The following is a 57,671-nucleotide window of genomic DNA, read 5'->3' as shown; positions in this document are numbered from 1 at the left end:
CTTTTTGACTTTGCAGACAACAAAATTGTAGATACTTGTATATAAGAAGCAAAATAATTCTGTTAAAGTCTCTCATTCAATAGAATAGGGTTGTTCTCACCATACGATTAGGGAAAATGGAGAAAATAATGAGAAAAATTTATCCCTTACTTGCAGTTTTGACAGTAAGTAGTTGGGCCCATGCTCAAGACTACTCGTTTCTTCCGGAAGCAAAATTAGCAGGACATAATGCATCTACTTGGAATGTGGGTGCCGGAGTTACTCAAAAATTATTACATCTTAACGGTGAGTGGGTAAATCCGTATGGTATTGCCTATGCGAAAGCCGGTGCATTTTTGAATGGTGACAAAACCGCTGGTGGTCAAGTTGGTTTTAGATATCCTTATTATCTTACTGGCACAGACAAAAATGGTTACTATATCGGTTTCTATGCTGGTCATCTTGATAGTAAAGAGGTCGATGGTGATTTTAAATCCCGTTTAGGTGCGGGTGTTGATTTGGCCTATGTGTGGTTAAATTCAGAAAGAATTAGCACTTTTAGTGTGGGTATCGGTGCGGCTGAAAAATTAACTGACCAGAACGGAAATGTTGCTGCAGATACTAAACCACAAATTCAATTTTCTTATTCTCTAAGTTTTGGTTTATAAAACAAAGCAGTTTATCGTTAACTCGCCATAAGCAGAGCACAAATAAATACGAGAGTCTTACATGTTAGAGTACGTCAGTGGATTGTGGCAGACCTTTTTACACAGACCTGATTTTTGGGCCGTTTTGAGTATTATTCCCGTAACGGCTTTTGTCACATGGGCACATGTGTGGATGGCTTTAAAAATGGTATTTTACCCAATTAAATTTTGGGGATTCCATTTAGGACCATTGCCAGTAGGTTGGCAAGGTATCGTGCCACGTAAAGCAGGACGTATCTCTGGAATTATTACCGATAACACTTTATCTAAATTAGGCTCATTGCGTGAATTTTTAGAAGCAATGGATCCTGAAGATATGGCGCGTATTATTGGTGAACAAGTTGGTTTTGAACTTGAACATCTTATTGATGAAGTCATGATCGATCGTAATGCCGTGCTTTGGGAAAATTTACCTTATTCAATTAAACGCCGTATTTATGCTCAAGCACATAAGCAATTGCCGGGTGTGTTAAAAGAATTAGTGACTGAGCTGACCATGAATGTAGAGTCACTGGTTAACATGCGTGAAATGGTCGTGAGCCAGATGGAAGGTGATCGCCGTTTAATGGTACGTATGTTCTTAAAGGTTGGTCAAAAAGAAATTAACTTTATTTGGCATATTAGCGCACTGATTGGCATGTTCTTTGGTATTTTCCAAATGGTGGTTTGGTTTGTAGTACCATGGCACTGGACAGTACCATTTTGGGCTGCAATTTGGGGCTTTTTAACTAACTGGATCGCAATCTGGATGGTGTTTAACCCAATTGAGCCACATTATATTCGTTATCCACAGATTTTTAGATTAACAAAAGATCGTAAGTTCCCATGGATTGTACCAGTTCTTCGAATTGGGACTTATAATGTCCAGGGCGCTTTTATGAAGCGTCAAGAGGAAGTCTCTGATGTGTTTTCGAGCGTAGTCACAGAAGATCTGATCACGTTAAAATCGATTATGACCGAAATGATGTACGGGCCGCGTAAAGATAAAACGCGCCGCATTGTTAAGCGTCATATTAACGAAATCATGGAAACCCCGTTAGTTCGCACCTCTTTACAGCTTTCTTTAGGGCCAAGAGAGTACGCAAGATTAAAGACGGACTTGATTGATCGTTCAATTGAAATTACGATGGGACCCGTATGTGACCCAGCACTGAACGCAAGCCGGGCACAGAAGATTTTTCAAATGTTTAAAGAGCGTATTCGTGAACTAACACCAAAAGAATTTCAGAATTTATTACGTCCTGCATTTCAGGAGGATGAGTGGATTCTTATTGTACTAGGTGGGGTAACCGGATTTATTGCTGGTACAATACATTTGTTTGTGGCTTTCTTATAATTCGATGTCAGGCAGGATCTATTGAAGATTAACGAGACTTTTTCTGCCGGACTTCATATTCATTGTTTTAAATGAGGATGTTTTTTATGCGCATTATTTTACTCGGACCACCTGGAGCAGGCAAAGGGACTCAGGCTCAGTTGATCTGTAAGCGCTACAATGTCCCACAAATTTCAACCGGTGATATGCTCCGTGCTGCGATTCGTGAAGGTACTGAATTAGGTCTAAAAGCTAAAAGTGTAATGGAATCTGGTGGTTTGGTTTCAGATGAACTTATTATCGGTTTAGTAAAAGAACGTATTGCTCAACCTGACTGTGCAAATGGCTGCATTTTCGATGGTTTCCCACGTACTATTCCACAAGCTGAAGCTTTGGAAAAAGAAGGGATTAGCATTGATCACGTGATTGAAATTGATGTTCCTGATGAAGAAATCGTAAAACGTCTTTCTGGTCGTCGTCAGCATCCAGCTTCTGGCCGTGTTTATCACACGGTATACAATCCACCTAAAGTGGAAGGTAAAGATGATGAAACTGGTGAAGATCTTGTTCAACGTCCAGATGACCAAGAAGAAACAATCCGTAAACGTTTAGCGTCTTATCACACTGAAACAGAGCAACTGGTTGGTTTCTACCAAGGCCGTGCTGCTTCTGGTGAAAATGCTCCAACTTATGACAAGCTTGATGGCTTGCGTACAATTGAAGATGTACAAAAAGATTTGTTCAACATCTTAGACAAATAATTTAATATTGTTTGTGATAATGAGCCCTCTTTGTGAGGGCTCTTTTCTTTCATTAAGTGCAGGAGAACAATATGAAAATCATATTGATTTTGGTGGTATTGCTGAGTCTGGCACTAGTAATATTTTTGGCTTTTCAAAGCTACAAAATGCTAAGACAGGTTCAAAAACAAGCAAAAAAAGAGCGTAATGAAAAAAAGCGTCTAAAGTAAGTTTGATTGGGTATGATCCCTATACCCAACTATATTTTTAAGCTTCAATATTTTTAATGGCAATTTGCTTTTGTGCGCCAAATTCAAAGCGATCAGGCCAGTTACAGACATCTGCAACAACACATTCTGCACATTTCGGTTTACGGGCGATACAACAATAACGACCGTGTAATATGAGCCAGTGATGTGAATCTAAAATAAATTCTTTAGGAATGACCTTAATTAAACGGTGCTCAACCTCAAGAACATTTTTACCTACTGCTAAACCAGTTCGATTTCCTACACGGAAAATATGAGTATCGACAGCCATGGTGGGTTGTCCGAAAGCCGTATTTAAAACCACGTTAGCTGTTTTACGCCCGACACCCGGTAAAGCTTCTAAATCTTTTCTGTTGCTTGGAACTTCGCCGTTAAATTGTTCCATTAAAATCTTACAGGTCTTAATGACATTTTCGGCTTTTGCGTTATAGAGACCAATTGTCTTGATATATTCCTTTAACCCATCTACGCCTAAGTTATAGATTTTTTCAGCTGTATTCGCCACAGGGTAGAGTTTATCAGTTGCTTTATTAACACTTACGTCGGTCGCTTGAGCTGACAACATAACTGCAATAAGTAGCTCAAATGGAGATGAATATTTTAACTCGGTTTGAGGTGAAGGTCGTTGTTCGCGAAGGCGTTCAAAGAAAATTTGAATCTGCTTTTTCGTCATATTCTTGACGGCCATTCAGACCTCCTGTAATTGCATGAGTTGCTGTTGAAGTTCTTCAAGTTGAAGAAGTTTTTTAGTATCTTCACGTACACTGAGCTGTTTTTCCAACTTTTTAATTTGCGTACGAATTTTCGCTAACTCAATTGTAGTTTTTGCATCAGTTGACACAACTTCTTTGGGTTTCTCGATGAGCTCGATTGAAGGTACTTCATCAAGTGCCTGAGAGAACTGGGCAAACAGTTGGGTATCAATTTCAGCGCGTACTACAGGTCCTTTACGGTGAGTACGACGTTTTTCTTCGCGCTGAATGTGAGCGTAATAACGTTGTCTTAAATCATTTTGTTCAGCGATACGCTGTTGCTCATTTGGTAATACTTGCGTGTCTTCGACCAAATCAATGCAATCTACCGGACAAGGTGGAATACATAACTCACAACCTGTACATAAGTCAGTCAAGATGGTATGCATGAGCTTACCACTTCCAATAATAGCATCTACAGGGCAAGCACTAATACATTTGGTGCAACCAATACATTCATCTTCCCGAATAATCGCTTTCATTCGCTGGGGACGACCATCGGCCTGTACAGGCCATACGCTAGTTTCAGCGGTTAACACAGGACGATTTAATAGATTTGCGAGTGCATCGGCTACAGGCTGACCACCTGGAACACATTTATTTGCTTCTTCACCTTCAGCAATCGACTTTGCGTAGGGTAGACATCCATCACGATGTCCACATAAACCACACTGAGTCTGTGGTAATAACGCATCAATCTCGCGTATGAGAGAAATAGATGAATTCATAGTGGGCAAATAGCTTGGTTAAAACGATGCGATAATGAAGAAAAACCTAAGTAAGGTCAATGGATTTTAACGAATTTATCGGGTTTTTAATTGACCTAAAATGTAGCTAATATTGCACAATAATAGATCAATAAAAATGAAAAGATAAATTAATATTTCTTATTTTTAAGTAGTTTTTCTAAAAATAACTTTTTGATAATTAAGGTGAATAAAATAATTTAAAATAAGTATTGTTAAAATTGATGGAAAGGGATTTAATATTTTGCTGCTAAATGATGCATTTAAAAATGTATTGCACCAATTTAATTCATTACTATGCTGAGGACCGTGCATTGAAATACAACAACCTGAATGAATTCCTGAATTACGTGCAAGCGCGTGATCCGCATCAACCTGAGTTTTTACAAGCTGTCGAAGAAGTCATGACGAGTTTGTGGCCATTCATTGAAAAAAATCCGGAATATGCAGAGCATGGATTGCTAGAACGTTTGGTTGAACCTGAGCGTGTGATTCAATTCCGTGTTTCATGGATGGATGATCAAGGCCAGACTCAAGTTAACCGTGCTTTTCGCGTTCAATACAATTCAGCAATTGGTCCATTCAAAGGTGGAATGCGTTTCCATCCATCGGTCAATCTATCAATTTTAAAATTTTTAGGTTTTGAGCAGACTTTTAAAAACTCACTTACCACCTTACCAATGGGTGGAGGAAAAGGTGGTTCAGATTTTGATCCTAAAGGTAAATCTGATGCTGAAATTATGCGATTCTGTCAGGCATTAATGATTGAGCTTTATCGCCATTTAGGACCAAATACGGATATTCCTGCGGGTGACATTGGTGTGGGTGCGCGTGAAGTCGGTTATATGGCAGGCATGATGAAAAAGCTGAGTAACGACACCGCTTGTGTCTTTACCGGTAAGGGAATTTCATTTGGTGGTAGCTTGATGCGTCCTGAAGCCACTGGTTATGGTACGGTTTATTTTGCAGAAGAAATGCTTAAAGCCCGTGGACAATCTTTTGCTGGTAAAACTGTTTCTGTTTCAGGTTCTGGTAACGTCGCACAATATGCAGCAGAAAAGGCGATGTTCTTAGGAGCAAAAGTTGTTACCTTGTCGGACTCAAACGGCACAGTTTATTTAAAAAATGGTTTTACAGATGAGTTACTTGCTGAAGTAATGGAACTGAAAAACGTTAAACGTGGTCGTATTTCCGAGTTTGCTTCTAAACATGGTTTTGAATATTTTGAAGGAAAAACACCTTGGCATATTCCTGTTGATATTGCTTTGCCATGTGCTACACAAAATGAATTAACAGGTGAAGACGCTAAAAAACTTATTTCTAACGGTGTCATTTGTGTAGCTGAAGGCGCTAATATGCCATCTACACTTGAAGCAGTTGAACATTTTATTGAAGCTAAAATTTTGTATGCGCCAGGTAAAGCATCTAATGCGGGTGGTGTGGCAACTTCTGGTTTAGAAATGTCTCAAAATGCAATTCGTTTAGGCTGGACCCATGCTGAGGTCGATGAACGCTTACATGCAATCATGAAAGACATTCATGCCAACTGTGTAAGATATGGTACTAAAGAAGACGGTACTGTGAACTATGTAGACGGTGCCAATATTGCAGGTTTTGTAAAAGTTGCTGATGCAATGCTTGCTCAAGGTATTTTCTAAGATAGAAATAAAAAATCCGATGCATAAACATCGGATTTTTTTAGTCTAAAAACTTATTTTTTAGGTTTTTTAACTAACTCTTGTTCTACAACCATATCTAATACATCTGCTTGACTAGATTGGTCTGCAGCCGGGTTTTTCACTTCAAAACGTTTTACACGTAAAATTACGCGTTGGTCTGGTTTATGTTCAAACCCTTCAATTTGACCGTAATATAATGACCAGTTTTTGTCAGCGTAAGTTTTAACACCTTTGTCATCATATTTAATTTCACGAACTTGCATACAAGTTTGTGGCGCAACACCAGTACAAGATTTAGTTTCCGGAGCTACTTCAAGGAAAACTGTTTTTCCTTCAGATTGATATTTTGCTTCAGGTGTCATTTTACCAGTGAAAGTATATTTCTGGCCTTGAGCATCAGATACTGTCAATGTTGGTTGATCAACATTTGTAGTATTGAGTTCAAATGGAATTGCACGTTTTTGGAAGAGGCTGCTAGAGAACTGTTCCTGTTTCATTAAAGCAGGTTCACATGCCATCATCGTCGACATTACGTCAGCTGTTACGATGGTGTTGTTTTCAACTTTCCAAGTTGTTCCTTGGCGGTTACAACCTGTTGCGATAGATAGACGATCATTTGTAAAGTTAAGAACGATTGGTTTTTTTGTATTTTCAGGCTGATATGACCAAGAGTAGTCTGTTAAAGCTTGAGTATTAACTGCTTTTTGACCTTGGAAAATGTGTTTTTGACCAGTTTTATCTGTCACCGTTAAAATCACCTGACCATTAGTGTTGCTAATTTCGATTGGTAATTTTGCTTCATTAAAGATGCTAGTAGAAAGTTGTTCTTGTTTCATTAAATCATCTTGGCAAGCCATCATCGTTGAAACAAGATTAGAAGTAACAAGTTGGTTGCCTTCAACTTTCCAAGTACCGCCTTGGCCATTACAGCCCGTATTAATGGCTAATTTACCATCTGCATTAAAGTTAAGAATAAGTGGTTTAGAAGCTTTTACATTTTGATAAGTCCATGCATATTCACCTAAAGTGGTTGCAAGGTTTTGTTGTTGCTCAGAAACAATTGGAGCAGGAGTATTAGTAACTGTTTGACACGCCATCAAAGAAAAAGGTAATAACGCAAGAATTAAATATTTAATTTTCATTTAAAAACTTCAAGTAAAAAAACAACAGTAATAAGCTTAAAACATTCTTAAAAAAAGAAAATGTAAACATTTGATTGTTTCGGTTTTTAAAATGTATAAGTTTGTAAATTATTCTAATTTTCAACAAAAATAATGGTATACCCCGCAAAACGGGGTATTTCTTAATAATTAATCAAAACGATAGATATCCATTCCTAATGAGCCCATTGTGAAGCTACTATGAACAATCGTAAAGCGATTGCCTGTACCCATAGCAAAAAACAAAGGTGCAAAATGTTCAAGCGTAGGGTGGTTGCGTTTCACAAACGGCAGTGATTGCCAGTCTAAAACTCCATCATAATCTTGATGGGAAAGCTTATTAACGACAGTATTTCTAAAAGTTGAAGCCCATTCAGGAACTTTAGAGTTGTCGCCTTGCCAAGATAATTCTGCAAGATTATGAGTAATACTTCCCGAACCAATGAGTAAAATTTGTTTGTCACGTAAAGGGGCGAGTGTTTGTCCTATACGATAAATTTCTTGTGCACTTAAATTTGATGGCAAAGAAATTTCGACTACAGGAATGTCTGCATCTGGGTACATATGCAATAAAGGCATCCATACGCCATGATCACGAGGACGGGTACTATTGGCATGTGCAACAAAGTGAGCATCGGCCAATAATTTTAAGATTTCTTCTGCTAATGCTGGTTCGCCAGGCGCACTGTAGCGAATTTCATATAACTCTTTAGGAAATCCACGGAAGTCATGCCACGTTTCAGGACGAGTCGAAATACTTACTTCAAGTGCTTTACTTTCCCAGTGCGCAGACATCACAATGATTGCCTTAGGTATAGGAAGATTTGTACCTAAGCGATGTAGAGCAGGTCCCACTTGTTCCGGATCAAGTGCAAGCATGGGCGAGCCATGAGAAATAAACAGTCCAGGAAGCGTTTGTAGTTCCATTTCATTACACCTGATTTGAAAAGCAGAATAATAGGTATTATGCCAAAATCAGAACATGATAAAAGTATCCAGATTTCAACGGATTGTTCTTAAAATGAAACGTTTGTTCCTTTTATGCACGGTGATAAGGATGATTGTGGTTAATACTCATCGCCCGATATAGTTGCTCGATTAATAAAACACGTACCAACGGATGGGGCATCGTAAGTTTTGAAAGTGACCAATGCCAAGCGGCAGCTTTACGTACCTGATCGGATAAACCATCTGGACCGCCAATCGCAAGTACTACATCATTACCCTCAAGCATCCATTGTTTCATTGTATCAGCTAATTTTTCTGTACTTAGTTCCCGACCACCAACTTCAAGAGCAATTAAGGTTTCATTGGGTTTTAAAGCATTTAAAATACTTTCGCCTTCAATTTGGCAATACTTTAAAATATCCGCTTCTGAATCATTCTTACCACGTTTGGCCATAGGTAGTTCAATAACTTGAGTTTGAACAAAAGGTTGTATGCGTTTGAAATAATCTTCAAAACCAGTAAGAACCCAAGCAGGCATTTTTTGACCAATGGTCAGAATACGAATTTTCATGTTATCTATTCATTCAAATATAGCTGGCGCATTATACCTGATGAATGAAAGTATCTGACGATCTAAAAAGCTGGCATAAAAAACGCAGTCCAAAAAACAGTGTTGGACTGCGATCAAATGATCATCTGTCTGGAGTTCAGATGATCATAGAGAATAGAAACAAGGCTATCTAAGAATTAGATAGTTAAGAGTACTCATTTATTTAAATACTCTTATTACCTATTATGAGGATGGTTGGATATTTTTCAATCAAATTGTGTAACAAAAAAAAGAGAGCCGAAGCTCTCTTTTTTATATTTTTAATTAGTGACGTGCTGCTTTTGAACCTTCCACCGGTTTTACAATTGGTGTTTTAGGTAAAGGCTTTGGCATCGAAACTAATGCTAAAGGTAAGATGTCATCAATACTTTTCACAGCTTTGATTTCCAAACCTTCTTTAACATTCGCAGGAATTTCTGCTAAGTCTCGAACGTTGTCTTGAGGAATAAAGACAAGCTTGATTCCACCGCGGTGTGCTGCAAGAAGTTTTTCTTTTAAGCCTCCAATACGCATTGCACGACCACCTAAGCTTGTTTCACCAGTCATTGCAATATCAGGACGAATTGCAATACCTGTAAATGCTGATACAAGCGCAGTTGTTAATGCTAAACCAGCAGATGGACCATCTTTTGGTGTTGCACCTTCAGGTAAATGAACGTGTACATCAGTTTCTTCAAAACGAGAAGCTTCAATACCTAATTCATCGGCACGTGTACGCACTAAAGTCATTGCTGTAGTAATAGATTCTTTCATTACGTCACCGAGTGAACCAGTCGTAATGAATTTACCTTTACCTTTGACAGCTGCAACTTCAATGGTAAGTAACTCACCACCTACAGATGTCCAAGCTAGACCATTTACACGTCCTACTTGTGCTTCATCTTCTGCGATACCAAAGTCAAACTTGTGTGGACCTAAGTATTCTGGAAGATTGGCAGAAGTCACATCAAGTTGTAAGTTTTTAGACTTTTTACTTACTGCTTCTTTTACCACTTTACGCGCAATTTTAGATACTTCACGTTCTAAACTACGTACACCAGCTTCACGTGTGTAGCGTTGAACAATGTCACGGATCGCTTCTTCATGAATTGTTAACTCTTTTGGACGTAGACCATTGTTCTTAATTGCTTTTGGAACAAGGTAACGTTCAGCAATGTTAACTTTCTCATCTTCGGTATAACCCGGTAGACGAATAACTTCCATACGGTCAAGCAAGGCTTCTGGAATATTCATACTGTTTGCAGTACAGATGAACATCACTTCAGATAGGTCAAGATCAAGATCTAAATAGTGATCGTTGAACTTACTGTTTTGTGATGGATCTAATACTTCAAGCAAGGCAGAAGCAGGATCGCCACGGTAGTCTTGCGCCATCTTGTCAATTTCGTCGAGTAAGAACAATGGGTTCTTCACGCCAACTTTTGTTAAAGATTGCACAATTTTACCTGGCATCGCACCAATATAAGTACGACGGTGACCACGAATTTCAGCTTCGTCACGTACACCACCGAGTGCCATACGAACAAATTCACGACCTGTTGCTTTCGCGACAGACTCACCAAGTGAAGTTTTACCTACACCAGGAGGGCCTACTAAACATAGAATCGGACCTTTGAGCTTTTTAACACGCGACTGAACAGCTAAGTATTCAACAATACGGTCTTTTACGTCATCTAAACCGTAGTGATCTGTATCGAGAATTTCCTGTGCTTTCGCAAGGTTAATACTGACTTTGCTCGCTTTATTCCACGGCGTATCTAAAATTACTTCTAGATAGTTACGTACAACAGCTGCTTCACTAGACGCTGGTTGCATTGCTTTAAGCTTACGGAACTCAGCTTCAGCTTTTTTACGTACGTGTTCAGGTAAATCAGCTTCAGCAAGACGTTTCTCTATTTCAGCAACGTCATCTTCAGCACCGCCATTCATATCAGAAAGTTCACGTTGAATGACTTTCATTTTTTCATTTAGAAAGTATTCACGTTGGTTTTTTTCCATTTGACGTTTTACGCTGTCATGCAAAGTTTGTTCAATTTGCTGTTCAGCAGATTGATTTACCAAGTAGCTCATAAGCTCTTGCAAATGTGCTTCAAACTCATCGTGCTCTAAAAACTTCTGTTTAATTTCAATATTTAGAGGCACACGTGTTGCTACGAAGAACATGAGTTGTAGCAAGTCTTCAATTTTATTAGCCGCAGCAACAAGTTCGCGTGCATTACGTAATTTTGCTTCAGCATATTGAGCAAATAAAGTACGTAACTCTTGCAAACGAGTTTCTTGAGTAGCTTTATCTACGTTAATTGTCATTGGACTTAAGCTGTGTTCAGCAGTCAAATGGCTATCTTCATCGATAATCTTTTCAAGTTTAGAGCGATGTAAACCTTCAATAAGTACTTTAATGCAGTTTTCATCATTCTCATGATTTACGACTTGAACAATCTTAGCGACAGTTCCGTACTGATAAAGGTTATCGTGATCAATTTCTTCTGTAAGCGAATCTTTTTGCGCAACTACAAATACTAAATTGTCACTGTTACGAGCCACATCAACTGCATTGATCGATTTTTCACGACCCACGAATAACGCAATTTGCATGTGTGGGTAAACCACAACATCACGCAACGCTAAAAGTGGTAATACACTTGGAACCTGAGGCTCTAAGTCAGTTTTTTCATTCATAATAAGTTCAGACATGGGCACTCCTAATGAGTGACAACGAGGTTGCCATGTTTTTTATAGTGATGTGTATTTTAAAAATTACAAGGGCCTCACTAGAGAAAATATGGAAAAAAGGACTAATTTAGTCAACTTTTTTTTAAAAATGTTATGAATCAAGAGATTAATTCTTAAGAAGAATAAAATTTTGTATTAATGCTAAGTAATTTAGCTTAATAATTATAAATATTCATATCACAAAAAATGTTTATGAATAGAAAACAATCATTTTACGGGCGATTTATAGACATTATATGGTTAACAATAATTCACAACTTATTCAATGTTTGGTGCCTAATAGAGGTGGTAATATAAATTGGTGAAACGGTCTGTCACGTAAAAGTAACCATCTTTAGGGTGGTTACTTTTATGATTTTGAAAGACATAAAAGTAAAAAAACTGGTTTTATATGACTAAATTTTATTAGTTTTTATATAAATATTATCTTTTAAAATAATAAACACGTTGAGGTATGAGTAAAGCATCTAATGGCTGATCCCAACTCTGACGTTTTAAAGTATGTTCGATAAATTGAAATTGATGAGCTAACCCTAAACGATAAGGTTTGTGTTTTGCACTTGCCAAGGTACGATCATAATAACCACCTCCCATGCCAATACGCGTACCATATCGGTCGCATGCCAGAAGTGGCATGATCAATAAATCAATTGATGAAACATGTTTTGCTCTAGTGGCCATCGGTTCTTTCATTCCCAATGGGTGATGCGAAAAACGTCGGTTTATATATTGGTTTTTAGATATTTTTACCCAGACCAAACGCTGGTTCATAGAACAAATCATCGGCAAATAAACCTGCTTATTTTTTTTAAAACATAATTCTATGAGAAGCTCTGTGTGAACTTCTCCAAAGGCATGCAAATATAAACCAATTTTTTTGGAAGAATGAAAAATAGGCAGGGTATTTAAATGATGAAGAACATCAAGCTGAGCTTGTTTTTGCTCAAATGAACTTAAAGAACGTCTTTTAGATCTTAAATTTTTTCTAATAAAGCTGAGTTCATTCATGTATAAATCTAACTAAGATTAAAGATCAGTTGTGCAAAATTATACCTATTTTTCGACAGCTTTATGGAAATAGAAGGGTAATTCGAAAATAACTTAAATTCGTTAGACCAAAAGTCATAAATTGATCTGATCTATTGTGTTTAAGTATTAAAAATTCTATTTCTTTACGTATTGTCAGTATTTCTTTACATTTAATAAGGTTAAGTATATTTAAAAGATTAATGCAGAATTGTTAAGCCTATGAAGTTGAAAATTTTAACCATTACAATAAGTGCTGGTCTGCTACTTGGTGGATGTACGAAACAAGCCGAACCCGAAGCGGCGGAAGTTGATTATAAAGCTCAATTTGAAGAATCAGATCGTAAAATAGGAGAGTTTTTAGATCAACTAGATAACCCGAATACACCGCAAGAAATTAAAGTCAAAATCTTATGTCATGACTATCCAGAAGTTTATAAGACCCAATATATGCCTGCCTTAATAAAAATTTCGCCTAAACCTTATACCGAAGAGAAATTATTATCAGATTTGAAAAGTGCGACGGACTACTATAAGGATGCTTTTGCGATTAGATGCACTCAATAAGTTTGTTTTGATTTTAATCTCAAAAAATCCGATAAATGTGAATTGATTGGCATTATTGAGTTGTGATAAATTTTCTTCTGTCTTTATAAGTGAAAGTTTAGGGGATTTAGATATGGAAATCTTAAAGTTCTTACAGAGTTTTAATACAGTTGGTACATACTTAACGATCGCTTCAACCGTTTTAGTAGGTCTAATTATTTATTTTTATGTGATTAATCCAGCATAAAAACCTTTAAAAGAAATAGGGATCAATTTCCTATTTCTTTATTAATAATAAAATTCTGTAATTAATTCAAAGCTATAAAAATAAGGTAGGTATATGAGATTTAAATTATTTTTTCTTAGTTTTTTAGCTTTTGGCTGTTATGCCGATGAAAGTGTAAATGACCCCGAAATTTGTAATGTGGTAAAGAAAGTTTCTTATACTGTCATGGAAGCGCGTCAACAAAAAGTCCCATCTGAAGAATTGCAGCATATAGCGAATAGTCTTGAAGATCCAAAGGCAAAAAAACTTTATCAAGATTTAATTACTTCTGCTTACTCAACCAAAGTATTCAAGACCAGCTTCTTTAAAAGAAAAGCGATAGAAGATTTTCAAACAGCTTGGTATCAAGAATGCCTGAGTAGAAAAGAAAAGTAATTTTGAATTCAGAGACTCATTCATCTCTAAAATAATAATGTCATGCATTATTAAATGCTTGAGAAAAAAATCGTACCGACAGGTCTGTATTGAAAGGCTAATTGATATAAATTTTTGAAATTTTATTATTTAATTAAAAATAAATGCTCCGAAGATGCCGCTGCATGTGTCGTTACCCTGAACCCGATGAGTTCAAGGTGGACGCGACGTATACTTGCTGGGTTTCCTACTCGAAGGTAGGCATACACTCTAAATATACAGAACGCAATCCATAAGTTTAAGTATCGGCAGGGGAATAGACCCGCTGGCGAACATCCCAGAGATAGCTTAAGTATAACCGATCTGACTATGTTGGCAATCACTTGAGTCTATGGAACTGTAAACTTAGTTTGCGTTTGATGAAGCTTTGTACATTGAACGTGGATAAAACGATATTCAACTGTAGTTGATAGTCAAAATAAAAAAAGCCTTGCATCTATGATTTATAGAGCAAGGCATTTTGTGGTAATCAAAGCTTGTTAAATAACCTGTTCCACATCTTCTAAAATCGCTTGCAGTAGGCGTTCACAGTGAGTGTATTCCTGCAAAGATTTATTAAGGCTTAGCACTTCTTGAGTTAACTGTAGAGCGACCATAATGACTAGTTTGTTGTGCTCAACACGTGGGGCACTACGGCGCATGTCATTAAATTTCTCATTGAGAAGTTGTGCTGCGCGTTCAAGTTCATCTTTTTTATCTGAGGTAGTGGCAAGTCTAAAAGTCTGCTCAATCAGCCTAAGCTCTACCATGACTTGTTCACTCATGATTGGATCTCCTCACCAGTTTCAGCATTAGGATGGGCAAGTTGCTGGATTTCTTGAGCGTGTTGATCTTGAGCAGTGCCTAAAATTCCTAAACGCTGAATAATGGCTTCAACTTTTGATTTGGCAAGCTCATTTTTTTGTAACAAACGGTCACGATCTTGTTGTAAATCATGCAGCTCTTGTTGGGTTTGACGCTGGTGGGCTTGTAACTTCTCTTTTGCAACACGTAATTCATTTCGTTCTGCAAGAATTTCTTGAAAACGATTTTTTAAATCAGTCGTACTTTTTTCTAATCGGCTATAACGTTCGGCAAGTGTGTTAGCATCTTGATTCAATTGTTGAAATTGGCCTTTTAACTGAGAAAGTTGCTCAGTTACCGACTCAATTTCCTCTTGTTTTTTAGTGATAATACTATTTTTTTGCACAACTTGTGCGTGATGCTCTGTTTCAGCCAGTTCTTTAGCTTCTGAGAGTGCCGCATGTTCACTCTCTAAATGATGTAAGCGTGTTTTTAAAACGCTAATATGCGCTTGTAGCCGCTGTAATTGTTCTAACATAACGAGGTCGCACAGAATTGCAATCAAAGGTAATATATACAAAGTATAGAGATTGGATAAACGAATGCAAGACGATATTTCAGGCTGGACAGATTGGAACGCTCATTTTGAAGGAATTGAAGAAATTTCAAGCCCTAGTGAGTTACATGGTCTGTTAACAGGTATTGTTTGTGTGACAGAAGCGCCTACGCGTGAAGAATGGTCACAAATTTTAACAACCCTTAATGTGCCAGAGTTAAGTGAAGATGCTTTAGCGCTTTTGACTGACGAAGCAGAAGATGTGGTTCATGCTTTATCTGAAGATGAATTAGATTATCTACCAATGCTTCCAGATGATGAACATCTACTTCAAGAGCGTGTGCAAGCATTATCTGATTGGTGTGCGGGTGTTGTGTTAGGTTTTGGTTTGGCATCGGGTCATGTTCGTAGTGATGAGCGTGAATTGATTGAACACCTTCAAGATGTTGCAGCAGTTGAATTTGAAGATTCTGACAATGATGAGGAAGGTGAAAGCAGTTACGAAGAATTGTATGAATTTGTACGCTTAATCCCTGTGAGCTTGTCTATTGGCAGAAAAAAAATCACTGTAGCTGAAAGTTCATTATTGAAAAACTTTCATGCAAAAAGTAAAACTGCGGTTCTAGGTACAGATCAGAATATTGTAGAAATGTTCACACCACATCGTCCAAGCTAATTGAGGCGATGTGTTATTGGTTGTATTTTATTTTTTGACTTTAAAATTCTAAATCAAGTAGATCATTATGAAATTGCCTCAAGCTGATTTTCAACATCGTAGAGACCGTTTAGCAGAAAAAATGGGTCCTAACAGTATTGCAATTATTGCAACGCGTGAGGAGATGTACCGTAATCGTGATGCGGATTATAAATTCCGTGCCGATAGCAGTTTTTTCTATTTGACGGGCTTTGCTGAGCCTGAGGCAGTTGCAGTTATTGAAACTTTTGAGGATGTAACTGACTATAGCTATAGTCTTTTTTGCCGTGAACGTAACCGCGAGATGGAAATCTGGAATGGTTACCGTGCCGGAATTGACGGTGCAATCGAAGACTATGATGCAGATGAGGCCTATGCAATTGATCTGCTTGATGAAGAAATTATTGAAAAGTTATTAAATAAAGAACGCCTTTATTATCGGATTGGGCAAAATGCTGCGTTTGATGCACGAGTGAGCCAGTGGATTAAAAAAGCAGATGCTGAGCATCGACATCAAGGTGCTCCAGCTCAACTGGTACAGCTCGACCGTATTGTTGATGAAATGCGTTTAATCAAGTCACCACAAGAACTTGAGCTGATGCAAACTGCTTCAAAAATTAGTGCTCAGGCACATACTCGTGCGATGCAAACTGTTCGCCCTGGCATGATGGAATATGCACTAGAGGCCGAGCTCAATTATATATTTGGGCAAAACGGCTGTGTCCCATCTTATAACAGTATTGTTGGTGGCGGGGCTAATGCCTGCATTTTACACTACGTTGAAAATAACCAACCTCTTAAAGACGGTGATTTAGTCTTAATTGATGCGGCATGTGAATATGAGTTCTATGCGTCAGATATTACCCGTACTTTTCCGGTCAATGGTAAGTTTAGTGCTGAACAAAAAGCATTATATGAAGTTGTATTGGCTTCTCAATATGCGGCGATTGATGCAGTACGCATTGGTAATTCGTACCGTGAGCCTCATGAAGTAGCCGTTAAAATTTTAACTGAAGGCCTAATTGAGTTAGGTTTGCTCAAAGGTGATATTAACGAACTTATCGAAACCGAAGCATACCGTCAGTTTTATATGCATGGTACAGGCCATTGGTTAGGAATGGATGTACATGATGTCGGGTCTTACAAAAAAGGTGAAGACTGGCGTCAATATGAAGAAGGTATGGTCGTTACCGTTGAACCAGGCCTATACATTGCACCAGACGATGAAACTGTAGATAAAAAATGGCGTGGTATTGGTATTCGTATTGAAGATGATGTGGTCGCAACATCAAAAGGTCCGCGAGTTTTAACTGCTGATGTAGTTAAAAATATTGCAGATATTGAACATTTAATGGCGCAAGCTAAATCATAATTAAACGTATTCGCCAAAGGAGCACAACTCGATGCAACAACAAGTGATTATTGTAGGTGGGGGAATGGTTGGACTTAGCCTTTCACTCATGCTGGCGAAGGCTAATATTGCAGTAAAGCTACTAGAAGCTGTGAAATACCCAAACTATGATGATCAAAATGTTGCCCCTTATCATTCCAGTTTCGATGCGCGTAATACGGCTTTATCGCGTCGTAGCGTCCAGATTTATCAGAAGCTGGGGTTATGGGATGCATTACAGCAGCACGCGACTCCAATTCTACAAGTTCACATTACTGAACAAGGCAGTTTTGGTAAGGCACGATTAATTGCAGAACAAGAAAAAGTCGAAAGCTTTGGGCAGGTGATTGAAAATGCTTGGTTGGGTCGTGTTTTATTGACTCAAGTACGTCAGCAGCCTTTGATTGAGCTGATTGATAGCGTTCAAGTGACTGCTTTAACTCAAGATGCTGAGCAAGTACATATTGAGGCCAAGCGTGGTGATGAAGTTTTAAAACTTGAGTCAAAGCTATTAATTGCCGCAGATGGACGTGACTCTTTCTGTCGTCAGGCTATCGGCGTTGGTGTAGATGTTCATGATTATGATCAGATTGCAATTGTCACTACCGTTCAGACTTCAAAACCACATGATCAAGTAGGTTTTGAGCGTTTTAGTGCATTAGGCCCTTTAGCTTTATTGCCTTTACCGGGCGAATATCGCCGTTCGGTTGTATGGCCTGTTAAAAAAGGCACTGAAGGTGAGTGGTTAGGTGAAGAAAACGACCAACACTTTTTAGATGCTTTGCAAAAAACTTATGGTGACAGAGCGGGTAAATTTGAAAAGACGGGTAAACGCTTTAGTTATCCGCTTTCACAAGTGCTTGCACATAAACAAGCAGTCGGACGCGTTATTTTAATGGGGAATGCGGCGCATACAATCCATCCTGTTGCAGGACAGGGCTTTAACCTATGTCTACGTGATGCGGATGTTTTAGTGCGTTATTTAGTGAACCAGCTAACTACTTCTGATGATATTGGTAACCCAGGTAATTTACTGGCTTATGAACAAGCCCGTTTGTCAGATCAACAGCGAGTGATTAAGTTCTGTGACACCGTGGTTCGTGGTTTCAGTAACCAAAATCCATTATTAAAATTAATTCGTAATACGGGATTAATTGCATTCGATGTCATTCCAGGTGTTAAACCACTGGTAGCGAACTATGCAATGGGGTTAAAAGCATGAGTGAAGTACTAGATGTTGTCATTGTTGGTGGTGGACTGGTTGGTGGTTTAACAGCTTTATTACTTGCACAAGGTGGTGTACAGCCTACTGTGCTTGATGCTGCTCCTGTACTGGATGTTGAAAAAACACTAAGTGTGATGAACCCGCGTGTTTTAGCACTCAGCCAAGCGACCATTCATTTACTTAAAACTGTCAATGTTTGGGATGATCTAGCACGTCAAATGCCATATACAGGAATGCAGGTGTGGAATCTGAATGGCTATGGTGAAATTAATTTTGGCCACGAGTCCGTACAAAGACCAATGCCAGAACAGTCCTTAGGTTCTATGGTTGAGCCAAGTGTATTGAATGTTGCTATTCAACAAAAAATGCTTGAGCAGTTAACAGACTATCGTACTCAAGTTCGCGTGACTCGCATTGAGCAGGGTGTTGGTTGTTGGCATATTCAATTGGCAGATGGTACGACACTTAAAACAAACCTGCTGATTGGTGCAGATGGTGCCAATTCATTTGTACGAGAAAAGGCCTTTATTGACCTAGATGTCTTAGATTACAAGCAAGCAGCGATTAGTTGTGCCATTAAAACATCTAAACCCCACAATCATGTTGCTCGTCAAATTTTCTTACCTACAGGGCCTTTAGCCTATTTACCGATGGCTAGTCTTGAAGAAAGTGAAAATGGCTACTGGCAGTCAATTGTCTGGACACTACCTGATGATTATGCCGATGAATATTCTGCTTTAACCGATCATGAGTTTATGCAGCTTTTAACCCGAGAAAGCCAACATATGTTAGGTGAAGTGTTAGATGTACGTTCAAGAGCACAATTCCCGCTCAAAGCGCGCGCCGCAAAACAGTATGTGAAAGCTGGTTTAGCTTTAATTGGGGATGCAGCACATGTTATCCATCCACTTGCTGGACAAGGCGTAAATATTGGTTGTTTAGATGCGGCTGTACTCTGTGATGCATTACTACATGATTTAGCGCGTGGAGTATGGGCAAATGAACAGACATTGTTGCGTTATGAGCATCGCCGTAAAGGCCAAAATGATGCAATGATGCATAGCATGTCGGCAATTGGCTGGTTGGAAAGTAGTGAGCTATTTCCATTTATCTGGGCTCGGAATGTGGGACTCAAGCAAGTTGAACAAATTGCCTTCTTAAAAGAGCGTTTTATGCAACAAGCAAACGGTTTAGGGTCTTTACAAAACACCCAGTATAGTCGTTAAAATAATTACGAAGTTTATGCTCTACTGGTCTAAATAAATATCAGTAGATATTTTTTAAACAATCATTTATATATCATTACCAATTGGGTTGAAAAAGATACACATTTGACCAATTTGGCTCTTTGCTAAATGCAAAGAGATTGCTAAATTTCTGAGGTCTTGGGACCATAGCGATGATGCAATAGAAATCATTCTGGGGAGTGAAAAATGTCAGATATCAATGATTATGAAGATGCAGAAGATTCTGCTGTAGATGAAGATGAAGCGAAAGCAGCTGAAAGCGGTGCAGCTGATGAAGAAGCAAGCAGTATTAATGATACTGATATTGCTGAGGCAGAAACACTGACTGTGACTGCTAAGCAAAAACAGCGCCAAGCGCTGGAAGATGAAGTTGCCGCATTTTTAGCTCGAGGGGGGAGAATTACCGAAGTTCCTCCAGATGAACATAGCGACCATTAATCCTAAAAAGCATCACATGAGTGATGCTTTTTTTATTTTTAAGGTGCATTTTGAAGTTCTTTCAAAATCCCGCATTCATCTACTGTTCGATTGGTAGAACAGTGCTGTTTTAAATCAATTAAAGATTCTTTTAAAAGTAATAATCGTTCGATTTTTTCAGATACTTCTTTTAAGTATTTATCGACTAAATTATCAATTTCTGTGCAGGCCTGTTTAGGCTGAGTTTTCATTTCTTTTAACGTTTTAATATCACTCAGTGAAATATTTAATTCACGGCAATGCTTAATAAATAAAAGGTCTGCAAGTGTTTGTTCGGTGTAAACACGATAATTATTTTCTGAGCGCTGAATACGGTCCAGCACACCTACTTTTTCGTAATAACGGATCGTATCAATTGGAATATCCGCTTTTTTTGATAATTGACCAATAGAAAGACTCATAAGACTTGACTCTGGAGCTACTCGAGGGTTTTTAATCACTATAAAAGAGTTTTTGAGGAAATAAAATGGCTGGATGTGGTTGTGCTTCAACATGTTCTCCTTCAAAGAAAGTGAGTCCGCGTTTTAGAAAAGCTTTATGGATTGCACTTGTAATCAATGCCTTAATGTTCGTGGTGGAAATATTGGGAGGTTATAAGGCCCAATCTGTTTCACTTTGGGCAGATGCATTGGACTTCGCCGGAGATGCAGCAAACTATGCATTATCTTTAGTCGTTCTTTCGATGAGTTTATATTGGCGTGCGACAGCGGCACTACTTAAAGGAATAACGATGGCGGCTTTCGGTGTTTTTGTCATTGCGAAAGTGATCTGGTCGTATTTTTATGGTGTTTCACCCGAACCAATGGTGATGGGGGCAATTGGTGTAATGGCTCTAATTGCTAACGTTTCTGTGGCGCTTATGCTTTATGCATTTCGTGATGGTGATGCCAACATGCGCTCTGTTTGGTTGTGCAGTAGAAATGACTCAATTGCCAATATTGCTGTAATTTTAGCGGCGGTTGGGGTATTTGGAACAGGCAGTGTATTTCCTGATTTGATTGTTGCCTTTGTCATTGCATACTTGGGTGTATCTTCTGGTTATGCTGTTATAAAACAGTCACAACAAGAAAGAAAACAGGCAAGAGTTATAGTTGCCAGTGAAGCGTAATACTCAAGAGTAATAAAAAAGGATCTTTTATATGATCCTTTTTTTATTTTAAGCCGTTAAAACAAGAGAGTTATAGCGATACTCCACATGACGCAACCAATAAGGAAATCTAAAATTTTCCAAGCTTTGGGATTAGTAAATAGTGGCTTTAATAATCTTGCACCATAGCCCAGACTAAAAAAGAAAACCCAAGAGGCAAGAATGCTCCCCAAAGCAAAACTCACTTTGTCTTCAAGCTGAGTTGCAACTGAACCAATCAGAACAATAGTGTCTAAATACACGTGAGGATTAAGCCAAGTAAAGGCAAGACAGGTCACTAATGCTTGGGTTAATGTTTGTTTTTGACTGCTATCAAGGTCCATACTTTGGGTAGTCTTAAATGCAGCATAAAATGCTTTAGCACCGTAAACTAATAAAAATGTTGCCCCTAAATATTTAGCTACGGTAATTAAGATAGGTGATGCCGTCATGATTTCGGCAAAACCTAATACACCACAGGCAATTAAAATTGAGTCGGACAGAGCGCAGATTAAACACAACCAAAATACATATTGCTGTTTAAGTCCTTGTTTTAGGACAAAAGCATTTTGAGCTCCAATTGCTACGATAAGCCCACTGCCAATACCGAAACCTTTAAAAAATATACTAAGAGAGAACATAACAATAAGGTGAAAAAATCAGATGTGGGAATTATCTGACTTTTTATTAAAAAATAAGTAAAATTAAGAATATTTAGGTTTGGCTAAAAAAAATTTAGGTTTGATATGTTAGATAGCAAACAATGTGAAGCCTTTCTTGCAGTCGCAGAATTGGGAAGTTTTGATGCGGCAGGGGAGCATTTATATATTACACCCTCGGCAGTGTCCTTACGCGTACAGGCTTTAGAAAAGTATTTAGGACAAATTCTAATTATACGGGGGCGCCCTTGTGTGCTCACTCAAGCGGGGCAAACTTTATTGCAACATTTACGTCATACGAGGTTAATGGAGCAAAATTTATTACAAGGTTTAATGGGGAAATCATCAGAATCTGAATTTTATAAAATTGCTCTAGCTTCAAATGCAGATTCATTAGCTACTTGGCTTTTACCAAATATTCAGCAAACGCTTTTTAAAGAAAAAATAGTATTAGAACTAAAAATTGATGATCAATCTCACACGCACACTTTATTGGAAACAGGACAAGTCAATGCCTGTATTTCGGCAGAAGAGCAGGTCATGTCAGGTTGTTTAGCTCAACCACTAGGAAAAATGCGTTATAAAATGTTGGCCTCTGCTGAATTTGTAAATAAATGGTTCAGTGCTGGACTGAATAGAGACGCATTAAGAAAAGCACCAGCAGTTATTTTTAATCATAAAGATTTAATGCATTCAGAGGTTCTATTAAAAGGATACGGTTTACCGATGCAAAGTTATCCTTATAGTTTTATTCCAGCAACAGATGCTTTCGTCAAAGCAATTCAATTAGGTTTAGGCTATGGCATGGTGCCTGAGTTGCAGGTTCAGCCACTACTCGGAAATGGAACACTTGTTGATATTATGCCTGAAGCCGAACTTGATGTTCCTTTATATTGGCACCACTGGAAAAGACAGTCACAGCAACTTGATGTATTAACTGAAACAATTGTTCAGTCAGCAAAAAAGATATTGAGATAAATTTAAGTCCGTGAGCGGGCATAAAAATTTGAAACATGCTGAATATAAAACTCTATATCTTGTGTTGAGTAACCTAAAAGTTGTCCGATTCTACGGTCAAGTTCTAAGCGATCTTCGAGTTGAGTCTCCTTTAGTGATTTTTCAATACATAACACAAGTTCATTTAAATCTGCTAAAGGAGCATTTTTATAGATCAGCATAATTGAAAATGGTAAAGGTAAAGAGGTTTCAATATCTTTACTCAGCATAGATAAAGTACCTTGCTCGAGATGCTCTAAAAACTCGGTAGGTAATAGATCATAAAACAAAGCGATAGGTTTCTCGCCTGAAAGTAGTAATTCTAGTTCACACTCTTCATGCGGCCCAAGTTTTCCAAACTGTACATTCATGTAAATACTCTTATTTTTATCTTTAATATTATTATGCAAAATTCATGCACAGTGATGATGTAGAATATTTATTATTCATCACTGTGCTTAATTAAAAGATTAAGATTGTGTTAACTCAAGCGCACGTTGATAAGCGACTTTTTTCTTAACTCCTGTTAAATCAGCAGCCAGTTGAGATGCCGCTTTAACAGATAAATCTTGAAGTAAGCGCTTTAAAAGTTCATCTAGTTTTTCTTGTTCCAGATCTGTTTTTTCTGGCGCACCGCCAACTACAAGAACAATTTCGCCTTTTTCTTGGTTGTGATCATTTTCTATAAAACTGACCAAATCTTTTAAAGTCATTTTTTTGATGGTTTCAAAGGTTTTGGTAATTTCACGTGCGAAACCTACAGGACGGTTTTCACCAAATACCTCAGCCATATTTTTTACACATTCTAAAATACGGTGTGGTGCTTCATAGAAAATTAAGGTCTGAGTTTCATTTTTGAGTTTTTCTAATTGAGAAATACGTTGAGAAGCTTTTGATGGCAAAAATCCTTCAAAACTAAAACGATCGCTCGGTAGACCTACTGCACTTAGAGCGGCAATTGCAGCACATGCGCCAGGCACAGGAACAACTTTAATGCCATGTTCTTGAGCAGCTCGAACTAACTTAAAACCGGGGTCACTAATAAGCGGTGTACCCGCATCACTAATTAAAGCAATATCATCGCCTGCAAGTAATTTTTGAACTAACTGCTCAATTTTATTACTTTCATTGTGATCATGACATGCAGTTAGTTGAGTCGATATATTATAGTGCTTAAATAATTGTGCTGATTGACGCGTATCTTCGGCAGCTACAATAGAAACTGATTTTAAAATATCAATTGCACGGAAAGTCATATCATCTAAGTGCCCGATTGGGGTGGCTACAACGAATAACTGAGCACTCATTTGGTTTTACTCCGTACAGATAAACAATTTTAATGGGGTAGTTTACCCGAAATTATGATTTGGGCGTGAACAATGTCTGCCAACCTTTGCTTTTCCAAAATGATCTGATTTTCATTTGTTCAATTTAGATCAGAAAGTACGGGTGGATTTAACGAAATAATTTAAGCATCAAAATATGTATTGCTACTTTTAATTTGGGGAAGATAAGAATGCTATTAGCGCAGCAGTTGGGTAAATGGGCAGAGCAAACGGCTTTAAACCTGTTACAAAAGCAAAACTATGTATGGGTAACCAGTAATTACTATTCACACCGTGGTGAGGTGGATTTGATTGTTAAAAGAGGGCAAGAGCTGGTTTTTGTTGAGGTAAAGGCGCGTACTATAGGAAATTATGGACAGGCTTGCGAAATGGTGACAAGAGCAAAGCAGAAGAAAATTATTAAAACCGCGATGCTTTTTTTACAGCGCTACCCATCTTATCAGGATTTTTATTGTCGTTTTGATGTGATTTGTTTTGATTTTCCACAGAAAATTGCAAAAACAGTACAGCAAGACTTTTCAAATTTCCATTATGATCTGCAATGGATCGAAAATGCATTTACTTTGGATTAAGAGTTCATTACTCTTTTGAGCAAATTAAAACCGATGTTTTATGATCAAGCCAAGAAGAGATTGATAGGAGTCTGGTGGAGTGTTGAAACGTATTGCTGTAACAGCGCTTTGTGTCGCAAGTTTGTCAGGTTGCGCAAGTTTTATTTCTGGTGGAACAGGTACAGCTCCAGTCGGAACAGATAGTGGTGTACGTAGCTTAGGTCAGGTATTCATTGATTCTTCAATTAAACGTACAGCGAATATTAACCTCTATAAGCTTGATCAGCGTTTTAAACAATCACGTATTAATATCGAAAGTTTCCATAGTACTGTTTTATTAACAGGACAAGTGCCAGACCCATACTTGAAACAATTGGCAGAAGACAATCTTAAAGCCATGAGCGATGTGAAAGCTGTACATAACTACATTACCGTGGGGAATAAGGTCAGCTATAACACGATTATGCAAGATGCGGGTGTAACAGCCAATACACGTGCTCTATTAATGAAAGCGCCAGTTGTGTCGGACAGTAAGGTTCTCGTACACACCGAAGACGGCGTACTTTATGTCATGGGACGTTTAAATACTGCTGAAATTAATGATTTAAATAATGTGCTTCAAAATGTTGGTAACGTAACCAAAATTGTGACACTCATTGATAACGTTGATTTAGCACCTGCGCCAGCGGCGAGTACTGCTAGTGCAACGACTACACCAATTATTAATAACGTCATTGCTCAACCAACAGTTCAAACTCCTGTTGCAATTGATCCTGACCAAACAGATCCAGCTTCGAATGCACAGTAATTTATGAATCTGATTGAACAACTACAAAGTAAAATTGAACAGGCGCGAACTCTCTATAAAGAGTTCCGCCTTTATGATTTGGGGAGTTTTGCTTTAAACCGTTTTACGCCAAAAGATGGTTTTGAACAGGTCGCAAATGTACGTTATGGTCTAAAGCCGCGTCACCGTTTGGATATTTACCGATCTGTTAAAAAACTAGCACATCAGCCTCTTATTGTTTTTGTACATGGTGGTGCTTGGCAACATGGTAATAAGCGAGATTATCTTTTTATTGGTGAGACGTTTGCTAAAGAAGGCTATGACGTTGCAGTTATCAACTATCAATTAGCTCCTAAAAATATTTTTCCGAGTTTTGTTGATGACCTGACACAGGCACTGAATTATTTACATCAAAACCAAGAAAAACTAGAAATTTCTACAGAAAATGTTGTGCTTATGGGGCATTCAGCAGGGGCATTTAATGTAATGTCTGCTGTTTATCACCCAACGCCAAATCCTATTCAATGTTTAGGAAATATTAAGGCGATTTTCGGTTTAGCTGGACCTTATCATTTTGATTATAAGGGGGACCCACTAGCTGAAGATGCTTTTGATCAAAGTATTTCTTATCAAGAAGTGATGCCATACTATTTCGTCAATCAAAATAGTATTAAACATTACTTACTCATGGCTGAAAATGATCAGCTTGTTGGCAAAGAGAATACGTTGGATTTGGATCGGGCTTTAAGACAGAGTGGAAATCACAGTCATATCGCTGTGATTCCTAAAACTGGACATATTACAATTTTGGCTAGTCTTTCTAGCTTTATTAGCCACTATTTCAGAACGAAAAGAACGATCTTACATTTTCTCGAAGAAGTGTTTTAAACGAGAGTCTCGTTTAAAACACGGCAGATTACCCAGCTTGGGTAATCTGCATAATCATTGAATGAGCAATACTTCCTTTAAACGGAATCTCAGGTAATTGATCAATTTTGAAGAATTGGGCATCTGCAATTTCTTCTTCTTGAAGCTTAATTTCACCCGACTCATATTCTGCCCGAAATGCCACCATAAGATTACTTGGGAATGGCCAAGGCTGGCTGGACATATATTGAATATTTTTGAGTTTTAAACCTACTTCTTCAAAGGCTTCACGTTGTACTGCTTCTTCAAGTGTTTCGCCCACCTCAACAAAACCTGCAATCAAACCATACATATTGGTTTTGTTATGAACTGACTTAGCCAGCAAAATTTCATCATCACCACGAGTAATGACGGTAATAATGCAAGGGTTTACACGAGGATATTGGTGGTAGCGACAAGAAGGGCATACCATTGCATATTCGGTTGGGTGAACTTCTGTTGGATGTCCACAGTGGCTACAAAACTTATGGTTTCGTCGCCATTCAAGTAATTGAACAGCACGGCTTGCTTGCAAAAACTGTTCTTTCGACCAGCTGGTAATAAGCTGGCGAATTGGAACAAGCTGTAAGCCTTCGGGGATAGGTTCCTCAGCAAGCAAGTCACGTGCAATGACTTGCTCATCATGAGTGAAAAGTAAATCACTTGCTAACTTTTCGACTTTGGGTAGTTGGAAATTCTGGTCAACCAGTAATTGTTGATGATGGAAAATATAAGCAAGTGATAATTCAGACATTAAGCTGCCTTTTTTTGAAGTTGTTGACTACTCGACAATGCTACATTAAACATGGATTGTAGAACAGGTTGTTTATTTTTTAAATTGTCAACTAACATGTCAATGCCTGCCAATACGTTAAAAATACAGTGAATTTGGTCTGTATTAAAAGGCTGGCTTTGTTCAAGTTGCTCTTGAACAAATTGGGCAGTTTGGAGTAAAGCATGTTGTTGAGTCGTGCTTCCTAAAAATTCGGCTGCACCTGCTAACTCTTTTAATGAACCTGCAATGGCTTCAATATTTTGTGTTTGGTCATTGGCATACAACGTAAGACTCTGACAGATAAAATCAATTAAATTTTTTGTCTCGGTAAGCAAAGCTTGATGAGCTTCATCAAGACGATCTAAAGAAATAGCCGTATTATTCACGCTAAGTTGTAGACGATTTGATGTGTAATTGCGTACTAAAATACCAATTGAGTTCATGGCAGATAAAATACTGTTCATCAGCTGCTGAGCATAGTTTTCGTCACTTAAAATGTTAAGTTGACTTAAACTGCTGGCTTGTTGAGAAAGAGCAGATGCGGCTTCATCAAGGTTTAGAAGTTTAAAGGTATATGCCAGTTGTAAAAGGCTCGCTTGTAGTTGTTGTGCTTTTTCAGGCGACATATTTTGATAGTTGTATTCAATATCGTTCCGCACCTTATTCATTTCATCCAAGATTAATTGGCTGACTGTGTACATCGTGTCAAAGTCCGGACCAAAAAGATGGCGACTTAAAACGAGTAATTGAGTATCAGTCGGTGTTTCATCACCAATATGAAGTTGATTACGAATATAGTGAGCAATCTCATCTTCTTGAGCGATGACAATACTTAAAATATCTGCGAATGCCGCTGAATTAGGTTCAAAACTTTCGGGTGTTGTCAAAAATAGAGCAATATGATTTTCAATATTAATCAGTACACGTAGGCGTGAATCATTTAAAAGTAGGTCATCAATATGGTTAAAAGCGTAATTGACGAGCTGCCAATATTTTTGGCTTGGCTGAGTATTCGCCATGCTGACCAAATAGGTTGCAATAAGTTTAAAGGCTTGAAAATTCTGAGCTGAGGCTGTCTTTTTTAAAAATTGGTGTAGAGATAGTTTGTATAGTTGATGGATGAACTGAGTTTTTTCACTAATTAATATTTCAGGCAAGGGCAGTTCAAGCGAAGTATTTGCAAGTAAAGGAACAATAGCTTGTCCCGATGTAGTTAGAGGCTTATTTAAAGCCAATTCTAAATTATTTAAGGTCGTAAGAAGAAATTGTGGAACTTGTATTTCACGCAAACAGATAAATTCAATATAGCGCTTTACCATGGTCGTGCCTTCGCTTAGGGCAACCACATCATCCGTATTAATTTGGGTTGGATTCGCAATAATTTTTTGCATCAACTCAGTTGAATATTGAGTGATTTTTGCAAGATAAGGAACATCAATTAAGCGTAGAACTTGAGTACATTGTTTAAATTGTTCTAATGCATCATCAATACCAAAAGGGAGAGCCTGTTCTTCAATTAAGGTACTTACTGCACCTTCAACCAGTTTTATTGAACGATCAATTTCATGTTTAATGATGAGTAAAGCTGTTGGATCGAAATGAATCGACGTATGCTCAGACATAAACGTTCCCCTTTGCAAAAAAATCAATTGTTATATTCGTAGTGCTCAATACTTTGAGCTAAAAATCTATGCGACTAATATAACTTAACTTACAAAGGGGAAAAGCTAAAAACACTAAAGAATCAAAAATTTATTTTGCAAAAAGGCAAGGTTCTCCGTGTTTTTCCTCATATTCTTTGACCCAAGTCTCATGTATATTTAACTCTTCATCTGAAGGGTAAATTACAGGAAGGTCAATTTGAACTCTGCTTCTATTGGTTGTTTGCTGGCTATTTTCACTCTGAGATAAGGCATCTATATCAAAAGAAACCTGACCACCAGTCATTGCCAAGTAGACATCAGCAAGAATTTCAGCATCGAGTAACGCGCCGTGGAAAGTACGGTCACGTGCTGGAATTTCATAACGTCTTACAAGCGCATCAAGGGAGTTCTTTTGTCCCGGATGTTTGTTTTTCGCTAAAGCTAAAGTATCCGTTACCTCACATACTTCAGAAAGTGCAGGAAGCCCTACGCGTTTAAACTCCATATCAAGGAAGTTCATATCGAAGGTCGCGTTATGGGCAATAATCTCTGCACCTTTGAGATAGTCAAATAAGGTGTCAGCAATGTCCACATAGAGCGGTTTATCTTTTAAGAAATCATCACTGATCCCGTGGATGTTTTCTGAGTCTCCCACTGGTTTTTGTGGGTTAATATAAATATGAATCGAGCTACCCGTAAGCTTACGGTTAATCATCTCAATCGCGCCCACCTCAATAATGCGGTCGCCATCTTGGAAATAAAAACCAGTAGTTTCCGTATCGAGAATCAGTTGTCGAGGACCTTGTAATTTTAATTTGGCTTCGGTCACAACGATTTGAGGATGAATGTTATTGGTTGGCTGCTTACTTTCTTGTTCGGCAGTTTCAACTTCAATAATTTCTTCGGTTACTTCAAGCATTTCAACTTCTTCAGATGCTTCAAGATGAATATTTTCTTCTTCTGTTGCGTCAGCCAGATCAAACCCGAAAGGGTCATCTAGCAGCCAGTCCTGTTCAGGCTTTTTTATATCTTGCGATACAGTGGCAGACTGTGGTTGCTTGAGTTCTTTCGCAGTTTTGTCTGCACCTAAATTAGCAAGCTGGTCTGCCATTTCATTGCCAGGGTGTCCTGCGTGGCCTTTAATCCAGTTCCACTCAATATTTCTACCTGCACAGACAGCATCTAATTTCTGCCAAAGGTCAGGATTTTTTACATCTTTCCAGTTTTTCTTTTTCCAGCCATGAATCCACTCGGTAATACCTTGCTTCACATAATTTGAATCTGTCCAGATAATCAAATGTGCATCGGTTGGGCAAAATGAAACACCTTCAATGGCAGCAGTGAGTTCCATACGGTTATTGGTCGTATCAGGCTCACCGCCAAATAATTTATGTTCACCCTGCTCGGTAATGACATATGCGCCCCAACCACCTAAACCCGGATTGCCACGACATGCACCATCAACATACAGTGTGATTGTTTGAGACATTAATCGAAACCTAAACTAAAAGAAAAAGAACTGAATATGGTGTATTGTATACGCAAAAAGTTCGGTTCCATCGTATCAAAGCAAGGTTTTTTTAATTTCTTGTAACATTTCCATGCAAATGACATTAAATTATTGCCTTGTCTATCTTGCATGCTTTACTACAATGGCATCGAAGACCTAGGGTTTGTGGGCAGACCCCAAAAAAATATTACGCGAGTTGTTTGGAAGTTTTTATGTATAAACCAACCACATTTGTGTGGCAGCCATCTGCAGCATCATTGTTTAAAATTACCGTACTTAGCTCTGCGTTAGCTGCGTTGGGTATTACAACAGGCTGTTCATCGACTCCGCAATCTGCAAAAACCTCAAAATCGAAACAGGTCAGTGGTGCAGGTTATTTAGATGCGAGTAGTCTTGATTCATTGGAAGACTTACTTTCAGCAACTGATATGCGTGCTGTAGAGGGTGACCGTCTGCTTATTTTAAAGCACGGTGATGTCTGGAAACGTATGTCTGTTGGTTTCAAAATGGATTTGAACCATTGGGATTCACGTATTGAAGCTCAGCGTAGTTGGTTTATTTCTCGTCAGCCTTATCTTGATCGTTTAAGTGCCCGCGCAAGTCGTTATTTGTACCATACAGTTAAAGAAGCTGAACGCCGTGGTTTGCCGACAGAACTTGCACTCTTACCTGTAATTGAAAGTTCATATGACCCAGCTGCAACAAGTAGTGCTGCAGCAGCAGGTTTATGGCAGTTTATTCCGAGTACTGGCCGTATTTATGGCTTAAAGCAAACAGGCATGTATGATGGCCGTCGAGATGTTGTTGAGTCGACTCGTGCTGCCTATGAGTTTTTAGGAAGCTTATATAATCAATTCGGTTCTTGGGAGCTTGCTTTAGCAGCCTATAATGCTGGACCGGGACGTATTCAACAAGCAATTAACCGAAATCAGGCAGCAGGTTTACCAACTGATTATTGGTCTTTAAAATTACCTCAAGAAACCATGAACTATGTTCCTCGTTTCTTGGCTGTTGCCCAAATTATTAAAAATCCAAAAGCTTACGGTATTTCTTTACCACCAATTGCAAATAGACCCCATTTCCGTGAAGTGACTTTATCTGCACCTTTATCTTTAAATGAAATTGCTTCTGTAGCTGGATTAAGTCGTTCGGAACTCTATGCATTAAACCCGGGATATCGTGGTGAAATGGTAGACCCTGCAAGTCCAATGCGTATCTTGATTCCAGCAGATTTAAGTCCTTCAATTGATAATAAATTAAAAGGTATGAAGTCTGGCGGTGGTTCAGGTTGGTGGGCAAATGTGACTTCACCATCCAAGCCGGATGTAAGTGCTTCAACATCTGTGACAATTAAAACCACGCCTGCAAATCAGGTTCAACCAGTTAAACCGTCAACACCTACTAAAACAACGAGTAGCTCTACCACGGTAAAAACTTCAACTCCTCGTGGGTCTGATGCTTTAGCCGCGTTTGCAGCTTCGGCTGATGTACCAAGTGCTCCACGTATTCCTGTTGCTGTGACACCTGCGGCAAATATTAAGCAAGTGAAGACAGAGCCACCAATCTCGGCTGCAGAACGTGAAAAGATTTTAGCGGCAGTTCGAGCTGAAGGTGAGAAAGAAACAGTTCAACAAGCTTTAGAGCCACAACCAACGCAGGCTGAAAAAGATCAAGTAGTTGCCGAGTTGAAAGCTATTGCACCACAAGGAACAGAAATTGTTGATCCTTATGATGGCAAAATTAAGTTAACTGCGATTCAAACAAGTCAGTCAGTTGCAGAGCAACAAGGTAAAGAAGTAAGTAAAGGTTTTGCATATCCAAAAACTTTAGCTGAAGACGTGACTGTAGCTAATTCTGAAGATGGGCAGCGTAATAAAGACAAGCCTTACATTAAAACTGACACAGATGTAGTGGTTGTGCAGCCTAAAGGCAAACGTAGTACCTATACAGTTTTACCGGGTGATACTTTAGCCGTTATTGCGATGAAAAACGGCGTAAACTGGCGCGATGTTGCTAAGTGGAACCAGATTGATCCTGAAAAGACGTTATATGTTGGTTCAACGCTTTACCTTTATGATGCTAAGCCACAAGAAACTCAAACGACTTCAAAAAGCACAGCTAAACCAGATGTATATGTCGTTCAGGCTAACGATAGTTTAAGCGGCGTGGCTAACCAGTTTAATTTGTCAGTAAGACAATTGGCTGAATATAACGATTTATCAGTGACTGATGGCTTATTCGTTGGGCAAAAACTACAGTTAAAAGAACCAAAAAATAGTCGCTCAAGTGCTAAAGCAGAACCGAAAGCTGTTCAGGCAAGTGCAAAACGTATAGCAACTAAGAGCTATACTGTGAAGCGCGGTGAATACCTTAAATTGATTGCAGATCGTTATGCGCTCTCTAATCAGGAACTTGCTGAATTAACACCGGGATTAACTGCGGGCAGTAACTTAATGGTAGGCCAAAAAATTAATGTGCCTACACAAGATATTTCTGTAGATGAAGTTGCTGAAACTAAGGCTTCTAGTAAATCTGAGAAAGCATCAGCAAGTGTTTCTTATAAAACAGAAGGCTATAAAGTACAACGTGGTGATACTTTATCGAGTATTGCAACTAAATCAAAAATTAGCCTAGCTGAGTTAGCCGAGTTAAATAACTTAAAAGCAAATAGCCATGTGCAGCTTGGTCAAACTTTAAAAGTACCGGCAGGCTTAAGTGTTCCTGAACAATACGTTGTACAGTCTGGCGATAGTTTAAATGCTATTGCGAGTAAATATAATTTGCAAACAAGCTATTTGGCTGACCTAAACGGTTTGTCTCGTACTGCTGGTTTGCGTGCTGGTCAACGCTTAAAACTAACAGGTACGGTTGAAGAAGTGCCAACTAAATCTTCTAAAAATACTAAAGAAGAAACACCAGAAACTTATACAGTTAAATCGGGTGATAGCTTAGGTAATATCGCTAATCGCTACCACTTACAGCTGGACTACCTGGCTTCACTAAATGGTCTTTCACGCAACAGTAGCGTTCGTGTGGGGCAGCGTTTAAAGCTAACGGGTGATGTGCCTACAGTTGAAACAGCTAAAGCAGATACTAAGTCTTCAACTAAAACGGTTGCCGCTGGTAAAAATACTGAAAGATATACGGTTAAATCTGGTGAGTCTTTAAATAGTATCGCGAGCCGTGCTGGTATTTCAGTGCGTGAACTGGCTGAAATGAATGCATTAAAAGCAAATGCTAACTTACAGCGCGGTCAGAATATTGTGATTCCAAAAACTGTCGTGGAATACAAAGTGAAGCGTGGTGATACTTTAATCGGTCTTGCGAGTAAATATGGTTTAGAAACCAATTTCTTGGCTGAGCTGAATAATTTGACACCTTCTACTCAGCTTCGCATTGGTGATGTGATTAAAGTGCCTAATTTGTAAAATAATTAGCCACTTATGCATAAATTAAATTTTCAACTGAGCCTGCTAGTCGGGCTCAGTGTCATTTCCCATAGTGTTTTTTCTGCACAACAAACCAATTCATATATAGCGATTCATTCTAAGCCTAAATATTTAGAAATGATGGCTATGCCATATGCAAACCCTAATGCACCTAAAGGTGGCCTATTAAGTCAGGCAGCTCAAGGAACTTTTGATAACCTCAATAGTATGAATGGGAAAGGGAATGCTACAGAAGGCGTTAATTATCTTTTTGATACCTTAATGACTCAATCACTTGATGAGGTTGGAGTTTTATATCCGCTTTTGGCTCAGAAAGTGAGTTATGACCCAGAAAAAACGCAATCAGTGACTTTCTATTTAAACCCTAAAGCGCGTTTTAGTAATGGACAGCCGGTCACTGCGGCGGATGTTAAATTTAGTTTTGATGCCTATCAGACTAAATCTAATTTAGGTTTGCAAATGTACCTTGCTGATTTAGCAAAAACAGAAATAATAAACGCCCATCAAGTAAAGTTTAGTTTTAAGTCTATACATAACCCTAAAATGCCATTCATTTTGGCAACCTTACCCATTTATTCAAAAGTAGATTGGCAAAAAAGAGATTTTAGCCGAATTACCTTACAACCGATTGTTGGTTCGGGACCTTACGTGGTTGAACGAATTGATCCGGGCAGAAGCATCAGTTATAAACGAAACCCGAATTATTGGGCAAAAGATTTGCCTATTAACAAAGGGCGTTATAACTTTGACCGCTTGAGATATGTTTATTATCGAAATTGGGATATTGCTTTTGAAGGATTTAAATCTGGGCAATACACTTTGCATGAAGAAACTAATCCTAAAAAATGGGTAACTGATTACCGGTTTCCAGCCGTAAAAGCAGGGTTGGTTACTCAATATAAGTTTCGTCACCATAATCCTATTGCCACTGAAAGCTATGTTTTTAATACACGACGAAAACCTTTAAATGATATTCGTTTTAGACAAGCTTTAACCTATGCTTATGACTTTGAATGGCAGAATAAAGCTTTGTTTTATGGACAATATCAGCGCCTACAAAGTTATTTTGAAAATAGTGAATTAGCAGCAACAGGTCGACCTTCAAAAACTGAATTAGAGTTGTTAAAACCGTTATTGCTTAAGTTATCTCCACTTATGCAACAAGGTGTTTTAGCAAACTGGAAATACCCAGTGTCAGATGCGAGTGGATTTAACCGTCAGAATTTATTAACTGCGCGCCAATTGCTTATACAAGCTGGCTATAAAATTAAAGAAGGGCAGCTATTTACACTTGAGGAAAAGAAAGTTCAGCTTGAGTTTTTAATTCAGCAAGATGGTAAACAACGAACACTTCTACCTTTTATTCGTAACTTAAAAAAATTAGGCATTGCTGTTAATTTACGTCAGGTTGATGCTCCGCAATATTTAGAACGAACTCGCCGTTACGATTTTGATATGACCACAATGAATTTGCCGCAATCTCTCAATCCGGGAAATGAACAAACTCAGTTCTGGGGGAGTGTAGCTGCAGCTCAGGATGGAAATTACAATTATGCGGGAATTCGTAATCCAGTAATTGATCAAGTGATTGCAAAACTCGTTGCGAGTAAAAGCCGTGAACAACAGCTTATTTATACTCGCATTCTCGATCGATTGCTTAGAGCTGGTTATTATCAAATCCCGACCTATGGTAAAGGTGAAAACTGGTATGCTTATTGGAATATGTATCAACAACCTAAAGTTAAACCAGCACTTTCTTCTGGGATAGAATATTGGTGGAGTGATGCAAACAAAGCCAAAAAAGTTGCCAAATATTTACATCAACAATAAAAAGCACCTGCCATAAAGGAAATCCTGTCATATGGGTTCATATATTCTCAAGCGACTTCTTTTAATGATTCCCACATTGTTTGTCATTCTATTGATTAACTTTGTGGTTGTGCAAATTGCACCGGGTGGGCCAGTTGAGCAAGCAATACATCAGGCACAAAGCGATTTGGGAATTGGTCGTGCATTGAGTGCAGAAACTTATTATCAAGGTGCGCAGGGGTTAAGCCCTGAAATGGTTGAGCAAATTAAGGCTCAGTACGGCTTTGATCGTTCTGCTCCTGAACGTTTTTTTCTAATGTTAAAGGGCTATTTAACTTTAGATTTTGGACAAAGTTTCTTTAAAGATAAATCTGTCGTGCAATTGTTATGGGAAAAAATGCCTGTTTCCATTTCACTTGGGCTGGTGAGTACTTTTCTCATTTATCTCATTTCTATTCCTCTGGGAATTAAAAAGGCAAAGCAGCAGGGCTCTTGGTTTGATCGGTCCACTTCTTTAGTGCTTGTGGTGGGGTATGCTGTACCAAGTTTTGTATTTGCCATTTTGTTAGTTGTTTTTTTTGCAGGTGGGTCTTATTTTCAATGGTTTCCACTACAAAACTTAGTCTCAGATAACTTTCATCAACTCAGTCTCTGGGGCAAAGTTAGCGATTATTTATGGCATATGACTCTGCCACTCATTACGATGGTATTAGGCGGTTTTGCCAGTTTAACCTATTTAACTAAATACTCATTTTTAGAAGAACTCAATAAGCCCTACGTTTTGGCAGCCTATGCAAAAGGGTTGGACAGCCAACAGGTCTTATATAAGCATGTCTTTCGTAATGCCATTTTAGTTGTGCTCGCAGGATTGCCAGAAGCGTTAGCAGGTATTTTCTTTGTAGGTAACCTGTTCGTAGAAATTATCTTTCATCTAGATGGGGTGGGTTTGTTGGGCTTTGAAGCCATTGTTCAGCGTGATTATCCTGTTATTTTTGGTGTTTTATTTTTCTTTACTTTATTTAGCCTAATTTTACGTCTCATTTGTGATGTGTTGTACCAATGGATTGATCCACGAATTCACTTTGACGCACAAGGAGGCAAATAATGTCTTTAATTGTGCGGACACGATTACAGCGTTTTAGACAGCATAAATTGGGCTGGGCAAGCTTTATTTTATTTAGTCTGGTTTTAGTTTTGTCATTAGCCGCGGAGTTAATTGCTAACGATAAACCGCTTTTAGTGAAGTATGAAGATTCTTACTATTTACCAGTGTTAAAAACTTATCCTGAAACTGCGTTTGGTGGGGTGTTTGAAACAGAAGCTGACTATAAAGACCCCGCCGTACAAGCGCTTATTGAAGCTAAAGGATGGGCAGTTTGGCCCCTCATTCAATTTTCATATCAAACTCCCAATTTAGATTTGGCAGTTCCTGTGCCATCACCACCTTCCAAGCAAAACTGGTTGGGAACAGATGATCAAGGAAGGGATGTTCTTGCGCGTATTCTTTATGGCTTAAGAGTATCGTTGCTTTTTGGCTTGGCCTTAACATTTTGTTCTGCTTTATTTGGAATTACGGTAGGCGCTATTCAAGGTTACTATGGTGGCTGGGTCGATTTATTGGGGCAACGTTTAGTTGAAGTCTGGAATGGCTTGCCCATGCTTTTTATGGTCATGATTTTAGTCAGTATGTTTGTTCCAAATGTATATTGGCTATTTTTCATTATGTTGTTTTTCGGCTGGACTGTTTTGGTGGGCGTTGTTAGGGCAGAGTTTTTAAAAGCTCGCCAGTTTGATTACGTTCGTGCAGCCCAAGTTTTGGGAGTGACTGAACACGCGATTATTTTTAGGCATATTTTGCCAAATGCGATCAGTTCGAGTTTGTCTCAGTTACCTTTTATTTTAACAACTAACATTAGCGCTTTAACTGCTCTTGATTTTTTAGGATATGGTCTACCGCCAGATGCGGCCTCTTTAGGTGAATTATTACTACAAGGTAAAAATAATTTAGATGCGCCATGGCTAGCAATTTCAGGCTTTCTTAGTCTGGCGATTGTTCTTTCACTTTTAATTTATATTGGGGAGGCGGCTCGTGATGCTTTTGACCCAAGAAAATAATTTAAATTCCGCTTTAGCATTATTAAAAGTAGAGCAACTTTCGGTTCAAACTAAAGACAAAAACGTTTTATTAGAAGATCTAAGTTTTTACTTAAGTGAAGGTGAAACATTGGCTATTGTGGGCGAAAGTGGTTCAGGTAAATCGATGAGCTGCTTAGCAATAATGGGCTTGCTACAAGAAAAATTAGAAATAACGGGTCAGGTCTGGATTGGTTCACAAAATATGCTTGAGCTAGATGAAAGAGCTCAATCAAATTTACGTGGTCGACAAATCGCAATGATTTTTCAAGAACCTGCTAGTGCTTTAAATCCGCTCCATCGGGTTGAAAAAATTATAGGGGAAAATCTTCTTTTATCTGGGTTTTCAAAACTTGAAGTCCGGCAGCAAATATTTGAACTGTTAAAAGATGTGGGAATTGTTGAACCAGAACAAATTTTAAACCGTTATCCGCATGAGATTTCTGGTGGGCAAAGACAACGTGTCATGATCGCGATGACATTGGCACTTCGGCCTAAAATTTTGATTGCTGATGAACCTACTACTGCGTTGGATGTGGTTTTACAGATACAGATTTTAGAGCTATTAAAATCTTTGCAAAGCAAATATGGGATGGCACTTATTTTAATTAGCCATGACCTCAATTTAGTACATCGCTATGCTGAGAAACTTATTGTATTGCAAAGTGGGCGTGTGGTGGAGCAAGGTGAACTGAGCCAAATCTTTGTAAATCCTAAAACTAGTTATACAGCACAATTATTAGATCATGATTTTGGAAGTGTAGAGTCTAGACCCGCTCATCAGAATGTTTTATCAGTTCGACAGCTCAGCGTGCAGTTTCCTATAAGAAAAGGAATTTTAAATCGCATTCAAGGATATTTCACCGCAATAGAAGATTTGAGTTTTGACCTTGCTCAAGGTGAAGCACTTGGGGTAGTTGGTGAAAGTGGTGCGGGTAAGTCATCTTTAGCCCTCGCTTTGGTTCAGCTTATTCAGAGCAAAGGACAGATTGTTTTCTTAGGTCAAGATTTAAATCAGTTACAGCCAAAAGCCTTGCGTTTGATGAGATCAGATTTTCAACTTGTATTCCAAGACCCATTTGGAAGTTTAAACCCGCGTATGACAGTAGGGCAGATTATTGCTGAAGGATTGAAAGTGAAAGCAGTAGCTGATAACGAGATCAAACAGCAAGTTGAATCTGTATTGGTAAAAGTTGAATTGGCTGAAGATTTTCAACACCGTTATCCTCATGAACTTTCAGGTGGACAGCGTCAACGTGTCGCCTTAGCCAGAGCTTTGGTGGTGCAACCGAAACTTTTAATTTTGGATGAACCTACCTCTGCCTTAGATCGGACCACGCAAAAAGCCATGATCAAGTTGTTGAGACAATTACAACAAACTGAGCAGTTAAGTTATATTTTCATTAGTCATGATCTCAATATAGTAAAAGCACTTTGCCACAAAGTGATGGTATTACATCATACAAAAGTTGTTGAATATCAGGAAACTGAACTTCTATTTTCTAAGCCTCAGACTGAATATACCAGACAGTTGATTGGAGCATCTTTTTAAAATAAAGATCCTTAATTAATTGTTTTTTAATAAAATAATTAAAATTTTTATTTTATGCAAAAAGTTGCATATTTTTATATTCTTTAAAATTGACATGTGCTATTGTCAGTTATCGATTATGACTTGACATGCCCAATAACTCATTTAAATTAGAGTAATTGCTCTAAAACTCAAAGAACAGAGGTTAACCATGAACCAGATTGCTCAACCCATCACAATTCGCAATACCACCTTTAAAAACCGAATTATTAAAGGTGCAATGAGTGAAGCACTTGCAAATTATGAAGGCCAACCGAATGACTTACATTTGGGTCTATATGGTGCATGGGCAAAAGGTGAGCTTGGCTGTGCAATTACTGGTAATGTCATGGTAAATGCCGGCGCAAAAAATGAACCAGGTGTTGTTGTTATCGAAAATGAACGTGACCTAGAGCGCTTAAAAGAATGGGCGGCATTAGGTAAAAAATATGGCATGGTGCAGTTGATTCAATTGTCGCACCCAGGTCGTCAGTGTCCAAAAGGCTTAAATAAAGAAACTGTAGCGCCATCAGCGGTACCTTTTAGCCCAGCTTTAGCAACCATGTTTGGAACGCCACGTGAACTTACTCATGATGAAATTCTAGATATTATTAAACGTTTCGCGACAGCAGCTCATATCTGTGAAAAAGCAGGTTTTGAAGGGGTGCAATTACACGGCGCACATGGTTATTTAATTAGTCAGTTTTTATCGCCATTAACCAATAAGCGTACAGATCAGTGGGGCGGTTCAGTTGAAAATCGTAGTCGTTTTTTACTAGAGGTTTATAAAGCGGTACGTGAAGCGACTTCAGATAATTTTATCATTTCAGTGAAGCTTAACTCGGCTGACTTCCAGCGTGGCGGTATTAGTGAAGAAGATGTGATTTCAGTGTTTAAAGTAGTGGATGAAGCTGGTATCGATTTAATTGAAATTTCAGGCGGCACTTACGAAGCACCAGCAATGGCTGGAGCTAAGGCAGACAAACGTAAAGTAAGTACGATTGCTCGTGAAGCATATTTTTTAGATTTTGCTGAAAAAATCCGCCAGCATGTTAAGTGTAAGCTTATGGTGACAGGAGGCTTCCGTACTGTAGAGGGCATGAATGCTGCACTCACAAGTGGCGCATGTGACTTTATTGGTATTGCTCGCCCATTCGCAGTAGAAACCGATTTAACAGAACGTTTAATTGCAGGGCAAGACGTGCGTTATGCCGTAAAGCCGATTAAAACGGGCTTACCTTTTGTCGATAAAATGGCAATTATGGAAATTATTTGGTATGCAGCTCAATTTAAAACCATTGGCAAAGGTAAAAAGCCAAATCCAAAACTTTCACCACTGGTGGTGTTTTTAAATTATGCCAAAGGCAATATTAAAGCGGTGATTCAAGGACAAGTTAATTCACGTAAGTCTGCGTAGATAAATTACCAAGCCTTAGTCCAGTAAGCTTTAAATGTAGAAGCAGACCATCGGCCTTTAATTAAAGCATTTTTAAAGGCAGGTCTGTTTTCTATTTGGGCAAGATAACGGTTTATATGTTTAAACTGTCTATAATTTGGTGAGCAACCTAGTAATGGAAACCACATCAAAATATCAGCAGTAGTAAACTGATCTCCGGCAAACCATAAGTGATGCTCTAAATGTTCATCAATCATTCTCATTTGTTGTTGTAGTGATTGATTGAGATAGCCTTAATCGAATCCATATTTTAAAAGTTTAGGAATGAAACGGATCGGAAAAGGTGTACGTTGTGCAATTTGGTGAAAGATTTGTTTGAGTACTAAATCAGGAATGAATGTTGCCTCACAATAATTTTTCCAATAATAAAAATTTTGGAGTTGTTGGCTTGATAGGCTATTCGGTCCCAATTGTGGGTGTAAATGAGATAGGTAATCTAGGATTGCTGAGGTTTCAGCTAAGACTGAAGTCTTTCCTTGTTCAATAATTTCGATAGTTGGAAGTTTTGATAATTGATGAGGTGAGTTTTTATCTTTGCTTATAACTGAATGATCTTTAATAGTGAGCTCATAGTTGAGTTCTAATTCTTCTAAAAACCAAATGATGCGTTGAGAGCGCGAATTTTTTAAGTGAAATAATCGAATTTGCATGTCATGTCTAAATTATAGTTTTGATCTATGTTGAGTATAGAACATAATTTAATTATAAAAATATTTATAAATCAGTAAATTATATTTTTTATATAAAAGTAGCTTAATAAAAAGCCACTGCCTTAAAAATGGAGTGGCTTTTTAGTGTTTGATATCCCTAACGAGATCTGACCTACAAGTTTGTCGCCTTGAAGAGACTAGCGTATATCAGATCTTTTTATAGTTCGGTTTAGAATGTATAGCTCATACCCAATTGAACCGTACGTGATTCACCCGGATAAGCATATAAATTGAAAGCACTTTCATCATAAACTTTGTCAAAAATATTTTTCAGATCTAAGGTAAGACGAAGTTTTGGTGTCGCTTGATAGTAAGAAACCAAATCTGTAACCGCATAACCTTTCATGGTGTAAGTACTATTTGCTGTTTGTCCTGCACGCTTATCAATATATTTTTGATTAATTCCTAGACCTAAACCTTGTAAAGGACCATCCTGAAACTCATAGATATTTAAAAGATTAAAACTATTCTTTGGAATATTGGCTAAGGTGGTTCCTTTTTTCAAAGTATTGTCTTTGCTGACTTCTGCATCTGTATAGGCATATCCACCAATAATTTTCCAAGCTGGAGTAATTTGCCCAGCAATATTTAGCTCAATACCTTGACTACGAACTTCGCCAGCAGCAACTTTATAGGCTGAATCTACAGGATCTAGAGTTAAGACATTTTCTTTTTTTGCATAAAAAATAGCAGAGTCAACCGATAGCATATTGTCGAGTGCTTGCCATTTAAAGCCTAACTCGTAAGCCATGCCTTCTTCTGGGTCAAAACCTTCTCCATTACGGCTAGCACCATTGTTTGGTTTAAAAGATTTTGCAGCATTGCTATAGATTGAAAGGTCATCACGAGCTTTAAAAACCAAACCTAAACGTGGAATAAATGCATTGTGACTAGTATCCCAATTTGCAGTATTCGGTAATAGGTTTTTGTAATCATGTTCGTAGTGCTCAAAACGTAAACCCAGTAGCGCGCTTAAGCGCTCATTTAAATCGATTTGGTCTTGTACAAAAAGGGCGGTTGTTTTTAAGTTTTCACGATCATGTGTCGTAACCCGATTAAGCTCAGGTAGCGGTTGGCCTAAAACAGGATTATAAATATTAATAGGATAACTACCGACATCACCACTTGATCGAATAATGTATGACTTGTAATCATAATTTTCATATTCAAGCCCAGTCACTAAGGTATGTGCTAATCCTAAAAGCTGGAAATTACCTGTTAAGTTAATTTGGGCATCGGTATCTTGCCATTTTAATTCGCGATAGTTGTAATTTCGCCCTAATGTTTCTCCGTCATTTTGAATGCCATTTGCCTCTACTGCATAGCCATGCAGTTTGCCATTTAAATATTGCACGCCAGCATTCAGCTTCCAGTCATTCCCAAGGTCGTGCTCGACTCGTAATTGAGTCATATTGTTATCATTGTAGAGTCGGTTGTTGTATTTACCTGTTTCCCACAAATAGGTTTCGGGTGAACTATTAAAAGACTTCTGGCCTGCATAACGTGTTTGGCCACGATCAAGTGGATGCTGATTTCGTAATATATCCGCTTCAAAAGTAACTTTTGTTGCGTCAGAAGCTTGCCATTGGATGACTGGTGCAATTCCATATCGTTTGGACTCGACATGATCACGATAACTATCACCACCTTCTGAAATCACATTTAGGCGATAACCGATATTTTCTGCATTCGGGATAGTACCTGTTGTGTCTACCGTAGTGCGATATAAACCTTCACTGTTAAGCTGAGCACCTAAAGTGGTTTGTTGTTCAGACTTTGGTGTTTTAGAAATTAAGTTAAACGTACCACCCGGGTCACCACGACCATATAAGCTAGAAGAGGGTCCACGTAAAACGTCTACACGTTCAATAGTGTTGCTATCTGGAGCATTTGGATAACCACGGTTAATTGGGAATCCATTACGATAAAATTCACCGCTAGTGAAACCACGAAGGTTAAAGCCTGTTAACCCTTGACCACCAAAGTTATTAGCACGAGTCACACCGCCAGCTAAATCAAGCGCTTCAATCAAACGTGTTGCGCCAATATCTTCAATTACTTTTTGAGTTACTACACTGACGGATTGAGGCGTATCTTTTAATGCGACTTCACTACGTGTTGCGCTATTTGAACTATCGACTTTATAAGCTTGGTCGGCAGCTTGTTGGGCTTTAATCTTAATGGTAGCGAGCGTTGTTGAGGAATTATTGGTTTCTGCGAAAGTACTTGAGATACAACAGAGTTGAGCGATGCTCAGGGAGAGGAGGCGAAGCTTAAGATCCATTTAAAACCTTGTTGATAATAAATATAAGTATAAAAATAAGAATTATTATATTGTAAATCTATGTAAAGGAAATACTGGATCGGTGATATATATGTATAAGTGTATTTTATTTGGAAATACAAATGGCAAAAAATTAAACAACAAGAATTAAGAAGTATAATTAATTCAAGAGAAATCTCGGAGGTCTATTAGAAGTTTACTAATCTGCTTTCTAATCCTTTTTTGAAATTCATTATCTATTTCTTCTTCTGTTAAATTTTTGCAAGAAAAATTGAAATAATTTTCAAGCATATTAATTTTTTTATCTAAATTAATTTTGTCAAAATTTGGAATATATTTTGTATTATTCAAATTATGATTTACTTCAAAAAAAGTAGTCGAAAACTTTTTAATTTCACCTAAAATTTCACCTACATTAAACTTTAAAATTAATATTTTAACAAAATGATCTAGTTCATAAATTAATGAAATATCCGTGATTTGCGAATAGAAGAAAATCCAACCCTTGGACTTTTTTTCATGTATACAACCACTGATTTTTAAATTTAATTTCCATTTAAGGAAATCAATATTTTTGTTTTTAGCATATTTATAGGCTGTAAATATTTCAACAAGGCCATTTCTTAAGTTATTTATTGAAGAGTCACGAATAGTAATTTTATTATCTATAAATTTATAACCTAGATATTCAAAAGGATCATAAGATATTTTCCCTATTTTTGACTTACTTCCATGGTGTTGTAAAGGATGGATATTTAAACGCTTTTTGTGAAAAAGGTTTTGTAAATCTTTTTTAATTTCAGTTATATTTTGTTCATTACAGAAAATTAGAATGTCATCAACAAATCTAAAATAGCTTAAGTGTTTTTGAGATATAAAATGCTTGTCAATATCTATTAAATAAATATGTGCCAATGTGTTTGAAATAGATAGCCCTTGAGGGACACCCTCAATACTGTTAATATCTTTTAAATTTTTAGGGTTTAAACTTTGATTTATTAATCTTATAAAAGTATTGCTTCTTACTTTTCTTTTTATAATATTAACTAAAATTTCTTTATTTATTGAGGGATAAAATGACTGAATATCAATTTTTAAATAAGTATCATAATTTTTAGAAGAAAGTTGCTCTTTAACTTCTCGAACTACAGTTTGCGGAAGTTTTTGATTTATATCTTCACTATAGATGGTTAAGAGAAAATCATTAATAACTTTTAGAAGAAGCCGATCTCTAATCGTAGGTATATATAGGTCTCGTGGTATTTTATTTTTCCCTTTGCTAATTAATTTTAATTTATACTTTGAAATTTTATAAGTATTATTTGTAACTTTTTTGTTTATTAATTCTATTTCTTGAATATATTTTTTATTAAATGCAGAGGGTGATATATTATCAACACCCATAGCTGTAGTATAGAAAATTTTATCAAAATAAGTTTTTTCAAGATTATCTCTTGAAATAAAGGTATGAAATAATTTAATATTGGACATATTTTAAATAAAAAATAAAATTAAAATAGGAAAAAGATATATAAATAAAATTATAACTAAAAATGTAATTTTATTACAGTAAAATCTTAAGAAGTCATAACCGGTAGGGTGTGGATTTACTTTATTTTTATCTTTAACTGATAAAAATAAATTTACTTTTGCTGTTATATAATCTTTTTCTAAATGATTTTCACAACTTTTTAAAATATTTTCATACTCTTCAAATAATTTTTTTTCAATATCGTTAATATTCTCATTATCTATTAATTTTACATATAAAATTTTAAGCTGCTCATAACAAAATTTAATTTTTGCTGCTCTCTCTTTAAAATTTTGGCTAATAACAAAAGTAGAAACAAATAAAGATAATACACTGAATACAACAAGTAACTTAGCATCAACTTCACCATTTTGAATAATGCTTTTTAAAAAACTACTCTCATTCAAGGTTAAAATAGACATTGCAACAGAAAAGAAAGAATACCAAAGAAGTAAAATTTGCCCGTGAAAATCATATTTTAGGAGTCGAGCTTCATTTTCTATTTTGGCTTTTCGAGTCCACCAAACGTTATCTGCTTTACTCATGGCAGTTCCTATTAAATTATTAGAAGATCAAGGTATATTTATAAGTAAGTAAATATTATTCTCTTATAATTATAAGAGAATCAGATTTGTTGCCAAATCTAGAAAATCAATAGATCTTCTGAAAATCAGTTACATCTATTAGTAGAAGAACTATAGATGGTGTGAGGTCACACATACCTTGATCCTATTTTATTTTAAATTATTTAATAAGTTAAGTCACTTTTTTTATGAAAAAGAATAATGCAAATGTGATCTTTATCTTAAAATAGATTGAATTCTAGGGGAAGAAAGTTTTTATTCTAAAAAATTAATTTTTATTACTATTTGATTTAGCCATTTCAATAAGAATTTTTATTAGATTTAAATTCATACAAAGTTAGCTTAAATATATTAACTGTTGTTAGTTTATTAATCCTGATAAGACTTATGGTATATCTAATAAAAGTCTGAGGTTCTTTCTAAAAATTATAATGTGTTATATATATTAAATAAATTTAAATATAATAGATAGTGTAGATATATTCTTGTATAAGTGAATATGGCGTCCCTACGGGGATTCGAACCCCGGTTACCGCCGTGAAAGGGCGATGTCCTAGGCCTCTAGACGATAGGGACGTTGAGGATGGCGGTATCTTAAGAAGCCGCCACCAAACTGTCAAGGAGGTAAGGTGACAGTTTGTTCAAAATATAGCAAAACAGTTCAGCAGTCTTCTGAGTATCGTACAAAGCAGAGTGTGCTTCTTTGCCATCGAACTCAATTCCAGCTTGAATACACGCTTTCGCAAGCACGGTTTGTCCAAACATAACAGCACTTAAAGTAACCGTATCCATCACTGAAAAACTATGAAATGGGTTTTGGTTTTTTGTGCTTGTACGCGCAATTGCTGCTTGTACAAAACCAAGGTCAAAATGCGCATTGTGGCCCACTAAGACAGCATGTGTACAATGTTGCTGTTTACGGACTTCATTCACCGATTTAAAAATACGGCGTAATGCAGTGCGCTCATCTTCAGCCATTGCGATACGCATTGGATTGAATGGATCAATACCAATAAAGTCTAGTGAACGGCGATCGAGATTAGCCCCTTCAAACGGGTTAATATGTGCATGAAATGCTGGACCAGGGACAAATTGTCCCTGAGCATCATACACAATTGGAATGCACGCAATTTCTAGCAATGCATCTGTCTGGGCATTAAAACCTGCCGTTTCAACGTCAACAACAACAGGTAAGAAGCCACGAAAACGTTGGCCAATGACCGGGACAGAGGTTTCTTGTGTCACACTTTTCTCCATTGCAGCGTTTTCCCGGCATGCAGCGGGATAATTTTTTGATCATCTAAATAATCAAAAGATTCTGGAACGAGGTTATCTTCTTTTACCAAAGTAATCGTAGAAGTATTACGTGGTAGGCCGTAGAAGTCTGCGCCAAAGTGGCTAGCAAAACCTTCTAAACGTTCTAGTTTACCTACTTGATCAAATGCTTGAGCATAAAGTTCAATTGCATTAGGCGCACTATAACAGCCCGCACAGCCACACGCATTTTCTTTTGCATTTTGCGAGTGAGGAGCACTATCTGTACCCAAGAAAAATTTAGGGTTACCGCTCGTTGCAACTTCAAGCAAAGTGGTCTGGTGAGTTTGACGCTTTAAAATTGGTAAGCAATAGAAATGCGGTTTAATACCACCAACCAACATATCATTACGATTAAATAATAAATGCTGAGGCGTGATTGTTGCAGCCACATTGCGGTCTTGTTCTAAAACAAAGTGTGCGGCATCGCTTGTTGTGATGTGCTCAAGTACCACTTTAAGTTTTGGAAACTGTTTTAATAACGGTGATAAAACTTCATCTAAGAAGCGTTTTTCACGGTCAAAAATATCAACGTGGTTATGAGTCACTTCACCATGAAGTAATAACGGAACTTGATGCTCTTCTAGTTGCTCAATGACTGCATAAACTTTACGAATGTCACTTACACCGTTATCAGAGTTGGTGGTCGCACCTGCTGGGTAAAGTTTAATGGCATTTACATGTCCAGATTCTTTAATTTTACGAACTTCATCTGGTGAGGTGAAATCAGTAAAATAAAGCACCATACGTGGGTCAAAGTTAAGACCCTCTGGAACATGAGCAAGAATACGTTCACGGTAAGCCAATGCTTCTTCCACAGTTTTTACAGGTGGAACAAGGTTTGGCATACAGATCGCACGAGCAAATTGTTTGGCCAAATCAGGTACAGTACGTTTTAATGCTAAACCATCACGTAAATGTGCATGCCAGTCATCTGGCTGGAGCAGGGTAATAGAGTCCAAGGCAGTTCAAACTTCGAAATAAAACAAATGATAATCGATAAAGTGTGAAAATGGTAACGAGAATTACGGACAAATGGCAAAATAAAGCGCCAGAGGCCTTAAAAAATAATGTTATATTTTGTTAATGTGTGAGAGGCAGGAATCAAGTAGTGGCAAATAGGGGAAATGTACATGAATTACTCAAAGCAAAAGAAGAAATAGAATATTTAGTAACTCTACATACCCATCGTTATGCCAATATACCTCTGCCACATCAATTAGAAAAAAAATTCTGGTGTCTAAATCTTGAGCGAACAAAACAGAATATCTCAAAGTTTTTAGCAAGTGGCGTTTTAACCTATCTCATTTTCATATTGCTGGCTCTACCTACAGACTATTTGGTCATAGGCGTACCTTATATTACTTGGGATTTTATTTACTGTTTACTTAGCGCAATTAATATTGCTTGTGCACTGCTGTTATTTTGGGTTTTTGCAAAGTTTAAAAAACTCACTGAATATTTTTATATCGCTGCATGTGGCATTGTATTTTTGACCATTATTATCAATGCAATGTTGCTCCTTAGCGTAGGAAATGTCGCTCTTAAAAACCAGTCAATGTTACTATTTTCCTTCTTATATATGCTGGGATTTATTTTAAGCGGAATAAAGCCTCTACATATGCTTTATGTAGGTTTAACAGCAGCCTTTTGTGTTTTTTCCCTACTGATTTTATGGCAAGCGAATTGTGATTTTATTGCTTTGGGAAGAGCGCTGTTTGGAAGTTGTATTTTAGGTTTTTCAATTAGTACGATGCTTACCTCAAGAGAAAGAAGCCTTTTTTTAAATAATCAGCTTGCTGAGCTTAACGAACAGATTTTACGTATTGAGGCATCTGAATTGCTTCATTTAAGCCAGCAGGATGCACTGACGAATATCTCAAATCGACGTACTTTTGATGAGATGTTCGATTTCTTTTACTATCGTGCAAAGCAAGAAAAGCGCCCATTGGCTGTTTTATTTATTGATATCGATTTTTTTAAAAATTATAACGATTTTTATGGACACCAAATGGGGGATAAAGTCATTTCATCTATTGCCGCTGCAATTAAAAATTCGATTCGACATGTTGATTTTGTTGCTCGTTATGGTGGAGAAGAGTTTGTCGTACTGTTACCGAAAACACCTGCTCAAGGCGCCTATGCCGTCGCTGCAAATATTTATAAAGCGATTGAGCGACAAGCGATTCCTCATGCAGCATCTTTAGTCTCTAAGCATGTCACGATTAGTTTAGGTTTTACTGTTTATACAGAAGGTTTTAAAGTAAATCAGGAAAAATTAATTCATGCTGCGGATCAAGCTTTGTACCGAGCTAAGCAGCTTGGACGTAACCAGATTTATTATCAACCCTTGGATGCGGCAGAACTTGTTTAAACTCTAGTGCTTGAAATAAAAAAGCCACCTGTGTCGGTGGCTTTTTTATTAATTAAGAAAATTATTTTTTCTTGCTATCGAGTTGTGGCACAGCAGAACCTTGGCCGATTGAAAGCAAACCAGCATCTGTATAGATACCAAGTTTTGCACGTGTATCGGTAATGTCGAGGTTACGCATCGTCAACTGACCAATACGGTCCATTGGCGTAAACATTGAATCGCCTTTTTCCATTGTTAAACGTTCAGCTTCGTACGTTAAGTTTGGAGATTCAGTGTTCATGATGGTGTAGTCATTACCACGACGAAGCTCAAGAGTCACTTCACCAGTAATCGCTTTAGCAACCCAACGCTGTGCAGTTTCACGCAACATAAGTGCTTGAGAGTCGAACCAGCGGCCTTGGTAAAGTAAACGACCTAAACGTAAACCGTTAATGCGGTATTGTTCGATCGTATCTTCGTTATGAATACCAGTAACCAAACGCTCATAAGCAATATGAAGAAGGGCCATCCCCGGTGCTTCATAAATACCACGAGATTTCGCTTCGATAATACGGTTTTCGATTTGGTCAGACATACCTAAACCATGACGGCCACCAATACGGTTTGCTTCAAGAATAAGCTCAACCGGATTGTCAAAAGTTTGACCGTTTAAGGCAACAGGTACACCTTCTTCAAAACGTACAGTCACTTCTTCTGGTGTAATTTCAACTTCATCTTTCCAGAAAGCAACGCCCATAATTGGGTCAACGATTTTGATACCAGCATTTAGGTATTCAAGATCTTTTGCTTCGTGAGTCGCACCCAACATATTTGAGTCAGTCGAGTACGCTTTTTCTTTTGACATTTTGTAGTCAAAACCGTTGTCGATCAGGAACTGTGACATTTCTGCACGGCCACCGAGCTCATCGATGAAGTTTTGATCTAACCAAGGCTTATAAATTTTAAGATTCGGGTTAGTCAACAAACCATAACGATAGAAACGTTCAATATCGTTACCTTTATAAGTTGAACCGTCACCCCAGATGTTTACGTCATCTTCTTTCATTGCGGTAACTAGCATTGTGCCTGTTACTGCACGACCGAGTGGAGTCGTATTGAAATAAGGAACACCACCTGTACTGATATGGAATGCACCACACTGAATCGCAGCAATACCTTCAAGCGCAAGTTGTAAGCGGCAGTCAATTAAGCGAGCTTTTACAGCGCCGTATTGTTCTGCTTTCTTTGGAATTGCATCGTAGTCATCTTCATCAGGCTGACCTAAGTTTGCAGTATATGCATAAGGTTCTGCGCCTTTTTGTTTCATCCACAATAAGGCAGCTGAAGTGTCTAGGCCTCCGGAGAAGGCAATCCCAACTTTTTTGCCTACTGGTACATGCTGCAAGATAGTTGCATTATCAGTCATTGCTAATCCTAACATTTATGAAAAAGACCCCATATAGGCGGTCTTGAGAATTCTGAATGGCGGCTATTGTAGCACTATTCATGGTGCTTTTTTTCGCAAAAAAAGCATTAATTCACTTGTTCTGATTTGAAGTTTTAATTTGATAAAAAATATAAGGCTATTTATAGAATAAGAAGAAGTGAATGAAGTATTGTTCTTAAATAAATGGATTGACCATAAGCTCCGATAAATTTCTTTGCATGGTCATCCAAAATTATCAAAAAAGTATTAAAGTACTATGCAACAAGTTGCAAAAAATTATTGGGACGCAGCATGACAAGTTACGCCAATTTATTAAAACCATTACATTTAGGCTTTACCACTATTAAAAACCGTGTGGTGATGGGTTCCATGCATACGGGGCTTGAAGACCGTTTTTACAATTACCCAAAACTGGCAGCTTATTTTGAAGAGCGTGCAAAAGGTGGGGTGGGCCTGATTGTGACTGGGGGGATTTCTCCAAACCGTCAAGGTTGGCTACTACCCATGGGTGGAACCATGAATGGTTTAACCGATATTCCACAGCACCGTCTGGTTACACATGCTGTGCATAAGCATGGTTCAAAAATTTTAATGCAAATTTTGCATGCTGGCCGTTATGGTTATCAACCTTTTGCAGTGTCTTCTAGTCCGATCAAATCGCCAATTTCACCATTTAAACCGCGTCAGCTTTCTGAAAAAAATATTTTAAGTACGATTGATGACTATGCACATTGTGCTGACATTGCCAAAAAAGCGGGCTATGACGGCGTTGAAATTATGGGCTCGGAAGGTTATCTCATTAACCAGTTTTTAAGCAGCCATGTGAACCAGCGTACTGACCGTTGGGGCGGTGAAATTGAAAACCGTATGCGCTTTCCGGTCGAAGTCGTAAAGGCGATTCGTGCAAAAGTTGGTGAGAAATTTATTATTTGTTTCCGCTTGTCGTTGCTCGATTTAGTTCATGACGGTAACACCATGCAAGAGGTGGTGACTGTAGCCAAAGCTTTAGAAAAAGCAGGGGTGACTTTATTAAATACCGGCATTGGCTGGCATGAAGCTCGTGTGCCGACCATTGTAACATCTGTGCCTCGTGCAGCTTTTGTCGACTACACTGCTCATGTAAAACAACATATTTCTATTCCGATTATTGCGTCAAACCGTATTAACATGCCTGAAACTGCCGAAGAAATTTTGGCAACTGGCAAAGCAGATATGGTTCAAATGGCACGTCCTTTATTGGCCGATGCATTTTGGGTAAATAAAACTGCGACTAACCGCGTTGATGAAATTAATACCTGTATTGCATGTAACCAAGCCTGTTTAGACCATGCTTTTAAAAATAAGCGTGTATCTTGTTTGGTTAACCCTCGTGCAGGCCATGAAACTGAACTGGTCTATTTAAAGACTAAACAGCCTAAGCGAATTGCAGTTGTTGGCGGTGGAGTAGCGGGTATGTCGGCGGCAACTGTTGCGGCAAGCCGTGGCCATGCAGTGACGCTGTTTGAGGCAACTTCGGATGTAGGTGGTCAATTTAACTTTGCCAAAGTTGTACCAGGCAAAGAAGAATTTCACGAGACGATCCGCTACTTTAAAGTCCAACTCGAAAAAACAGGGGTGGACGTACGTTTAAATACTCGCGTAAATCGTGAGCAGCTCGAACGCGAAGGTTTTGATGAAGTGATTGTTGCAACAGGTGTAATCCCTCGTGCATTAAAAATTGAAGGAAGTGATGCACCACAAGTCCTTTCATATGCTCAAGTTTTAAAAGGGGCAGAAGTCGGGCAAAAAGTTGCAGTGATTGGTGCGGGTGGTATTGGTTTTGACGTGTCAGAGTTTTTACTTAAACCGGCACATCAACCACAGCCTCAACCTTTGGCAGATTGGCAACGTGAATGGGGGGTAGATCCAGATCCGAACTATGTTTCTGAAGGTGGTATGCAGCCGCCAGAAGTTGAACCAGCAATCCGTGAAATTTATTTACTACAACGTAAAACCACACCACTTGGTATTGGTCTTGGCAAGACTTCGGGTTGGGTACACCGTGCACAGCTTAAAAAGCATGGTGTACGTATGCTGCGTGGTGTGCAATATAAAGCAGTCACTGATGAAGGGCTTTGGATTGAGCACAATGGTCAAGACCAGCTTTTACGTGTAGATACTGTGGTGGTGTGTGCAGGTCAAGAGTCGGTAAAAGACTTGATGCCAAAAGAAGGTGAGTCGACTATAGCGAACTACCATATTATTGGTGGTGCAAAGCTTGCAGCAGAGCTAGATGCGAAGCGTGCGATCAAAGAAGGAGCAGAATTGGCTGCTCAACTGTAAAATTGATGAAACAATATGCACTTGAACACAAAGCGATGATATTTTTCTTGAATAAAATGAATAAGCTTTGTATTCTTACGCACATGGAAGCGTGGCAGAGCGGTTTAATGCACCGGTCTTGAAAACCGACGAGGGTGTGAGTCCTCCGTGAGTTCGAATCTCACCGCTTCCGCCAAATTCGAAAAGCCCCTGTTAATAGCAGGGGCTTTTTTTATATCTATTATTTTACCCCCTCATTCTAACCTACATAAAAATTTGGATTGAGTTAGACAGATTTTGATTTCAGTTTAATTTTATATTGTGTAGTTAATGCACCATCATAATGGTCAATATCTTGTAATTGTTTGATGAATTCTTTCGGGACGACTATTGCTGCTATATGTATAATTATGGGTAGAATAGCTCCTTATAATACTAAGCCCTTTGCATCACTAACTTGCAAATTAAAATCGCCTGATATGTACCGAATTTCAATTAATAGGTATGGATAGTTCATGAATCTAATAAATCACTGTAGTAAGTTATTTCTTGCAATTTTTCTTATGATAAATCTTTCAAATACGTATGCAGCAAAGATACAAGCTGTAGATGCTGAAGTACAGGAGAGTGCTGTAGATGTAATGGAAGCTGCTGGAGCAGAAGCTGTAGGTGGGCAAGAGGATATATGCCGTGCTGACGAGGCTTGTGACGTTGCATCTCCTGTTTCTGAGGATGAAATGTACGGTGGTATTCAACAGGAATATGTCGTAAAAGGCTGTAAGGTAACAATCTACAATGATGGGCCTGTGAAAATGGTCAATGTAAAGACGGATCAACCATGTGATGCTCCACTTCCTAAAGACCATAAATTTTCTAGATAGACTCTGTGTACCTATAAATTATTTTATGCACCTTTCTGTTTTTTCTCAAAATCATGAACCATTCGAATACGCTCTTCGGTTGCAGGATGTGAGGATAAAGCATCAAGAACAGCTGTAGATAGTTTATTAGCTGAAGATTCTTCTTGAGAAGTTGGTGGGGTGGACTGATTTTTCTTATCGAGACCTTCTTCCGTTGTATCGCTTAAACGTTGTAAGAAATTTGCGAAGTGGGAGACTTCGATATGCTTCCTATCCATCAGCTGTAAAGCATATAGATCGGCTTCGGACTCAAATTTACGTGAATAATTTGCACCAATCATAGCGGCAGGTAAGGACGTAAATAAGTCTGAATTATCTCCTGTCATTGCAATGTATAATATACTTAGACCTAAACTCGTTAACCCTTGTTGCAAACTATGGCGATAAACCAAATGGCCTTGTTCATGGGCTAATACGCTTAAGATTTCCTGATTCGTATGTGCCAATTTGATTAGTTCATCTGTGATAATAATCGTATTATTGGGTAGCGCTACAGCATTTGCCCCTAACTGATCACCTTTACGGAAGACTAATTTGGCTGGTTTGTTTTCAGCAACAGTATTCAAATATTGTTTAGTAATTTGATCTTTTTGAGTTTGTGCTAATTGGCTGGGTGCAGTCCAATTATTTAATACATAATTCTCGGCTTCATCACCTAGTTTATTTAAAGTATTCTCAGGTAATTGAAAAGCAAGATAATGGGACGTTGCAGGAACCCCCCATTTGACTAGACTGATCGCAAAAGTAATCACAAAAATTACACTAAAAAGAATAAGACCCGGAGAACGTTCAAATTTCCAGATCGAATGTTGAACCTTTTTAGTTGTGTAATTAAACCATTCAGGTAATGCACTATGAAATTCAATCCGTGCATCATCAGATAATTCAATCACTGGGTGTAACTGTCCCAGCGCACCAATCAATTTCATATCAGAATATTGATAATGACGCTGAAGTTCTAATTGCTCACCATACCGAATTAAAACTTCAGATTCAGATTGAGCTGAAATCTGAGCGGGGTATGGTTTAGACACTAGGCCATCATAGAAAGTGATATCTACTGCGTGGGACATAAATTATTAAACTCAGATTATTATAAAGAGATGTCGATATCAAAAATATCACTGATTTCTTCAGCTAAAGCACTTTGCTCTTGTTGAGCGAGATTCATCATTTGATCTGGATCATCTAATAAAATTAAACTCATCGATTCAATCTGGTATTTGTGAATACGAACTGCAGCCCAAGCAGACATTAAACCTATGGATAAGATTTTTACAATCCAGTTCGATGCTACAATCCATGCGAAACGCCATTGGTTACAGTCTGTTTTAAATTGACTGTTCCCAATTGTAGTATTGTTCCATGTCGTAATAAAAATACGAGCAGCAATTAATGGGTAAATAAATAATCCAATAAATGCATATACCGTAAATATTCCGAAGACTATAATGTTCGGTGAGAACCCAGAAATTGTTCCTGCTATAGCAAAGTAAATGATTGAAAAAATAGCAATTATACCAATTGCAATAAAAACTGGTATATAAACTGCAGCCATATATGCAGACCATTTCGCGTTTAATTTAAAATTTAATTGTCCAGCATATAAGTTGTTAAGATAATATTTTTTATATAGCCAAATAGCTACAGGTGTAAAGATTCCTAAAGTGAAAATATATACCAATATACTCAAAAGAAAGACTTTATAAGATTCTTTTATCGTTCCACCAAAATAAAAACGTGCGTTGCCGAACTTACTATTTCTTGCAGTAAAACGCAAAGTAGCGCGAATTAGCCAAGGTACTGCTGCATATAATGCAACTAGTCCAACCACAGTCGCAATCATTGAATACTGTGATGAAATTGCAAAAACGACGTAAATTCCTAATGCAATTAAACGTCCAATCAAAATCTTGGTTGGAATCCCTGTAAAATCAAAGCGGCGTTCAAAAAATTCTGTATTACCATAGAAATAGCGTAAGCGACGAACTTTAGCCCAAGGCGCATATAAGCTTAAGGTAATAATAGTCAAAAGAATATTAACGATCCAGATTCCAAAATATTCTGAGGCATTCCCATGAAATTTAAAATGATGAATTCCTGAATGTGAAATTGGTGGAGTTGTAATATTTTGATCCTCATTTACATCTTGAGGAAGAGAGGTTAAAGCTTGGTCTTGCATTTTATTCTCTTTATTGAAAATATATGATCTTGATTGAATGTAATAGATAATTAAAAAACTATTGAGAATATTATATATTTTTTATAAATTGAAATAAATAGAATGAAAAGCAAACAGCAATACCACTCGTGTCTTTCTGTGGCGAAACGGGAGAAAAAATCTTTTATTTTATATAAAGCTTCTTGTTATTTTAGTTGAGAATAATATTGTTTTCGCCAATCAAGATAGTTTAAATCTAAATAATCTTCATTCCCCAACTTTATGGAATAGTATGATCGCAAGGCTATTTCAAAAGCGCCTTCATGGTGTAAAAGCTCTGCAACTTGCTGCATAGTCAATCTACGTAATAAATTATGATAAAACTTATTCACTATTTTATCTGAATTTTCTTTATCTTCTTTAAATATTGAACTTAACTGAGATGATATAGCATCGAGTAAGTGAGGAATATCACATTCAATAATAAAATCACTTTCTAATCTCTTTTCTAGTGTTTCTTCTGCAATTGAGTGGATTATCAGTTTCGATATTATTTCTGAAGATTGTGAAAGAATCATTATTTCTCCTTTTTCTTCCAAATTTTCAAGTATTTTACTTACCTTATTTATATAGTCTTGATGAGTGTTCGTTAGCATTAAATTTTTTAGCCTTAGAGATTCATTATTAATATTATAAAATTTTCAATAATTAATATAGTACCCCTTATACGAAATACGGGCACAAACCCAAATCAATAAACCTATAAATCTCTAATCTATTCTTAACTTCTGTTACTTTATAAACCCTAAATTAATAATAAATTTTAATTATTTACCCTTACTTTTTAATGATCTAATTTAAAACAAATGTCATTTTGTGTGCTTGACTGTAAGAGAGTTGAATACTATTCTTCGCATGCTGGCCACATTGCCAGTCGGTTGTCGCAGACCGTCTCATAGAAGCATTAAAGGTTTTATACCTTTAGTGTCTAGCCCCTCGTGCCCCCTCTACGGTGGAATGATCTGACCCCATAAAGTTGGACAGTTAGTTAAGCAGTTTTTAAAAACT

At 37.7% G+C, this 57,671-nt stretch carries 52 protein-coding genes, 2 tRNA genes, 1 other RNA gene and 1 pseudogene; 28 read left to right on the top strand and 28 right to left on the bottom strand.

Annotated features, from left to right (window positions below; all coding sequences use genetic code 11):
• Nucleotides 1-128: 128 nt before the first annotated feature.
• The 4 genes from B806_RS0113205 to B806_RS19515 all read left to right on the top strand — a co-directional run bounded on the left by B806_RS0113205 (nt 129) and on the right by B806_RS19515 (nt 2,971).
• Nucleotides 129-647 carry a hypothetical protein gene (locus tag B806_RS0113205; protein WP_002117557.1) on the top strand — a complete coding sequence of 173 codons (519 nt, stop codon included), beginning with the start codon at nt 129-131 and terminating at the stop codon, nt 645-647.
• Between the two features lie 61 nt (nt 648-708).
• A complete protein-coding gene (locus B806_RS0113200; protein ID WP_005070566.1) occupies nt 709-2,022 on the top strand; it encodes a membrane protein in 1,314 nt (437 codons plus the stop codon).
• An 86-nt stretch (nt 2,023-2,108) separates the two neighbouring features.
• Nucleotides 2,109-2,762: an adenylate kinase gene (gene adk / locus B806_RS0113195; protein WP_002117671.1), complete on the top strand. Its 654-nt coding sequence runs from the start codon at nt 2,109-2,111 to the stop codon at nt 2,760-2,762.
• 71 nt (nt 2,763-2,833) lie between these two features.
• Nucleotides 2,834-2,971: a hypothetical protein gene (locus B806_RS19515; protein ID WP_335622227.1), complete on the top strand. Its 138-nt coding sequence runs from the start codon at nt 2,834-2,836 to the stop codon at nt 2,969-2,971.
• A gap of 37 nt (nt 2,972-3,008) precedes the next feature.
• Here B806_RS19515 and nth read toward each other — a convergent pair whose 3' ends face one another.
• Both nth and B806_RS0113180 read right to left on the bottom strand, forming a co-directional pair.
• Nucleotides 3,009-3,698, bottom strand: coding sequence for an endonuclease III (nth, locus tag B806_RS0113185; protein WP_002117539.1), 690 nt, complete (start codon nt 3,696-3,698; stop codon nt 3,009-3,011).
• A complete protein-coding gene (locus tag B806_RS0113180) occupies nt 3,699-4,490 on the bottom strand; it encodes an RnfABCDGE type electron transport complex subunit B (protein ID WP_017387155.1) in 792 nt (263 codons plus the stop codon). It abuts the gene before it with no gap.
• A gap of 272 nt (nt 4,491-4,762) precedes the next feature.
• On the opposite strand from B806_RS0113180, the gene gdhA reads away from it, so the two are divergent.
• The gene (gdhA, locus tag B806_RS0113175; protein ID WP_017387156.1) at nt 4,763-6,166 is read left to right on the top strand and encodes an NADP-specific glutamate dehydrogenase; all 1,404 of its coding nucleotides are present in this window, start codon (nt 4,763-4,765) and stop codon (nt 6,164-6,166) included.
• Nucleotides 6,167-6,219: 53 nt separating this feature from the next.
• On the opposite strand, the gene B806_RS0113170 is transcribed toward gdhA, so the two are convergent.
• From B806_RS0113170 to B806_RS0113150, 5 genes are all read right to left on the bottom strand, one after another.
• On the bottom strand, nt 6,220-7,329 hold the full coding sequence (locus B806_RS0113170; protein ID WP_025466047.1) for an META and DUF4377 domain-containing protein: 1,110 nt from the start codon (nt 7,327-7,329) through the stop codon (nt 6,220-6,222).
• Between the two features lie 168 nt (nt 7,330-7,497).
• On the bottom strand, nt 7,498-8,274 hold the full coding sequence (locus tag B806_RS0113165; protein WP_005075524.1) for a class III extradiol ring-cleavage dioxygenase: 777 nt from the start codon (nt 8,272-8,274) through the stop codon (nt 7,498-7,500).
• Between the two features lie 112 nt (nt 8,275-8,386).
• Nucleotides 8,387-8,866, bottom strand: a complete 480-nt coding sequence (gene rlmH, locus B806_RS0113160; RefSeq protein ID WP_004703042.1) for a 23S rRNA (pseudouridine(1915)-N(3))-methyltransferase RlmH — start codon at nt 8,864-8,866, stop codon at nt 8,387-8,389.
• A 303-nt stretch (nt 8,867-9,169) separates the two neighbouring features.
• The gene (lon, locus tag B806_RS0113155; RefSeq protein WP_002117591.1) at nt 9,170-11,599 is read right to left on the bottom strand and encodes an endopeptidase La; all 2,430 of its coding nucleotides are present in this window, start codon (nt 11,597-11,599) and stop codon (nt 9,170-9,172) included.
• 462 nt (nt 11,600-12,061) lie between these two features.
• Complete coding sequence (locus B806_RS0113150; protein ID WP_017387157.1) at nt 12,062-12,646, bottom strand: 5-formyltetrahydrofolate cyclo-ligase; 585 nt, start codon at nt 12,644-12,646, stop codon at nt 12,062-12,064.
• Between the two features lie 240 nt (nt 12,647-12,886).
• On the opposite strand from B806_RS0113150, the gene B806_RS0113145 reads away from it, so the two are divergent.
• The 3 genes from B806_RS0113145 (at nt 12,887) to B806_RS0113135 (ending at nt 13,871) form a co-directional block, all read left to right on the top strand.
• Entirely contained in the window at nt 12,887-13,231 is a 345-nt protein-coding gene (locus B806_RS0113145; RefSeq protein WP_017387158.1) for a hypothetical protein, read from the top strand.
• 112 nt (nt 13,232-13,343) lie between these two features.
• Nucleotides 13,344-13,457, top strand: coding sequence for a hypothetical protein (locus tag B806_RS19510; RefSeq protein ID WP_002117788.1), 114 nt, complete (start codon nt 13,344-13,346; stop codon nt 13,455-13,457).
• Between the two features lie 93 nt (nt 13,458-13,550).
• Nucleotides 13,551-13,871, top strand: a complete 321-nt coding sequence (locus B806_RS0113135) for a hypothetical protein (RefSeq protein ID WP_002117636.1) — start codon at nt 13,551-13,553, stop codon at nt 13,869-13,871.
• A gap of 141 nt (nt 13,872-14,012) precedes the next feature.
• Here B806_RS0113135 and ssrS read toward each other — a convergent pair.
• The 3 genes from ssrS to B806_RS0113125 all read right to left on the bottom strand — a co-directional run bounded on the left by ssrS (nt 14,013) and on the right by B806_RS0113125 (nt 15,231).
• A non-coding RNA gene (gene ssrS, locus B806_RS19505) (6S RNA) lies at nt 14,013-14,197 on the bottom strand.
• A gap of 192 nt (nt 14,198-14,389) precedes the next feature.
• Complete coding sequence (locus B806_RS0113130) at nt 14,390-14,674, bottom strand: cell division protein ZapA (RefSeq protein ID WP_002117766.1); 285 nt, start codon at nt 14,672-14,674, stop codon at nt 14,390-14,392.
• On the bottom strand, nt 14,671-15,231 hold the full coding sequence (locus B806_RS0113125; protein WP_002117619.1) for a hypothetical protein: 561 nt from the start codon (nt 15,229-15,231) through the stop codon (nt 14,671-14,673). Before B806_RS0113125 ends, B806_RS0113130 begins: the two co-directional genes overlap by 4 nt.
• Before the next feature lie 64 nt (nt 15,232-15,295).
• On the opposite strand from B806_RS0113125, the gene B806_RS0113120 reads away from it, so the two are divergent.
• The 5 genes from B806_RS0113120 (at nt 15,296) to B806_RS0113100 (ending at nt 20,243) form a co-directional block, all read left to right on the top strand.
• Entirely contained in the window at nt 15,296-15,925 is a 630-nt protein-coding gene (locus tag B806_RS0113120) for a UPF0149 family protein (RefSeq protein WP_017387159.1), read from the top strand.
• Nucleotides 15,926-15,992: 67 nt separating this feature from the next.
• Nucleotides 15,993-17,315 (top strand): Xaa-Pro aminopeptidase, encoded by a 1,323-nt coding sequence (pepP, locus tag B806_RS0113115; RefSeq protein WP_005070543.1) that lies wholly within the window; start codon nt 15,993-15,995, stop codon nt 17,313-17,315.
• Between the two features lie 31 nt (nt 17,316-17,346).
• Nucleotides 17,347-18,555, top strand: coding sequence for a 2-octaprenyl-6-methoxyphenyl hydroxylase (gene ubiH, locus B806_RS0113110; protein ID WP_017387160.1), 1,209 nt, complete (start codon nt 17,347-17,349; stop codon nt 18,553-18,555).
• Nucleotides 18,552-19,784, top strand: coding sequence for an FAD-dependent monooxygenase (locus B806_RS0113105; protein ID WP_017403147.1), 1,233 nt, complete (start codon nt 18,552-18,554; stop codon nt 19,782-19,784). Before ubiH ends, B806_RS0113105 begins: the two co-directional genes overlap by 4 nt.
• A gap of 207 nt (nt 19,785-19,991) precedes the next feature.
• A complete protein-coding gene (locus B806_RS0113100) occupies nt 19,992-20,243 on the top strand; it encodes a hypothetical protein (RefSeq protein WP_002117665.1) in 252 nt (83 codons plus the stop codon).
• A 38-nt stretch (nt 20,244-20,281) separates the two neighbouring features.
• Here B806_RS0113100 and B806_RS0113095 read toward each other — a convergent pair whose 3' ends face one another.
• Nucleotides 20,282-20,683 (bottom strand): MerR family transcriptional regulator, encoded by a 402-nt coding sequence (locus B806_RS0113095; RefSeq protein WP_017387162.1) that lies wholly within the window; start codon nt 20,681-20,683, stop codon nt 20,282-20,284.
• 65 nt (nt 20,684-20,748) lie between these two features.
• On the opposite strand from B806_RS0113095, the gene B806_RS0113090 reads away from it, so the two are divergent.
• On the top strand, nt 20,749-21,390 hold the full coding sequence (locus B806_RS0113090) for a cation diffusion facilitator family transporter (protein WP_017387163.1): 642 nt from the start codon (nt 20,749-20,751) through the stop codon (nt 21,388-21,390).
• 56 nt (nt 21,391-21,446) lie between these two features.
• On the opposite strand, the gene B806_RS0113085 is transcribed toward B806_RS0113090, so the two are convergent.
• On the bottom strand, nt 21,447-22,049 hold the full coding sequence (locus B806_RS0113085; protein WP_005070532.1) for a LysE/ArgO family amino acid transporter: 603 nt from the start codon (nt 22,047-22,049) through the stop codon (nt 21,447-21,449).
• A gap of 105 nt (nt 22,050-22,154) precedes the next feature.
• Here B806_RS0113085 and B806_RS0113080 point away from each other — a divergent pair, with 105 nt between their 5' ends.
• Entirely contained in the window at nt 22,155-23,045 is an 891-nt protein-coding gene (locus B806_RS0113080; protein WP_017387164.1) for a LysR family transcriptional regulator ArgP, read from the top strand.
• A 2-nt stretch (nt 23,046-23,047) separates the two neighbouring features.
• Here B806_RS0113080 and B806_RS0113075 read toward each other — a convergent pair whose 3' ends face one another.
• Both B806_RS0113075 and rsmI read right to left on the bottom strand, forming a co-directional pair.
• A complete protein-coding gene (locus tag B806_RS0113075) occupies nt 23,048-23,434 on the bottom strand; it encodes a hemin receptor (RefSeq protein ID WP_017403146.1) in 387 nt (128 codons plus the stop codon).
• A 99-nt stretch (nt 23,435-23,533) separates the two neighbouring features.
• Nucleotides 23,534-24,370 (bottom strand): 16S rRNA (cytidine(1402)-2'-O)-methyltransferase, encoded by an 837-nt coding sequence (gene rsmI / locus B806_RS0113070; RefSeq protein ID WP_017387166.1) that lies wholly within the window; start codon nt 24,368-24,370, stop codon nt 23,534-23,536.
• 209 nt (nt 24,371-24,579) lie between these two features.
• Between rsmI and B806_RS0113065 the strand changes: the two genes are divergently transcribed.
• The 3 genes from B806_RS0113065 to B806_RS0113055 all read left to right on the top strand — a co-directional run bounded on the left by B806_RS0113065 (nt 24,580) and on the right by B806_RS0113055 (nt 26,635).
• Entirely contained in the window at nt 24,580-24,981 is a 402-nt protein-coding gene (locus tag B806_RS0113065) for a YraN family protein (RefSeq protein WP_017403145.1), read from the top strand.
• Between the two features lie 79 nt (nt 24,982-25,060).
• Nucleotides 25,061-25,768, top strand: a complete 708-nt coding sequence (locus B806_RS0113060; RefSeq protein WP_002117601.1) for a BON domain-containing protein — start codon at nt 25,061-25,063, stop codon at nt 25,766-25,768.
• 3 nt (nt 25,769-25,771) lie between these two features.
• Nucleotides 25,772-26,635, top strand: coding sequence for an alpha/beta hydrolase (locus B806_RS0113055; RefSeq protein ID WP_005070519.1), 864 nt, complete (start codon nt 25,772-25,774; stop codon nt 26,633-26,635).
• A 28-nt stretch (nt 26,636-26,663) separates the two neighbouring features.
• Here B806_RS0113055 and nudC read toward each other — a convergent pair whose 3' ends face one another.
• The 3 genes from nudC to dnaQ all read right to left on the bottom strand — a co-directional run bounded on the left by nudC (nt 26,664) and on the right by dnaQ (nt 30,560).
• Nucleotides 26,664-27,407, bottom strand: a complete 744-nt coding sequence (nudC, locus tag B806_RS0113050) for an NAD(+) diphosphatase (RefSeq protein ID WP_017387168.1) — start codon at nt 27,405-27,407, stop codon at nt 26,664-26,666.
• Entirely contained in the window at nt 27,407-29,050 is a 1,644-nt protein-coding gene (locus B806_RS0113045; RefSeq protein WP_017387169.1) for a hypothetical protein, read from the bottom strand. Before B806_RS0113045 ends, nudC begins: the two co-directional genes overlap by 1 nt.
• A 130-nt stretch (nt 29,051-29,180) precedes the next feature.
• On the bottom strand, nt 29,181-30,560 hold the full coding sequence (gene dnaQ, locus B806_RS0113040; RefSeq protein WP_017387170.1) for a DNA polymerase III subunit epsilon: 1,380 nt from the start codon (nt 30,558-30,560) through the stop codon (nt 29,181-29,183).
• Nucleotides 30,561-30,793: 233 nt separating this feature from the next.
• Here dnaQ and B806_RS0113035 point away from each other — a divergent pair, with 233 nt between their 5' ends.
• The 6 genes from B806_RS0113035 to B806_RS0113010 all read left to right on the top strand — a co-directional run bounded on the left by B806_RS0113035 (nt 30,794) and on the right by B806_RS0113010 (nt 40,959).
• Complete coding sequence (locus B806_RS0113035; protein WP_017403144.1) at nt 30,794-34,009, top strand: LysM peptidoglycan-binding domain-containing protein; 3,216 nt, start codon at nt 30,794-30,796, stop codon at nt 34,007-34,009.
• Between the two features lie 15 nt (nt 34,010-34,024).
• A complete protein-coding gene (locus tag B806_RS0113030; RefSeq protein WP_017403143.1) occupies nt 34,025-35,860 on the top strand; it encodes an extracellular solute-binding protein in 1,836 nt (611 codons plus the stop codon).
• A 31-nt stretch (nt 35,861-35,891) separates the two neighbouring features.
• Complete coding sequence (locus B806_RS0113025; protein ID WP_017403142.1) at nt 35,892-36,944, top strand: ABC transporter permease subunit; 1,053 nt, start codon at nt 35,892-35,894, stop codon at nt 36,942-36,944.
• Complete coding sequence (locus B806_RS0113020; protein WP_017403141.1) at nt 36,944-37,954, top strand: ABC transporter permease; 1,011 nt, start codon at nt 36,944-36,946, stop codon at nt 37,952-37,954. The genes B806_RS0113025 and B806_RS0113020 overlap by 1 nt, the downstream gene beginning before the upstream one ends.
• On the top strand, nt 37,929-39,524 hold the full coding sequence (locus tag B806_RS0113015; RefSeq protein WP_086230356.1) for a dipeptide ABC transporter ATP-binding protein: 1,596 nt from the start codon (nt 37,929-37,931) through the stop codon (nt 39,522-39,524). The genes B806_RS0113020 and B806_RS0113015 overlap by 26 nt, the downstream gene beginning before the upstream one ends.
• 190 nt (nt 39,525-39,714) lie before the next feature.
• Entirely contained in the window at nt 39,715-40,959 is a 1,245-nt protein-coding gene (locus tag B806_RS0113010; RefSeq protein WP_017403139.1) for an NADH:flavin oxidoreductase/NADH oxidase family protein, read from the top strand.
• 5 nt (nt 40,960-40,964) lie between these two features.
• On the opposite strand, the pseudogene B806_RS0113005 reads toward B806_RS0113010, so the two are convergent.
• The 7 genes and pseudogenes from B806_RS0113005 to pyrC all read right to left on the bottom strand — a co-directional run bounded on the left by B806_RS0113005 (nt 40,965) and on the right by pyrC (nt 48,383).
• Nucleotides 40,965-41,648 (bottom strand): annotated as a pseudogene (locus B806_RS0113005) (glutathione binding-like protein).
• 229 nt (nt 41,649-41,877) lie between these two features.
• Nucleotides 41,878-43,992 (bottom strand): TonB-dependent siderophore receptor, encoded by a 2,115-nt coding sequence (locus B806_RS0113000; protein WP_017387178.1) that lies wholly within the window; start codon nt 43,990-43,992, stop codon nt 41,878-41,880.
• A 165-nt stretch (nt 43,993-44,157) separates the two neighbouring features.
• The gene (locus B806_RS0112995; RefSeq protein WP_017403138.1) at nt 44,158-45,483 is read right to left on the bottom strand and encodes a reverse transcriptase/maturase family protein; all 1,326 of its coding nucleotides are present in this window, start codon (nt 45,481-45,483) and stop codon (nt 44,158-44,160) included.
• Nucleotides 45,484-45,486: 3 nt separating this feature from the next.
• Nucleotides 45,487-46,068: an SLATT domain-containing protein gene (locus B806_RS0112990; RefSeq protein ID WP_017387180.1), complete on the bottom strand. Its 582-nt coding sequence runs from the start codon at nt 46,066-46,068 to the stop codon at nt 45,487-45,489.
• A 539-nt stretch (nt 46,069-46,607) separates the two neighbouring features.
• Nucleotides 46,608-46,683: transfer RNA gene (locus B806_RS0112985), tRNA-Glu, on the bottom strand.
• An 18-nt stretch (nt 46,684-46,701) separates the two neighbouring features.
• Entirely contained in the window at nt 46,702-47,364 is a 663-nt protein-coding gene (gene rnt / locus B806_RS0112980; protein WP_002117536.1) for a ribonuclease T, read from the bottom strand.
• The gene (pyrC, locus tag B806_RS0112975; protein WP_005070491.1) at nt 47,349-48,383 is read right to left on the bottom strand and encodes a dihydroorotase; all 1,035 of its coding nucleotides are present in this window, start codon (nt 48,381-48,383) and stop codon (nt 47,349-47,351) included. Before pyrC ends, rnt begins: the two co-directional genes overlap by 16 nt.
• Before the next feature lie 149 nt (nt 48,384-48,532).
• On the opposite strand from pyrC, the gene B806_RS0112970 reads away from it, so the two are divergent.
• Nucleotides 48,533-49,795, top strand: coding sequence for a diguanylate cyclase (locus B806_RS0112970; RefSeq protein ID WP_017403137.1), 1,263 nt, complete (start codon nt 48,533-48,535; stop codon nt 49,793-49,795).
• 61 nt (nt 49,796-49,856) lie between these two features.
• Here B806_RS0112970 and argG read toward each other — a convergent pair whose 3' ends face one another.
• The gene (gene argG / locus B806_RS0112965; protein WP_014206117.1) at nt 49,857-51,215 is read right to left on the bottom strand and encodes an argininosuccinate synthase; all 1,359 of its coding nucleotides are present in this window, start codon (nt 51,213-51,215) and stop codon (nt 49,857-49,859) included.
• 297 nt (nt 51,216-51,512) lie between these two features.
• Here argG and B806_RS0112960 point away from each other — a divergent pair, with 297 nt between their 5' ends.
• The 3 genes from B806_RS0112960 (at nt 51,513) to B806_RS0112950 (ending at nt 54,403) form a co-directional block, all read left to right on the top strand.
• Nucleotides 51,513-53,543 carry an NADPH-dependent 2,4-dienoyl-CoA reductase gene (locus B806_RS0112960; protein WP_017403136.1) on the top strand — a complete coding sequence of 677 codons (2,031 nt, stop codon included), beginning with the start codon at nt 51,513-51,515 and terminating at the stop codon, nt 53,541-53,543.
• Nucleotides 53,544-53,628: 85 nt separating this feature from the next.
• Nucleotides 53,629-53,718: transfer RNA gene (locus B806_RS0112955), tRNA-Ser, on the top strand.
• A gap of 367 nt (nt 53,719-54,085) precedes the next feature.
• A complete protein-coding gene (locus B806_RS0112950) occupies nt 54,086-54,403 on the top strand; it encodes a hypothetical protein (protein WP_014206119.1) in 318 nt (105 codons plus the stop codon).
• A 23-nt stretch (nt 54,404-54,426) separates the two neighbouring features.
• Here the strand turns inward: B806_RS0112950 and B806_RS0112945 are convergent, their stop codons facing one another.
• The 3 genes from B806_RS0112945 to B806_RS0112935 form a co-directional block, all read right to left on the bottom strand.
• Nucleotides 54,427-55,515 carry a M48 family metallopeptidase gene (locus B806_RS0112945; protein WP_025466702.1) on the bottom strand — a complete coding sequence of 363 codons (1,089 nt, stop codon included), beginning with the start codon at nt 55,513-55,515 and terminating at the stop codon, nt 54,427-54,429.
• Nucleotides 55,516-55,535: 20 nt separating this feature from the next.
• Nucleotides 55,536-56,624 carry a YjgN family protein gene (locus tag B806_RS0112940; protein WP_017403134.1) on the bottom strand — a complete coding sequence of 363 codons (1,089 nt, stop codon included), beginning with the start codon at nt 56,622-56,624 and terminating at the stop codon, nt 55,536-55,538.
• A 185-nt stretch (nt 56,625-56,809) separates the two neighbouring features.
• On the bottom strand, nt 56,810-57,259 hold the full coding sequence (locus B806_RS0112935) for a hypothetical protein (RefSeq protein ID WP_017403133.1): 450 nt from the start codon (nt 57,257-57,259) through the stop codon (nt 56,810-56,812).
• Between the last annotated feature and the right edge of the window lie 412 nt (nt 57,260-57,671).

Origin of the sequence: Acinetobacter sp. TG2027, assembly GCF_000302435.1 — a bacterium.
GTDB lineage: Bacteria > Pseudomonadota > Gammaproteobacteria > Pseudomonadales > Moraxellaceae > Acinetobacter > Acinetobacter pittii.
Note: the sequence above shows the minus strand (reverse complement) of the source record. Positions and strands in the feature narration are given on the sequence as shown.

Bases quoted from the DNA above. Each gene is read 5' to 3' on its own strand.
- B806_RS0113120 (WP_017387159.1), top strand. From the start codon at position 15,296: ATGCAAGACGATATTTCAGGCTGGACAGATTGGAACGCTCATTTTGAA.
- B806_RS0113165 (WP_005075524.1), bottom strand. From the start codon at position 8,274: ATGGAACTACAAACGCTTCCTGGACTGTTTATTTCTCATGGCTCGCCC.
- B806_RS0112935 (WP_017403133.1), bottom strand. From the start codon at position 57,259: ATGCTAACGAACACTCATCAAGACTATATAAATAAGGTAAGTAAAATA.
- B806_RS0113205 (WP_002117557.1), top strand. From the start codon at position 129: ATGAGAAAAATTTATCCCTTACTTGCAGTTTTGACAGTAAGTAGTTGG.
- B806_RS0113145 (WP_017387158.1), top strand. From the start codon at position 12,887: ATGAAGTTGAAAATTTTAACCATTACAATAAGTGCTGGTCTGCTACTT.
- B806_RS0113200 (WP_005070566.1), top strand. From the start codon at position 709: ATGTTAGAGTACGTCAGTGGATTGTGGCAGACCTTTTTACACAGACCT.
- B806_RS0113000 (WP_017387178.1), bottom strand. From the start codon at position 43,992: ATGGATCTTAAGCTTCGCCTCCTCTCCCTGAGCATCGCTCAACTCTGT.
- adk (WP_002117671.1), top strand. From the start codon at position 2,109: ATGCGCATTATTTTACTCGGACCACCTGGAGCAGGCAAAGGGACTCAG.
- B806_RS0113010 (WP_017403139.1), top strand. From the start codon at position 39,715: ATGAACCAGATTGCTCAACCCATCACAATTCGCAATACCACCTTTAAA.
- rnt (WP_002117536.1), bottom strand. From the start codon at position 47,364: ATGGAGAAAAGTGTGACACAAGAAACCTCTGTCCCGGTCATTGGCCAA.
- B806_RS19510 (WP_002117788.1), top strand. From the start codon at position 13,344: ATGGAAATCTTAAAGTTCTTACAGAGTTTTAATACAGTTGGTACATAC.
- B806_RS0113045 (WP_017387169.1), bottom strand. From the start codon at position 29,050: ATGTCTGAGCATACGTCGATTCATTTCGATCCAACAGCTTTACTCATC.
- B806_RS0113135 (WP_002117636.1), top strand. From the start codon at position 13,551: ATGAGATTTAAATTATTTTTTCTTAGTTTTTTAGCTTTTGGCTGTTAT.
- B806_RS0113180 (WP_017387155.1), bottom strand. From the start codon at position 4,490: ATGAATTCATCTATTTCTCTCATACGCGAGATTGATGCGTTATTACCA.
- B806_RS0112995 (WP_017403138.1), bottom strand. From the start codon at position 45,483: ATGTCCAATATTAAATTATTTCATACCTTTATTTCAAGAGATAATCTT.
- B806_RS0112990 (WP_017387180.1), bottom strand. From the start codon at position 46,068: ATGAGTAAAGCAGATAACGTTTGGTGGACTCGAAAAGCCAAAATAGAA.
- B806_RS19515 (WP_335622227.1), top strand. From the start codon at position 2,834: ATGAAAATCATATTGATTTTGGTGGTATTGCTGAGTCTGGCACTAGTA.
- rsmI (WP_017387166.1), bottom strand. From the start codon at position 24,370: ATGAGTGCTCAGTTATTCGTTGTAGCCACCCCAATCGGGCACTTAGAT.
- pepP (WP_005070543.1), top strand. From the start codon at position 15,993: ATGAAATTGCCTCAAGCTGATTTTCAACATCGTAGAGACCGTTTAGCA.
- lon (WP_002117591.1), bottom strand. From the start codon at position 11,599: ATGTCTGAACTTATTATGAATGAAAAAACTGACTTAGAGCCTCAGGTT.
- gdhA (WP_017387156.1), top strand. From the start codon at position 4,763: ATGATGCATTTAAAAATGTATTGCACCAATTTAATTCATTACTATGCT.
- B806_RS0113030 (WP_017403143.1), top strand. From the start codon at position 34,025: ATGCATAAATTAAATTTTCAACTGAGCCTGCTAGTCGGGCTCAGTGTC.
- B806_RS0113150 (WP_017387157.1), bottom strand. From the start codon at position 12,646: ATGAATGAACTCAGCTTTATTAGAAAAAATTTAAGATCTAAAAGACGT.
- B806_RS0113085 (WP_005070532.1), bottom strand. From the start codon at position 22,049: ATGTTCTCTCTTAGTATATTTTTTAAAGGTTTCGGTATTGGCAGTGGG.
- rlmH (WP_004703042.1), bottom strand. From the start codon at position 8,866: ATGAAAATTCGTATTCTGACCATTGGTCAAAAAATGCCTGCTTGGGTT.
- B806_RS0113035 (WP_017403144.1), top strand. From the start codon at position 30,794: ATGTATAAACCAACCACATTTGTGTGGCAGCCATCTGCAGCATCATTG.
- dnaQ (WP_017387170.1), bottom strand. From the start codon at position 30,560: ATGTCTCAAACAATCACACTGTATGTTGATGGTGCATGTCGTGGCAAT.
- nudC (WP_017387168.1), bottom strand. From the start codon at position 27,407: ATGTCTGAATTATCACTTGCTTATATTTTCCATCATCAACAATTACTG.
- nth (WP_002117539.1), bottom strand. From the start codon at position 3,698: ATGGCCGTCAAGAATATGACGAAAAAGCAGATTCAAATTTTCTTTGAA.
- ubiH (WP_017387160.1), top strand. From the start codon at position 17,347: ATGCAACAACAAGTGATTATTGTAGGTGGGGGAATGGTTGGACTTAGC.
- B806_RS0113130 (WP_002117766.1), bottom strand. From the start codon at position 14,674: ATGAGTGAACAAGTCATGGTAGAGCTTAGGCTGATTGAGCAGACTTTT.
- B806_RS0113100 (WP_002117665.1), top strand. From the start codon at position 19,992: ATGTCAGATATCAATGATTATGAAGATGCAGAAGATTCTGCTGTAGAT.
- B806_RS0113105 (WP_017403147.1), top strand. From the start codon at position 18,552: ATGAGTGAAGTACTAGATGTTGTCATTGTTGGTGGTGGACTGGTTGGT.
- B806_RS0113080 (WP_017387164.1), top strand. From the start codon at position 22,155: ATGTTAGATAGCAAACAATGTGAAGCCTTTCTTGCAGTCGCAGAATTG.
- B806_RS0113065 (WP_017403145.1), top strand. From the start codon at position 24,580: ATGCTATTAGCGCAGCAGTTGGGTAAATGGGCAGAGCAAACGGCTTTA.
- B806_RS0113125 (WP_002117619.1), bottom strand. From the start codon at position 15,231: ATGTTAGAACAATTACAGCGGCTACAAGCGCATATTAGCGTTTTAAAA.
- B806_RS0113075 (WP_017403146.1), bottom strand. From the start codon at position 23,434: ATGAATGTACAGTTTGGAAAACTTGGGCCGCATGAAGAGTGTGAACTA.
- B806_RS0113025 (WP_017403142.1), top strand. From the start codon at position 35,892: ATGGGTTCATATATTCTCAAGCGACTTCTTTTAATGATTCCCACATTG.
- B806_RS0112960 (WP_017403136.1), top strand. From the start codon at position 51,513: ATGACAAGTTACGCCAATTTATTAAAACCATTACATTTAGGCTTTACC.
- B806_RS0113020 (WP_017403141.1), top strand. From the start codon at position 36,944: ATGTCTTTAATTGTGCGGACACGATTACAGCGTTTTAGACAGCATAAA.
- B806_RS0112950 (WP_014206119.1), top strand. From the start codon at position 54,086: ATGATAAATCTTTCAAATACGTATGCAGCAAAGATACAAGCTGTAGAT.
- B806_RS0113095 (WP_017387162.1), bottom strand. From the start codon at position 20,683: ATGAGTCTTTCTATTGGTCAATTATCAAAAAAAGCGGATATTCCAATT.
- B806_RS0112940 (WP_017403134.1), bottom strand. From the start codon at position 56,624: ATGCAAGACCAAGCTTTAACCTCTCTTCCTCAAGATGTAAATGAGGAT.
- B806_RS0112945 (WP_025466702.1), bottom strand. From the start codon at position 55,515: ATGTCCCACGCAGTAGATATCACTTTCTATGATGGCCTAGTGTCTAAA.
- B806_RS0113170 (WP_025466047.1), bottom strand. From the start codon at position 7,329: ATGAAAATTAAATATTTAATTCTTGCGTTATTACCTTTTTCTTTGATG.
- argG (WP_014206117.1), bottom strand. From the start codon at position 51,215: ATGTTAGGATTAGCAATGACTGATAATGCAACTATCTTGCAGCATGTA.
- B806_RS0113055 (WP_005070519.1), top strand. From the start codon at position 25,772: ATGAATCTGATTGAACAACTACAAAGTAAAATTGAACAGGCGCGAACT.
- B806_RS0113090 (WP_017387163.1), top strand. From the start codon at position 20,749: ATGGCTGGATGTGGTTGTGCTTCAACATGTTCTCCTTCAAAGAAAGTG.